Genomic DNA, 51936 nt, shown 5'->3' with positions numbered 1-51936 from the left:
AGTGGGAGCCTTGATACCCAGGTTCACGCCTGCCGAATGCGCAAACTACTTCAGAGCCGCAGGATATGACCCGGATTAAGCAGGATCTGCTCTAGGAGGTCCGGCCTGTCCTGCAGCCGGCAAAGACGTCCAGCTTCGCGTTGTAGGCGCGTGTCGAGACATTCATCATCCCGAGCACGCTGTGGAACAGGTTGTCATGGGATGTCGGCTGTGCCGTCGACTGGGCAAGACATGCCTTGTCGAGCGCCATCGAAGCGGTGAAATCCGGGTCGAGCCAAACGAGGAACGGAACGTGAGTCTGCTCCTCCGGGGCGAGGATATAGGGTGCGCCGTGAAGGTAGAGGCCTTTTTCGCCCAGCGACTCACCGTGATCCGACATGTAGATCAAACCGCTGGCGATCTTGTCGCTCCGGGCCTTGAGCCTGTCGATGACGGTCGAAAGGAAATGGTCGGTGTAGAGGATGGAGTTGTCATAGGCATTGACGATCATGTCGTCTTTGCAGTTCGCCAGCTCCGCCGTCTCGCACTCAGGCGTAAACCTCCGGAATTCCTTAGGGTAACGCAGATAATAGGCCGGCCCGTGGCTGCCGATCTGATGCAGCACAAGCACGCTATCCCTGGTCACGCCGTTCAGCCATGCGTCCAGTTTGTCCAGAAAAATGCCGTCCTGACATTCGCCGTCCCTGCAGAACCGCGGATCCGTCGATTTTGCGAGGTCGACATAATTGATGCGCGCTGCGGCGCCCTTGCTGCCGGTGTTGTTGTCGAACCAGGTCGCGTCGATGCCTGCGTGGGCAAGAACATCCATCAAGCCTTCGTTCTCGATGCCTTTGCTATGGGTGAAGCTTGCGCGCGTGAACTGCGAGAACATGCAAGGTATCGACGTTGCCGTCGCCGTGCCGCAGCTCGTCGTTTGCGGGAAATAGATGACGCCCTGCTTCCGAAGCTCGGGGTTGGTGTCGCGGTGATAGCCGCCGAGCGAAAAGTTCATCGCCCGCGCCGTCTCGCCGGCAACGATAATCGTCACCCGTGGTTTGTGCACGTCCACGACAGGGACGACCCTGGCGTCGGTGCCGAGCGGCTTGACGACGAGCCTGGCCTCTTTGCCGGCCTGCATGAAATATCGTGTGGCGCTGACAATCGGGGTGACGGGGTTCAGGCTCTTCACGATGTCGCGGTGCTGGCGGATCGCTGTGGTATACTCCTTGGCGTAGACGCCCGCGACGGCGCCGAATACCAACAGGCAGCCGACGATCGTCACGCTGTTCCATAAGAGCTTCTGCAGCACGGGGCGGTGAACCACCTTGACCCAAAGGATCAGCGTGATCGGGATGAGGGCGAACAATACGACATGCAGGAGAAAGCCGGGCGTAATCAGGTGATTGGCCTCGGCAGGCGTCGTTTCCATCGCATTTCGGATCATGTCGCTGTCGACGATCACGCCGAAGGTGTCGGTGAACCACGCTGCCAGTGCCGCCGCGAGTACCAGGAAAATCAGAACTGGTTTGATGACATATTTTGCCGAGAAAGCCGTGACGATGGCCACGAACAGAACCGATATTGCAATGTAAAGTGCGGCGACCGCTGTCGGCGTCGTGGCGAGATCGGCGTGGACCTTGCCCCAGAACGTCCGGTTCGTAAACAGGACGAGATATAGCCCGGTGATGGCGGACAGCGAAATGCTGCCGATTCTTGGCCGATAAGGCGACGGTTGTATCAAGAGGGCGGCCCTCGATGCCTGTTTGTTCGCACAGGCGAACATTTAGTCCACCGCAGCAGCGGCTTACTGCGTCATGAAACTGACACACACCTGAATGCACTTACTGCTGACCGATGCCGTTCGTTGGTATGGAATGCCGTGACGAGCGGCTAGATGTTCTCTGAAGTGTAGATATCGAAAGGCAGGAACGACTGCCCCGGAACCGCATCGCTCTCCGACCCAAGGGAAGAGGTCATCAGTGTGATCAGCTCGTTGCAGAGGCCTTTGACGGGGGTTGCGATCGCCATGGTCACCACATCGTCGGCGAGTGCAGCGCGCGAGTCCGGTGTCAGTTCGTTGACGACCACGACAAGCTTGCCGGCAAGGCCTTCTTCACGGACGGCGGAGATTGCACCCTCCATGCCACCGCCGCAGACGTAGAATCCGACGAGATCCGGATGCTCCTTGAGGAGATTGACGGTGGCCTCGTGCGTTATCTCCGGGGTTTCGAGGTTGATCAGTGTCTCAAGGACCTCGAAATCAGGCGCATTCTCGCGAAAGTATGAGCGGAAGCCGATCTCGCGCAGCTCATGTCCGTGATAGCGGTGGCTGCCGACGAAGCAGGCGACCTTGCCGGGTCTCTTGGCGGCCTTTGCGATCATCCAGGCGGCCGTGCGGCCGACCTTTCGATTGTTCAACCCGACATAACCCTGGCGGACGCCACTGGCGAGATCAGACAGAATGGAAAAGGAAGCGATGCCTTTGGCTTTCAGATCTTCGACCTCGGCGGTGACGGCCGGATAGTCCGGACCGACCAATGCAATCGCCTGATTGCGGCTGGCAAGAAGCTTGAGCTTTTCGATGATCGCGGCAGGTGTGGACGCCGTCGCATATTCGATCTGCGCGGTGATGCGTGACGATGTGTTGGCGTTGGCCGCCTGCTCGATTTCGCGGGCGAGCGTTTGATAGAACGACTGCGTCGGACGCTGTAAGAGGAAGCCCAGCCGGTGATGCGGGAGATCCTGAAACACGCGCTGCCGGAGCAGGCCGACGGCATGATAGCCGATCGACGCTGCCGCATTATAGACACGCCGGGCCGTCTCCTCGCGAACGCGATGGCGACCGTTCAGCACACGATCGACCGTCGCGACGCTGACGCCGGAAGCATCCGCCAGATCCTGTATCGTTGGTCGCTTCACCATTTGATCCTTGCAAGAATCCATCATTGTGATGTGGTCCTAATGATGGGTTTTGATAGAATACATCAAAGCTGCATTGTCGCTGTGTGAAAGTCAACATATTCTCGTTTGAACAGGCCGGGAGGGATGGCATGCGGGAGGTTGCGATGGCGGATCAGACGAGGAAGCGAGACTACAGCCTGCTCGGCGAAAGCGGCCGGACGGCCGTCGAGATGGGGCTGGCGGCCGCGGAGTGGTATCACACGGATGTTCCGCGCAAGGAGATGAAGGCGCTGATGCAGCGTTCCGACGCGCCTGCTATCCGCGACACGATCATCTGGCTCGGTGCAATGATCGTTTTTGCCGGACTTGGTATCTATTTCTGGGGCTCCTGGCTCGGTGTGCCGTTCTTCCTTGCGTACGGGGTGCTTTACGGTTCGGCGTCCGATAGCCGCTGGCATGAGTGCGGCCACGGCACGGCCTTCAAGACGCGCTGGATGAACGATGGCGTCTATCAGGTCGCCTGCTTCATGATCATGCGCAATCCGGTGACCTGGCGCTGGAGCCATACGCGCCATCACACCGACACGGTGATTGTTGGCCGCGACCCCGAGATTGCAGTGATGCGCCCCCCGGACCTGCTGCGGCTGATCCTCAATTTTTTCGGCATTCTCGATGTCTGGCATGCGATGGTCGACATGCTGCGCAATGCCTTTGGTGTCATCAGCGCGGAGGAGAAGACCTTCATCCCCAAGATGGAGCAGCCGCGCGCCATCTTCATCGCCCGTATCTGGCTTGCCATCTATGTCGTCACGATCGCCACGGCGATTGCGATGGGGTCTATCCTGCCGCTGGTGCTGATTGGTCTGCCCCGGCTCTATGGCGCATGGCATCATGTGCTGACCGGCCTGCTGCAGCATGGCGGCCTTGCCGACAATGTCATCGACCACCGCCTGAACAGCCGCACGGTCCACATGAACCCGGTCAGCCGCTTCCTCTACTGGAACATGAACTACCACGTCGAGCATCACATGTTTCCGATGGTGCCCTATCACGCGCTGCCGCGCCTGCACGCAATGATCAAGCACGATCTGCCGGCGGCAAACCCGTCGATGTGGTCCGGCTATCGCGAGATGATCCCGGCGTTCCTACGGCAGCTGCGCAATGAGGACTATTTCCTGAGGCGCGAGCTGCCGGCGACCGCGCGGCCCTATCGCGAGGAATTCCACGCCGAGCTTGCGCCGGCCGCCCAATAGCGCAGCACAAAACACGAAGTTCTGGGAGGACAAGATGAGCGGAAATTGGATCGAGGTCTGTGCTGTCGAGGACATCGACGAGGAAGATGTCATGAGGTTCGACCATCAAGGCAGGACGTTTGCCGTCTATCGCAGCCCTGACGACGAATTTTTCGCGACCGATGGCCTCTGCACACACGAGCACGTCCATCTCGCCGACGGCCTGGTCATGGACGAGATCATCGAATGTCCCAAGCACAATGGCCGTTTCAATTATAAGACGGGGCAGGCCAAGGGCGCGCCGGTCTGCGTCAATCTCAGCACCTATCCCGTGAAGGTCGAAGACGGCGCCGTCTTCATTTCGATCTGAGGAGCCTGCCATGACCCATTTCGTGATCATCGGGGCAGGGGAATGCGGCGCACGCGCGGCGTTTGCCCTGCGCGAAAAAGGGTTTGATGGCGAGATCACGCTGATTGGAAGCGAAGCGCTCGCGCCCTACGAGCGGCCGCCGCTTTCGAAAGCTACTGAGGAAGGGGCTGTGGAACCGAAATTCATCGCCGAGCCTGAGAAATATGCCGCAGTCGGCATCAGCCTGCTGACGAGCGTGACGGTTCAGGACGTTGATCCCGATGCAAAGGCCGTTGCGCTTTCCGATGGCCGTACCATTGCCTATGACAAGCTATTGTTCGCGACCGGCGCCCGTGCGCGGGCGTTTCCTGGAATTGCCGAGGATAGCAAGCATATCCGTCTGCTGCGCACCCATCCCGACGCGGTCGCACTTCGCAAGGCGATGGTGCCTGGAAAGCATATCGTGATCATTGGTGGCGGCTTTGTCGGCTTGGAACTTGCCGCGACGGCACGTGCACTTGGAACTGACGTGACGGTTCTCGAGGGCCTGGAACGCGTGTTGAAGCGCGGTGTGCCGGAGGAGGTCGCAGAGGTGATCTGCGAACGGCATTCGCTCGAGGGCGTCGACATCCGCTGCGGCGTGGCAATCACGGCGATCACGCAAGACGACGAAAGAGCCACCATTCAACTGGCCGACGGCGACATCGTCGAGGCAAATCTCGTGCTCGTCGGAATTGGCGCCACTCCCAATATGGAGCTTGCCGCTCGCGCCGGCCTCCAGATCGACAACGGCATCGCCGTCGACGAATTCCTTCGCACCTCGGCGCCCGATGTCTACGCGGCCGGCGACTGCTGCTCCTTCCCGCTGGCGATCTATGGCGGCAGGCGTGTAAGGCTCGAATCCTGGCGGAACGCCCAGGAGCAGGGGGCCTTGGCCGCCGCCAACATGATGGGGCTTGGCGAAGTCGTTTCGGCCGTGCCCTGGTTCTGGTCCGACCAATATGATGTAACGCTGCAGATCGCCGGTTTGGCGGAGGGCGCCGTCCAGCATTTGCGCCGCGACCTCGGCGATGGCGCCTTCATTCTCTTCCATCTCGACCAGGCCGGCCGGCTGCTTGCCGCCAGCGGCATCGGTCGCGGCAACGCGGTCGCCCGCGATATCCGGCTTGCCGCGATGCTGATCGCGGCGCGTGCTCATCCGGATCCGGCGGCACTGGTCGCAAGCAGCGTCAAACTGAAATCCCTCCTGGCCGCCTGACTGGCGACCCCATTCTCAAGGTATTAGCAATGGGCAAACAAGTGCGTCCGACTGTGCATGACCTCCTCGCGATGAAGGGCAAGCGGCAGCTCAGCATGCTGCGCGTCGTATCGCTCGAGGAGGCCGAAGCGGCCGAGGCTGCCGGCATCGATCTGATTTCCGTTCCGCCCGAACTCCTCTTCGATCCGCGATTTCGCGATGCCGCCCCCGGGCGCTTCGCCATCCCCGGCGGCGAGTATGGTCAAAGCGGCGCCACCACGGATGAGATCCTGCGCTGCGCCGTGAAAATGCGAGCAGCTTCCGCTGACGCCATCTACTGTGCCGCAAGCCTGCAGACGATCAGGCGGCTGCGCGACGAGCATATTCCGGTCTGTGGGCACACGGGGCTCGTTCCGTCGCACTCGACCTGGACCGGAGGCTTTCGCGCGGTCGGCAAGACGGCCGAAACGGCGGCTCTCGTCTACAAGCAGGTCAAGGATCTGGAGGCCGCCGGCGCCTTCTGCGCGGAGATCGAGGTCGTGCCGGCCGAAGTGGCCGCGGCGATCTCGCAACGGACCTCCATGCTCATGATCTCAATGGGCGCCGGCAGCGGATGCGATGGGCAATATCTCTTCTCCGAGGATGTGCTCGGCCTCAACCGCGGGCATTGTCCGCGCCATGCCAAGGTCTATCGCAACCTTGCGACCGAATATGATCGGATCCAGGCCGAACGGATCGCGGCATTCCGCGAATACGCCGCCGACATCGCCAGCGGTGCCTATCCGGAGGAACGTCATCGCGTGCCTGTTGAGGCCGAGGAGCTGGAGACATTTCTGACAAGGCTTTAGGTGGCCGCGTGGGCCGGGAATAATTCCCGGCCTTGCTCGCCGCCCGAGCGACTAGCTGCAGACTCGAACGCTTTCCGTGTGCCAGCCGCCGTCATAGGCGTTACGAACGTCGCGGTCCTCAAACCAGCAGCGCGGCGGCGGAGGTGGCGGAGGCGGCGGATCGATGTAGCGCGGCCCGCTGTTGTTGTTGACGATCGCGCCACCGATAAGGCCGCCGATCACGCCGGCAGCCAAGCCGCCTGCAATCGCCGCACCATTGTCATGGTGGTGATGTCTGCGTGGGGGCGGCGGACTGTCGTAATATGGTTGACGCCATTCTTGAGCCGCCGCTGTTTCTGCCACAGCAAGGACGCTACTGGCCGCTATCGCTGCGGTGACCACGGACAAGACCAGTTTCTTCATAGTGCCTCCGTCGAGGTTAACCCCCCGCCGACCGCACGAATTGCATGCTCATGCTTAACGTCCGATGAACGGACATTCCATGGAGCAGCGTCGCTGGTTTCTCTAGCCCAACAAGGTCTTTGATCTCCATTTACGGAAGCTCTTCTTCTGCCGTCGTCAGGAAGACAAGAGTCGAAGCAGTCATGTGGAGCATATAGGCCGTTAGGTAATCAGGGACTGCCTTTGGCGTGGCACCTTGTCCATGACCACTCAACCTATTCCCGCCAGTCGGAACACTGCTTTCAAGGAGGCATCTCAAGGAAGAGAACTGCGTCTGCCAAAACGGGGGAATAAGACCCTTTGCGAAAAGGATATCAATGAGCTTGCTGGCCGTGTCCTTTGCTGGATCGTATGTCAGGGTGCTATGCACTATTGCAGCCACCGGGGCTTCTCCCCGGTCCGCCCTCAGCGGAGGAGAGGTGATTCGACTGGCGAAAGAGAACGGTAAGTTGCAGTCAGGAGCAGCTCATTTAAAGAAGCAAGCTTCCCTTGTGTATAGAGCCGTCGGGCTTGGAAAGCTGAACTTCGCATTACACGGTCATTACATTCTGCTTCCTCTGCCCTCTGACAGGGAGGTGTAATGCCAATTAAGTCTTTGAAAACAGTGGTGATCCCGACGCGATTCGAACGCGTGACCCTCAGATTAGGAATCTGATGCTCTATCCTGCTGAGCTACGGGACCACTTGAGCGTCATGCATACAAAAGGCTTGGCCGGAAGCCAAGCTCTTTTGCATCTGTTGGACAAAGTCGGATTTCAGGCGCCGAGGCGCTGTTCGGCGAGCCGCACCCAGTAGGAAATGCCGTGGGCGATGGTTTCGTCGTTGAAATCGTAGGCGGCGTTGTGCAGGCCCGCCGTATCGCCGTTGCCGATGAAGATGAACGCGCCGGGGCGGGCGTTCAGCATGTAGGAGAAATCCTCGCCGCCCATCATCGGGTCAATCTCGGCATTCACGTTGCCTGCGCCAGCAATCTCGCCGGCGATGCGGATGGCGTGGCCGGTTTCCGTCGCGTGATTGTAGGTGACGGGGTAGTTGCGGTTGAAATTGATATCGACTTCGGCGCCGTGGGCGGCAACGAGGCCGTTGACGATCTGCTTCAATCGGGTTTCGGCAAGGTCGCGTACTTCCTCGTCGAGCGTGCGCACCGTACCGGCGATCGTCGCGTCGTTCGGGATGACGTTGTGCGCGAAGCCGGCGTTGAACTTGGTGACCGAGACGACCACCGAGCGCAACGGGTCGACGCTGCGGGAGGCGATTATCTGCAGGTTGCTGACGATGTGCGCGCCGATGGCGATCGGGTCAATCGTGCGGTGCGGCTGTGCCGCGTGGCCGCCGCGGCCCTTGATAGTAATGGTGAATTCGTCGGTGGCGGCCATGATCGCGCCGCTGCGGATGGCGAAGTGCCCGACCGGAAGACCCGGCAGGTTGTGCATGCCGTAGACCTCTTCGATGCCGAAGCGCTCCATCATGCCGTCCTTGACCATGAGATTGCCGCCGCCGCCGCCTTCTTCGGCCGGCTGGAAGATGACGGCGATACTGCCGTTGAAGTTGCGCGTTTCGGCAAGATATTTCGCCGCGCCGAGCAGCATGGCAGTGTGGCCATCATGGCCGCAGGCGTGCATCTTGCCGGGCGTCGTCGACGCCCAGGGCTTGCCGGTGATTTCGGTGAGCGGCAGCGCGTCCATGTCGGCGCGCAGGCCGATGGTGCGAGCGCCTTCGCCCTTGCCCTTGATCAGGCCGACGACGCCTGTTCTGCCGATGCCGGTGACGATCTCGTCGACGCCGAATTCCTTGAGCTTCTCGGCCACGAAAGCGGCGGTGTTCTCGACCGCGAAGAGAAGTTCGGGACGCGCATGGATATGCCGGCGCCACTCGGTCACCTCGTCCTGAAGTTCGGCGGCTCTGTTCAAAATCGGCATGTCAGCTTTCCTGTCGTGAAATCGAAACGGGACGGAACCGGGTCGCGGGGACACGATGCCGCAGAAATAACTTAGTCAAGGCCCTTTGCCATGTCATGGCCATATACGTTAAATAGGGGAAACTTTCGAGACTTCCGGACATCTTTAAGGACGAACCGTGTCGACGCGCCAGAATCGTTTGCTTGCCGCCTTGCGGCCGCTCTCAATCGCAGCTTCCGCAGCCGCTATCACTCTTTCGGCCTCCGCCCAAGCCTATGCGAACCCGCATATTCTCGTTGATGTCCAGAGCGGCCGCGTGCTGGAGCACGACGAGGCGTTCCGCAAATGGTACCCGGCCTCGCTCACCAAGCTGATGACCGTCTATACGGTGTTCGATGCGGTTCGCGCCGGTCAGATCAGCCTCGATACGCCTATCGTGATGAGCAAGCGGGCGGCCGCCCAGCCGCCGGCAAAGATGTATTTCAAGCCCGGTCAGAAGCTGACGCTCGACAGCGCGCTGAAGATCCTGATGGTCAAGTCGGCGAATGACATCGCAGTCGCCGTCGCCGAGGCGGTCGCCGGCACACAGGAAGCCTTCGTCTTGAAGATGAACGCCGAGGCGGCGAAGCTTGGCATGACGGACTCGCATTTCGTCAATCCGAACGGCCTGCCGGGCAAGGGCCAGTATACGACGGCGCGCGATCTTGCCGTTCTTTCCGTCGCACTGCGCCGCGAGTTCCCGCAATATGCCGGATATTTCTCGCTTGAAGGCATCACGACGGGCACCAAGAATGTGCCGAGCATCAACGCCCTGATCGGCCGTTTCGCAGGCGCCGACGGCATGAAGACCGGCTTCATCTGCGCCTCGGGCTTCAACCAGATCGCCTCGGCGACCCGCAACGGCCGCACGCTGATCTCCGTCGTCCTCGGCACCGACAGCCTTGCGGCCCGTGCGGATGCGTCCGCCGACCTGCTGCAGAAGGGCTTCACCTCGCAGTTTTCCGCTCCCGACACGCTCGCCTCGCTGCGACCTTACGGGCCGGGCCAGGATCAGGTCACCGACATTTCCGCCGATATCTGCAGCGCCAAGGGTGCCAAGGTCCGCAGCGAAACGCGCGACGAGGTCGGCCGGATGAAGGTCCAGTCGCCCTATATCCAGGAAATGGACCACGAGCCGAACTTCGTCTTCGCGGGACTGATTCCGGGCCAAAACGAACCACAGCCGGACAAGCTGGCGACCGCGGAGACCGCAGGGACGGTTGCCAACGTGCCGGTGCCGCTGCCACGTCCGGCCACCTCCTTCTAAGGTCAGTTTGAGATGAGCGCTGCTTCCGATCGGATACCGGTCACCATCCTGACCGGCTTTCTTGGCGCCGGCAAATCGACGCTGCTAAACCGTATCCTCAAGGATCCGGCGATGAAGGATGCGGCTGTCATTATCAATGAGTTCGGCGATATCGGCATCGATCACCTGCTGGTGGAAAGCTCTGGCGACTCGATCATCGAGCTGTCGGATGGCTGCCTGTGCTGCACGGTGCGCGGCGAGCTGGTCGATACGCTGGCAAACCTCATGGACGCGGTGCAGACCGGCCGCGTCAAGCCGGTGAAGCGCGTTGTGATCGAGACGACGGGTCTTGCCGACCCCGCGCCCGTCATGCAGGCAATCATGGGTAACCCCATCATCGCCACCAATTTCGACCTTGATGGCATCGTGACGGTGGTCGATGTGGTCAACGGTTCGCAGACCCTCGACAATCACGAGGAGGCGGTAAAGCAGGTCGCGGTCGCTGATCGGCTGATTCTCTCCAAGCGGACGATGGCTTCATCGGAGGTGTCGGGGGTGCTGGAAGCGCGTCTTGATGCGCTCAATCCGCGCGCGGCGCTGATGGATGCCGACAGCGTCGAAGCAGGGCAGGTGGGTGTCCTCGTCAACGGCCTCTACGATCCGGCAAGCAAGATCGCCGACGTTGGCCGCTGGCTGCGGGACGAGGATGCGCATGACGCGCACCACCACCTTGAACACCATCACCATGGCGCTGACGGACATCATCATCTCCATCATCACGGACACGATCATCAGGACCCGCATGATGTGAACCGTCACGATGCCTCGATCCGTTCCTTCTCGATCGTCGAGGAGAAGCCGATCGACCCGATGGCGCTTGATATGTTCATCGACCTCCTGCGGTCGGCGCACGGCGAAAAACTGCTGCGGATGAAAGCGATCGTCGCGGTATCGGATCGCCCCGATCGCCCGCTGGTCCTTCATGGCGTGCAGAGCATCTTCCATCCGCCGTCGCGCCTGCCGGCCTGGCCGGACCCTAAGGACCGCCGCACGCGCATGGTCCTGATCACCAAGGATTTGCCGGAAGCTTTCGTCAAGGATCTGTTCGATGCGTTCCTCGGCAAGCCGCGCATCGATACGCCGGATCGGACGGCGCTGAACGACAATCCGCTTGCCGTACCGGGCATGCGGTTCTGAAAGGCTCTAGCCCTTGCGGATGAGGAAGCGGTGGCCGGCCTCAGTCTTTTCGGTCTCGATGAGCTCGTGGCCGTCTTCGCTGCAGAAATGAGGGATGTCTATCCCGGCGAGCGGATCGGTCGTTTCGACGCGGATCAATGCACCCTTCTGCAGCGAGGACATCTTGCGGCGCGTCTTCAGCACCGGAAGCGGGCATTTCAGCCCGCGCAGGTCGTAGAGAATGGCGCTCACGCCATCAATCCTTGCCCCAGAACTTCCAGAACGGCTTCTTTGAGGCGACCTCCACTGGCTCCGGCTGTTCCACCGGCGCGAATGCCAGAGGGCTCGGCGTGGGGACCGGAACCTGGGCCGGAACGGCAGCGGCGACGGCGATTTCCTTTGCTTCGGGCGTTGCCGGCGCGGCACCGGGCGCTGCATTGGCGGCGACCGTGGATGCGGTCTTGCTCGACATCATCTCTTCGAGCTCGGCGACCTTGACCATCTTGCCTGCTTCCAGCGAGGTGCCGGTCGGCGCGTAGGCAAGCTCGCGACCCTTCCGCAGCTTAGCAACCACGGCCTTGCGTTCGGCCTCGCTCGGATCGTACCAGGCCATGCCGTCATACTTCTTCATGGCTTTGGTGTAGTCGGCATCGTAGGTCTTGCCGTAGGAGGCAAGGGCGGCGGTCAGCGCTGGCGGCGTCGACATTGCCGGGCACGCTCCGGCAGGGTTGAAGGCGCCATTATCGGTTGCCTGCTGGTTGAAGACATACTTCTTCTCGCAGACATTCACCTCAGGAGGACGCTTCGTGACCTCGAAGTTGTCGTAGCCGACCTTCAGCATATTCCAGAACTCGATGTTCGGGTTCAGGCGATGCCGCACCATGTTCTCCGCGGTCATGCGGAAGGGAAAGGCCTGAAGCTGTACCGTCGACTGGCCGCCGGCGAAGGCGTCGCGGGCGAAGGCGTAGATCTCCAGAACCTGCTGGTCGGTCATCGAATAGCAGCCTGACGACGAGCAGGCGCCGTGGATCATCAGATTGGTGCCATTGCGGCCGTTGACGGCGTCATAGCGGTTCGGAAAGCCGGTGTTGATCGCGAGGTAGTACTTCGAATTCGGATTGAGGTTGGCGCGCGTCAGGTCATAGAAGCCTTCCGGCGCCTGCCGGTCACCCTCTTTCACCTTCGGACCGAGGCGGCCCGACCAGGCGCAGATCTTGTAGTCGGCGATCTTGTCGAAGCGATTGTCGGTCTTCGCCTTCCAGATCTCCAGTGCGCCTTCTTCCTTGAAGATGCGGATCATGATCGGCGAATTGCGCTGCATGCCCTTGGCGGAGATCTCGGACAGGATGCGCGGCGGGAGCGGTTGCTCGACCTTGTTCTTGACCCTCGAGAGGTCGACCTGGGCGGTTTCCAATGCATCGTTGCAGCCGGCCAGGGCCAGCGCCATCAGGGAAACATATGCAAAATGACGAATGCGCATTCAAAATAGCCCATCAACAGTATGCAACCCGGCCGCGACGAGCGCGGGGCGAATCATAGGCTGACTATGGTTCACAAACTCTTAGCAGCCTATGAAGCGCGCTCGCGTCCCCCGCAAGTAGGAACGTTATTGATAACATTATTGTGGCCAAGGTTTGGCCTCATTCACAGCGCAGCCGCGCGTTTGTGCACTACAAATTGCGGCCCATGTTGAGAAATTTCTGCCGGCGGTCGTTGCGAAGCTGCTCGCCGGTGCGGTTGGAAAGTTCGCCGAGAGCATTGGCAATGACATCGCCGGTAGCCGCGATCACGCTGTCCGGATCGCGATGCGCACCGCCGAGCGGCTCGCTGATGATGCCGTCGATGATGCCGAGCGCCTTCAGGTCCTCGGACGTGATCTTCATGTTGGTGGCCGCTTCCTTGGCGCGGGCGGAATCGCGCCAGAGGATCGAGGCGGCACCTTCCGGCGAGATGACGCTGTAGATCGCATGCTCCAGCATGTAGACGCGGTTGCCGGTGGCGATCGCGATTGCGCCGCCCGAGCCGCCTTCGCCGATGACGACCGAGACGATCGGCACCTTCACCGAAAGACACATTTCCGTCGAGCGGGCGATGGCTTCGGCTTGACCGCGCTCTTCGGCGCCGACGCCCGGATAGGCGCCTGCCGTATCGACGAGGGTGATAACCGGGAGGCCGAAGCGGTCAGCCATTTCCAGGATGCGGATCGCCTTTCGGTAGCCTTCGGGACGAGCGCTGCCGAAGTTGTGTTTCAGGCGGCTCTTCGTGTCGTTGCCCTTTTCCTGGCCGAGAACGGCGACAGGCTGGCCGCGGAAGCGGGCAAGCCCGGCCTGGATCGCGGCGTCTTCGGAAAACTTGCGGTCGCCGGCGAGCGGGGTGAATTCCTGAAACAGCGTCTTAGCATAATCGACGAAATGCGGTCGCTGCGGATGGCGCGCAACCTGCGTCTTCTGCCAGGCGTTGAGCTTCGAATATATATCGACCATCGCTTCGCGCACGCGAACTTCGAGCCTGCCGATTTCATCTGACGTGTCGATGCTCTCGTCTTCCGTGGCGAGCTTCTTCAGTTCGATGATCTTGCCTTCGAGGTCGGAGATCGGCTTTTCGAAGTCGAGATAGTTGTGCATGAGGTGCGTTTCCGTTCCTTTTGCCGGGGCTGCTTAGTATGAGCTCGCCCTTTGTTGCGGGTCCTATTCCTGCTTTTTAGCCTGTTTGGCAAGGGGGTGGTGCGTTTGGACCAGTTGTTGAAGCCGTTCCTCCAACACATGCGTATAAATTTGCGTGGTAGAAATGTCCGAGTGTCCGAGCAGTTCCTGAACGACGCGAAGATCCGCGCCATTGGCGAGAAGATGGCTTGCAAATGCGTGCCGCATAACGTGCGGCGAGATCATAGATGGGGTGAGACCTGCCCTGATCGCAAGATTTTTCAGGTCACGCGCGAAAACCTGACGCGGCAGGTAGCCTTCCCTGGAGGCTGCCGGAAACAGCCACGGGCTTTCCTGCGGGACCTTGGCGGCGGCGTTCTCGGTGGCGAGCATGCGGCCGTAGAGCTTCAACGCGGCGATCGCCGATTGCGACAGCGGTACAAGCCGCTCCTTGCTGCCCTTGCCGCGGATCATCAGGAAACGCCCATCCTGATCGAGCACGCGGGCGGGAAGCGAAACAAGCTCGCTGACGCGCATCCCCGTCGCGTAAAGGAGTTCGAGAAGAGCCAGCATCCGAAGCCGCTGAAGCTGGCCGGGGGCAGGGTCATGAGCTTCGGTTTCCGCCTGCTCCAGCAGTCGGCCCACCTCGTCGACACCCATCGTCTTCGGCAGTGGCCGGCCCTTCTTCGGCGCATCGAGTACGCCAGTCGGATCGTCGGTGCGCAGGCCCTCGGCATAAAGGAATTTATAAAACTGGCGCATCGCGGCCAGCCGCCGTGCCTGCGAGGAAGGCTTGAACCCTTGGGCGGCAAGCGAGGACAGGTAGGCCGAAAGATCCGCTGATGCCGCGTCCATCAGGCGCACTCCCTTGCTATTCAGGAAGCCGTGCAGATCATCGAGGTCGCGCTCATAGGAGGATAGCGTATTTGCCGCCGCGCCCCGCTCCGCGCTCATCATTTCCAGAAAGGCTTCGACGTGAACCCAGCCGAGATCCTTCATCGGCTCACTTCTTGGACGGGTTGATGGCGCCGGTCGACGGAGGGTTGATCCGCTCGGACGGAATGCGGATCGTCACGTCGCGCTCCTGCGGCTCGACGAAAGCAACCAGTGCCCACATCGTTCCGTATATCGCACCGGCGATGATCGCCAATATGGCGAGAAAACGGAACAAACTCGGCATTCAACAACTCCATGGCTCTACTTCTTTATGAAGAAGCATGTTTGCAAGTGCAAGAAGATGCATTTGAACCACGTTTCCCTTGCCCGCGACTTGACGCTACACCTGCATTTGTCGATACCGTTCGCAAACAAAGTGTGAATGGACCAATGAGCGACCCAGTTCTGACCGTTGCCGAAAGCTTGAAAGACAGGGCTCGTGCTGCGCTCGGTTCTCGCAATCTGATCCTGGTCGGATTGATGGGCGCAGGCAAATCCTCCGTTGGCCGGATCGTCGCACATCAGCTCGGCATCCCTTTCGTCGATAGCGACGCCGAGATCGAGAAAGTCTCTCGCATGTCCATAAGCGAGTTGTTCGCCGCTTACGGCGAGGAAGAGTTCCGTGCGCTTGAAAGCCGCGTCATGAAGCGCCTTTTGAAGAACGGTCCGCGCGTGGTTTCCACCGGCGGCGGCGCATTCATCAACGACCGGACGCGCAAGCATATCAAGAAGGGCGGCGTCTCGATCTGGCTGAAGGCGGACCTCGACGTTCTCTGGGAGCGCGTCAGCAAGCGCGATACGCGGCCGTTGCTCAAAACCGAGAACCCCAAGCAGACCCTCGAAAGCCTGATGAACGCGCGTTATCCGATCTACGAACTCGCCGACCTCACCGTCCTCTCGCGCGACGTACGCAAGGAACTGATGGCGGAGGAGGTTCTGAAAGCCGTGATCGACTCCCGAACCGAAAGTGCAGCCTGATGAATGCGATTGCCTCCGCCTCCGAACGCAAGGTTCACGTGCCGCTTGGCGAGCGCGCCTATGATATCCTCATCGGGCCGGGCCTGATTGCGCGCGCCGGCGCTGAGATCGCTGCACGCCTGAAAGGCCGCAAGGCGGCTGTCATCACCGATGCGCATGTGGCGCCGCTTTATCTTGACGCGCTCGTCCAAAGCCTCGAGGCGGCAGGCATCGCCTCGGCGACCCTCGTGCTGCCGGCGGGCGAGAAGACCAAGAGCTTCGAGCACCTGATGACCGTATGCGACAAGGTTCTCGAAGCGCGGATCGAGCGCAACGATTATGTCATCGCGCTCGGCGGCGGCGTCATTGGTGATCTCTCCGGCTTTGCCGCCGGCATCGTGCGCCGCGGTGTGCGTTTCGTGCAGGTGCCGACTTCGCTGCTGTCGCAGGTCGATTCCTCTGTCGGCGGCAAGACGGGCATCAACAGCCGCCACGGCAAGAATCTCATCGGCGTCTTCCACCAGCCTGACCTCGTGCTCGCCGACACCGACGTGCTGAATTCGCTGAGCGCGCGGGAGTTTCGCGCGGGCTATGCCGAGGTCGCGAAGTACGGCCTGATCGACAAGCCGGATTTCTTCGCCTGGCTGGAAGCCAACTGGCAGGCGGTCTTTGCCGGCGGGGCGGCCCGCATCGAGGCGATCGCTACGAGCTGCCAGGCAAAGTCCGACGTCGTCGTTGCCGACGAGCGCGAGACCGGGCAACGCGCGCTCCTCAATCTCGGTCACACCTTCGGCCATGCGCTGGAGGCGGCAACCGCCTATGACAGCGCGCGTCTCGTCCATGGCGAAGGCGTTTCGATTGGTATGGTTCTGGCGCACGAGTTCTCGGCGCGCATGAACCTTGCAAGCCCTGATGACGCCGGCCGCGTCGAACGCCACCTGAAGGCCGTCGGTCTGCCGACGCGCATGGCCGAAATTCCTGGCACGCTGCCACCTGCCGAGGTGCTGATGGACGCGATCGCCCAGGACAAGAAGGTGAAGGGTGGCAAGTTGACCTTCATCCTCACCCGCGGCATCGGACAGTCCTTTGTCGCCAATGATGTTCCCGCCTCGGAAGTGCTGAGCTTCCTCAAGGAGAAACACCCGCAATGACCCTCGACGGCACGTTGGCATTTCTTTCCGCATACTGGCCGGAAATTGTCTCCATCGTGGCCCTCGTGCTCATGTCCGCGTTCTTCTCCGGCTCGGAGACGGCGCTGACGGCGGTCTCCCGCAGCCGCATCCACACGCTTGAAGCCAATGGCGAGGAGCGCGCGGGGCTGGTGCGCCAGCTAATCGAACGCCGTGACCGGCTGATCGGTGCGCTGCTGATCGGCAACAATCTGGCTAACATCCTGTCTTCGTCGCTGGCGACTAGCCTTTTTCTCGGCCTCTTCGGCAACTCCGGCGTGGCGCTTGCCACTCTCGCAATGACCGTCATCCTGGTCATCTTCGCCGAAGTGCTGCCGAAAAGCTGGGCGATTTCGACGCCGGATCGGTTTGCGCTCAATGTCGCCTATGCGGTCAAGCTGTTCGTCGCGGTCGTCGGCCCGCTGTCCTCCTTTGTCAATGCGATCGTGCGCCGGCTTCTCTCGCTCTTCGGTATCAATCTCTCGCGGGAGACCTCGATGCTCTCCGCCCACGAGGAGCTGCGCGGCGCCGTCGATCTGCTGCATCGCGAGGGATCATTCGTCAAGGCAGACCGTGATCGGCTGGGCGGCGTCCTCGATCTCGGCGAGCTCGAGCTCTCCGACATCATGGTCCACCGTATGGCGATGCGGGCGATCAATGCGGACGATCCGCCTGAGGTGGTCGTGCGGACGATCCTCGAAAGCCCCTTTACCCGCATGCCGCTCTGGCGCGGCTCCACGGACAACATCATCGGCGTGGTTCACTCCAAGGACCTGCTGCGGGCGCTCGCCGAGCGCGATGCCGAGCCGGAACATCTCGATATCGCCAAGATTGCCCAGAAGCCGTGGTTCGTGCCTGACAGCACCAGTCTCGAAGCCCAGCTCAACGCCTTCCTGCGCCGCAAGCAGCACTTTGCCGTGGTCGTCGACGAATACGGCGAGGTGCAGGGCATTGTGACGCTTGAAGACATCCTCGAGGAGATCGTCGGCGATATTGCCGACGAGCACGACATCGATATACAGGGCGTGCGCCAGGAGGCGGACGGTTCGATCGTGGTCGATGGCAACGTCCCGATCCGCGATCTCAACCGCGCTCTCGACTGGCATCTGCCGGACGAGGAGGCGACGACGATCGCCGGCCTTGTCATTCACGAGTCGATGACGATCCCGGAAGAGCGTCAGGCCTTCACTTTCCACGAAAAGCGCTTCATCGTTATGAAGCGTGAGAAGAACCGCATCACGAAGCTTCGCATCCGGCCGGCGGAGGAAAACGAGGCCGGCCCGGCCTGACCTTCCGCCGATCCGGCCGGGCGCTGGCGGCATTTCTTAATGGGATTTCCTATGCTCGATATTATCTGGCGTTCTGTGATTGTCGGTATCGGCGCGACCGCGCTCATGGACATCTGGACGGTGATTTACGGCGCGATAACCGGCGGCGGCCTGCCGAACTGGGCGCCGGCCGGTCGCTGGTTCAAGGAAGTCGCCAAGGGGCGCGTCTTCCACGATGATATCAATACTGCCGAACCCTATCGCCACGAGCAGGCGCTCGGCTGGATCGGCCATTATGCCGTCGGCATCATCTACGGACTGCTGCTCGTGCTGCTCGTCGGCTCCGCCTGGCTCGACACACCGACCTTCCTGCCGGCCTGGATCTTCGCCATCGTCACCGTCGGTGCCGGCTGGTTTTTGATGCAGCCGGGCATGGGGCTCGGCGTCGCCGCCTCAAAGACGCCCAATCCGAACAAGGTGCGCGTCCTCAATCTCGTCGCCCATACCTTCTTCGCGCTCGGGCTCTATGGCACGGCACTTCTTGTCCGCTGACAACTGTCCGGCGCTCTTCCGAAGGAGTGGTGCGCTTCCTCTATAGGGACAGCCGCCTACCAGCGCACCGGTTCGCCGGGCGCTGCGGGCTCCACGGCAAGCGCATGTAGTCCCGCATCCAGTTCTGGTTTCAAAAGCTCTGTGATCGCACGGTGCCGCGCCAGTCGTGGCATGCCGGCAAATTTGGCGGACACGATGCGCACCCGCATATGAGTCTCGCCTGTCCCCGTTATGTCAGGCTGATGGCCCGCATGAAGATGGCTTTCATTGATGACGCTGAGGCGCTCGGGCGCGAACGCGGCGGTCAGCTTTTCTTCGATTCGGGTCCGCAGGGTCATGGTCTCGTTGCTTTGCGAAAAAGGTTCCCACCAAGCCAGCAACATTCCGGTTTGTCAATTCTTGTTGTGGCCTCGCTACGGGCCCATAATTAGTGCCGCCATGAGACTCGATTCCAAATATTTCGACCGCATCCGCACCCGCCGCAAACGCGAGCAGGAAACCGAACAGGCCCCCCCCGCCTGTCAGTGGGATGGCTGCGACAAGAAAGGCGTGCATCGCGCTCCTGTCGGACGCAATGCCGAGGGGCAGTTCTTTCTCTTCTGCTTCGAGCACGTGAAGGAATACAACAAGGGGTACAACTACTTCTCAGGCCTCTCCGACGGCGAGATTGCGCGCTACCAGAAGGAGGCGATTACCGGACATCGCCCGACCTGGACGGTCGGCGTGAACAAGGCCGCCAAGAACAGCCCGCTGCATTCCGATCTGCGGTCGGGTTCATATCGCGTGCGAGATCCCTTCGGCTTCGTCAACGGCACCAAGGGCAGCGGTCCCCGCTTTCCCGAACAGCGCAAGCTGAAAAGCCTGGAAGCTAAGGCTTTCGACACGATGGGTCTCGATGCTAGCGCGACCTCCTCGGAGATCAAGAGCCGCTACAAGGAACTGGTCAAGAAGCACCATCCCGACGCCAACGGTGGCGACCGCGGTTCGGAAGAGCGGTTCCGCGCCGTCATCCAGGCCTATCAATTATTGAAGCAGAACGGTTTTTGTTAGTTCCCGTCCTTGCTCTTGGTCTTCAATCAGGTATGGTCCCAAATCGGCTGAGGCCGCAGGCAACCGCGGCATAACTTTCTGCGTTTGTCCCACAGGCGCCTCGGCCACTTCCGGGCGCGGCGTTTCTTGTCCGGGACTTTGTTCAAGAATGCTCGCAAGCGATGGATTTTGTCGCCCCCGAGGTTTCGTTTCAGTCCCGGAGAAGCATCGCCGACGTTCCGACATGAGCGGGCGCGGACCTGATCTGCGGCGTCATGGTAGCGATATGGGCTGAAGACAGTATGGTCGGGTGTCGGTCACCCGCCTTGGAGACATGATGAGCAAGATTGACCTTGATATTTCGGAGATTCCGGACACCACCGTTTCGGTCAGGGAGGTCTTTGGCATTGATTCCGACATTCGCGTTCCGGCCTACAGCCAGGGCAGCGCCTATGTTCCGGATTTCGACCCCGACTATCTCTTCGACCGCGAGACGACGCTCGCCATTCTTGCTGGCTTCGCCCATAACCGGCGCGTGATGATCTCCGGCTACCACGGCACGGGCAAGTCCTCGCATATCGAGCAGGTCGCAGCCCGCCTCAACTGGCCGTGCGTGCGTATCAACCTCGACAGCCATGTCAGCCGCATCGACCTCGTTGGCAAGGACGCGATCGTTCTAAAGGACGGTTTGCAGGTCACGGAATTCAAGGACGGCATTCTGCCCTGGGCCTACCAGCACAACGTCGCGCTCGTCTTCGATGAGTACGACGCCGGCCGCCCCGACGTGATGTTCGTCATCCAGCGCGTGCTGGAATCGTCCGGCCGCCTGACGCTGCTCGACCAGAGCCGCGTCATCCGTCCGCACCCGGCCTTCCGGCTGTTTGCCACGGCAAACACGATCGGCCTCGGTGACACCACCGGCCTCTATCACGGCACGCAGCAGATCAACCAGGCACAGATGGACCGCTGGTCGATCGTGACGACACTGAACTACCTGCCGCACGACCATGAAGTGAACATCGTCGCTTCCAAGGTGAAGAGCTTCGGCAAGGACAAGAATGGGCGCGATACCGTGTCCAAGATGGTCCGCGTTGCCGATCTGACCCGCGCTTCCTTCATGAACGGCGACCTGTCGACCGTCATGAGCCCCCGCACCGTGATCACCTGGGCTGAGAACGCCGAGATCTTCGGCGACCTCGCCTTCGCCTTCCGCGTTACCTTCCTCAACAAGTGCGACGAGTTGGAGCGCCCGCTGGTGGCCGAGCACTATCAGCGCGCTTTTGGCGTCGAGCTGAAGGAAAGCGCCGCCAACATCGTTCTGGAGGCCTGAGGCCGACCGATCATGGCAGCTCGCGGTGACAATTCGAAAGCAAAGCCGGGTTCGCCAGTCGACGTCGAGCCGTTGCGCCGGGCGATATCAGGCAGCGTTCGCGCGATTGCCGGCGACGGCGACGTCGAGGTGACCTTCGCCAACGAACGTCCTGGAATGACTGCCGAGCGGATTCGTCTGCCGGAGCTTTCCAAGCGTCCGACGATGCATGAGCTGGCGGTAACGCGCGGGCTTGGCGACTCGATGGCGTTGAGGCTTGCGTGCCACGACGACAAGGTGCACGCGACGATGGCGCCGCAAGGCTCCGACGCGCGGGCGATCTTCGACGCTGTCGAGCAAGCGCGCGTGGAATCGATCGGTGCGCTGCGCATGGAAGGCGTTGCTGCAAACCTCCGATCGATGACCGAGGAGAAATACGCCAAGGCGAATTTCTCCGGCATCGAGCGGCAGGAGGATGCGCCGATCGGCGAAGCCGTCGCCATGATGGTGCGCCAGAAGCTGACCGGCGAGACGCCGCCGGCATCGGCGGGCAAGGTGCTCGATCTCTGGCGCTCCTTCATCGAGGAGAAGGCCGGATCCGACCTCGACAACCTTCCCGGTGTCATCAGCGACCAGCAGGCCTTTTCCAAGGTGATCCGCCACATGCTCTCGGCCATGGAGATGGCGGAAGAGTATGGCGACGACGCCAGCGATCCTGAATCCGATGACGAATCTGATCAGGAAAACCAGCCGAACGGCGACGAGCAGGATCAGGACGAAGTCGATGACGACGCCGGTTCCGACGCCGCACCGGTAGAGGACAGCGAAGTCGCCGACGAGCAAATGGAGGACGGCGAGACCGAAGGCGCCGAAATCTCCGACGATGACATGCAGGAGGAAGGCGAGGAAGATTCAGAGACGCCGGGCGAAACCCGCCGTCCGAACACTCCCTTCGACGACGTCAACGAGAAGGTCGACTACCACGTCTTCACCGAGGAATTCGACGAGACGATCACCGCCGAAGAGCTCTGCGACGCCGCCGAGTTGGAACGCCTGCGCGCCTTCCTCGACAAGCAGCTGGCACACCTGCAGGGCGCGGTCGGCCGTCTCGCGAACCGCCTGCAGCGCCGGCTGATGGCGCAGCAGAACCGCTCCTGGGATTTCGATCTCGAGGAAGGCTATCTCGACCCGGCGCGTCTGACGCGCATGATCATTGATCCGATGCAGGCGCTATCCTTCAAGATGGAGCGCGACACGCAGTTCCGCGACACCGTCGTGACGCTTCTAATCGACAACTCGGGCTCGATGCGCGGCCGCCCGATCACGGTCGCAGCCACCTGCGCCGATATCCTGGCCCGCACGCTGGAGCGTTGCGGCGTCAAGGTCGAGATCCTGGGCTTCACCACAAAGGCCTGGAAGGGTGGGCAGGCGCGCGAGAAGTGGCTTGGTAGCGGCAAGCCGCAGACGCCGGGTCGCCTCAACGATCTGCGCCACATCATCTACAAGTCCGCCGATGCTCCCTGGCGCCGGGCGCGCGCCAATCTCGGCCTGATGATGCGCGAGGGCCTGCTCAAGGAGAACATCGACGGCGAGGCGCTGATCTGGGCGCACAATCGCCTGCTCGCCCGTCGCGAGCAGCGCCGCATCCTGATGATGATCTCCGACGGTGCGCCGGTCGACGATTCGACGCTGTCGGTCAATCCGGGCAACTACCTGGAGCGCCATCTGCGCGCCGTCATCGATCGGATCGAGACGCGTTCGCCGGTCGAGCTCCTGGCGATCGGCATCGGCCACGACGTGACGCGCTATTATAGGCGCGCCGTGACGATCGTCGATGCGGACGAGCTGGCCGGCGCCATGACGGAGCAGCTTGCGTCGCTCTTCGAAGACAAGTCCGTCCAGCCGCGGGGCGGTCGCCTCCGTCGCGCCAGCTAACCGCGAAAGGACGCTTTCTGGATGCTCCGAAAGCCGTTCGCCAGGCTGATCTCAGTCGCCCTCGGCCTGGCGGCCCTCACGCTGCCAGCGCTTGCCGATGGTGACGTCGAGGTCCGCGGCCGCGTCATCACCGATTTCAAGATCGGTTCGGACAAAACTCGCTTCGGTCCCCTCGAATTCCTCGGCGGGCTGGAAATGGTCTCGCCGCAGCGGCTGTTCGGCTCGCTGTCATCGATCCGCTTTCGATCGGACCGAACGTATTTTGTCGGCGTGCTCGACACCGGCCACTGGATGACCGGGCGCATCGAGCGCGATCCTCAAGGGCGCCTGTCGGGCCTCGCCGATGTCGTGATCACCCCGATGAAGAATCGCGACGAGCAAAGCTTTGAAGGCAAGGGGTATATGGATGCCGAGGGTATCGCGCTTCATGGCGACCAGATTCTCGTTTCCTTCGAGCAGGACCACCGCGTCGACGTCTATCCCGACCCCGGCTTCGAGACATCGCGTGCGATCGACACCATTCCCATTCCGTTCCCCGAACGATCGCTGCGTGGCAACCGCGGCTTTGAGACCATCGCCGTTTCTCCCGTGGACAGTGCCCTCAAGGGCGGGACATTAATCGTGGCCGAACGCAGCTTAGACATCGACGGCAATGCCTATGCCGCGATTCTGGACGGGCCGTTGAAGGGACGGCTGTCGCTCGCTCACTATGGCGATTTCGACGCGACGGACGGAGCCTTCCTGCCGAATGGCGACCTCTTGCTGCTGGAGCGGCGGTTCAACGTCGTAGAAGGCATCGGAATGCGCATCCGCCGCATCAAGGCTGCCGACATCCGCCCCGGCGCTGTCATGGACGGCGAGATATTGTTGCAGGGTGACTTCAGCTATCAGATCGACAATATGGAAGGCCTGGATGTCTTCGCGGCCGAGGATGGGACCACGCATGTGGTGATCGTCTCTGATGACAACCACTCCATCCTGCAACGCAATCTCATGCTGGAGTTCCGGCTGGTGGAGCCGCGAGCCGGCGACACGGCTCGCCTGCAGAGATGACCGCTCGGCGTCAGCCGCCGAAATAGACCGGCCGGTCGATATCCGCGATCAGCCCAGGACCGGTTGCCTTCCAACCCAGTTCTTCGCGCGTGCGCTTGCTCGAGGCGAGATTGTCCATCGCCGCGAAATGCGCAATCCAGCCGAAGTGTACGGCCACCTCCTCAGGAGACTTGGAAACGACCGGCACATTCAGCCGGCGGCCGATGACCTCGGCGATCTCCCGGAAGCGAACGCCCTCTTCAGCGACGCCATGATAGCGGATGCCCGCCTTGCCCTTTTCAAGCGCCAGCCTGTAGAGTCTGGCTGCGTCCAGTCTGTGCACGGCGGCCTAGAGATTGCCTCCTTCGCCGGCATAGACCGAAAGGCCCTTCGCGCGGGCGATGCCGATCAGCAACGGCACGAAGCCGTGGTCACCGTCGCCATGAACCGACGGAGGCAGGCGGATGACGATAGCGTGCACGCCCCGCGATGCAGCCGCGGCGGCGGCCTCTTCGGAGGCGATGCGGGGAGAGGCGGCGCTCGGCGCATCCTGCTCGGTGGTCAATCGGCGTTCTTCTCGCCCCGCTGCTCCCGGCTCAGATCTGCTTAGCCTCTGCTGGTGCCGAAGCGGATGCGCGCTTCTTCTTCAGTTTCCGCAGCACGGGGGGTCTTTTCCGTCGGATTCTCATCGTCGTCTGGATCGCCGGTAGAGCCTACTTCATCCATCCGGTGGGCGATGGCGAGCGCGTAGATAGTATGCAGAACGTTCCGGTCGGTGACGTCAGGATCGGTCAGGGCCAGCAAAGAGGCACGCACGATCTTCTTGCTGGTGGCTTTGGGACACCGTTCCAGCACGAAATCGAAAAGCGCCTTGCCGGAAAGACCTTCCGTCGCGCCGTCCAAGAGCGCCTCATAAACTCGCTTCCGCTTCTCGCTCACGATTGGTCCTCCGGTTCGATGCGATTGCGACACTATCTGTCATAAAAACGTCATCAACTACCACCGCCGTGCATGGCATACATAGATTCTTTTTGCATTCGAGCGTGGCCGCAAAGTGTCGCGGCGAGTATCTTTTCGGCAAGTCGTCCCGGGGTCCTTGCCGATAAAAAAAGGCGGAGCGATAGCTCCGCCGAATAGCCTAGGAATGAAATTCTAGGCGGGCGCGCATGCCTAGCGGGCGGTGGCGGCCCGCATCGGGCGCAGCACGTTCATCAGTGCGCCGTAGGGCAGCAACATCACGAGGCCGACGATCATCTTCACCGCGAAGTCGCCGATTGCCCAGGAAATCCAGCGCGGCGCCTGTGCGGTAAAGACGCCGAGGATCGGGGCGGATTCGAGCGCGAAGGGATCGTTCGGGCCGAGGAGGACGAAGAAGGCCGCGAAAGCGAAGGAGAAGAAGATCGCCGTATCCAGCATCGAGCCGATCAGCGAGCCGACGAGCGGGGCGTGCCACCAGGCCTGCCGTCGCAAGCGGTTGAAAACCGAAATATCGAGCAGTTGGCCGGCGAGATAGGCCGAGCCGGAGGCGATCGCGATGCGCGGAACCGAGGTGTAGAAGGACAGTGCCACGCCGACGACAAAGCCGGCGAAGACGACCTTGCGGGCAGCCTGCGGGCCGAATTGACGGTTGGTAAGATCGGTGATCAGGAAGGCGACCGGATAGGTGAAGGCACCCCAGGTCAGGATGTCGGCCAGATTGATGCCGGCGAACTCGGCATTCAGCGGGAACTGCACGAGGAAGTTCGAGGCGACGACGACCAGCGTCATCAGTGCGACATAGATAAGCGTAGCGCGCGTCGTCAGCATTTTTTTATCCTGGGGTATGCCACCAGTTGGAGGGAAAGACCGGCAAAGCAAAAGGCTTGTCCGGAGATCATCCGTACAAGCCTTTCGAAGCCGTATGAAGAAGAAGCGGTCGAAGCTTAGGCAGCAGCGGCTTCGGCAGTCTTCTTGACGATCTGGCGACGCAGCAGACGAGCGCGCATCGACAGTTCATTTTCGCTTGCCTTGATCAGGAAGGCATCGAGACCGCCACGATGCTCGACGGAACGAAGAGCAGCAGCCGAAACGCGAAGACGATAACGCTGGCCGAGCGCGTCGGAGATCAGCGTAACCTGGCACAGGTTCGGGAGGAACCGGCGCTTGGTCTTGTTGTTGGCATGGCTGACATTGTTACCAGTCAGGACTGCCTTGCCGGTCAATTCGCACATGCGGGACATGGAACACCTATTCTTGTTTTTCTCGGCCATCGGTTGCATGCCCGCGCAAAACCGGGTTAGCAATCCAACAGGCCATGATTGGAAAGTTGCGGTTCTATAGTCAGACAGGCCGGGCGCGTCAAGCCAAACCTTGGCATTTCCCGCAATTCTGTCAAAAAGCTCGTGTTTGCTTCGTTGTGAGACAGGCGTATAGACCGTGATGAACGGCTTTACCAGCTGCCAGAACAAGGTTCATTTCATGGCTCATCCGGGCAAACGCATTCTGATATCCGCGATAGCTGCGCTGATAGCCGTTCCGGCCGGCGCAAGCGAGATCGTGCATCGCACGGAATACAGGGTTTCCCTAGGAATCCTGACAATCGCCCGCGCCGCCTTCCTGACGAAGATCGAGGACGACAAGAGCTACAGGGTCTCCGGCGACATCAGTTCGGCCGGCCTTGCCGATCTCGTCACCAATATCTCGGCCAAGACAAGCGTCGACGGCGTGTTGCGCGGCGACCGGCTGCAGGCGTCCCGCTACTATCTCTACTACAAGAGCGGCAAGCGCGCCCGCACATACGAGGTGCGCTACAGCAACGGCAATATCACCTCGACGACAGTCAAGCCGCCTCGGAAACCTCCGAATAACTGGGTCAGCGTGCCGGCAAGCGACATGCGCTCCGTCCTCGATCCGATCTCGGGCCTGATCTTTCCCGCAGACACCAATGTCTGCGCCCAGAAGCTGCCGATCTACGATGGCGAAATGCGCATGGATCTGGTGCTATCGCCCAAGGGTGCGCAGAACTTCTCGACGGCGGGTTTCAACGGCAAGGCGACCGTATGCAGCGTGCGGTTCGTCCCTCGCTCCGGCTACAAGAAGGGTCGCAGCGACATCGACTATCTGAGCAAGAGCAGCCGGATGGAAATCTGGTTTGCCAAGTCGGATGCGGCAAATGTATATGCTCCGGTCTACGTCCGTATTCCGACGCAATACGGACCGGTGACGATTACCGCGGTGAAATACGGCGCAAGCTGACGGAGCAGGAGCCTCCGTAAAGGGGGACAGGTGAAGCTTCGGGCAACGCTAATCGGCTTTACGGCGATCCTCATGTGGTCGTTTTTGGCACTGTTCACGGCCGCCTCCGGCACGATGCCGCCGTTCCAGCTGTCGGCCATCTGCTTTGCCATCGGCAGCATCCCCGGCATCGTCGTGCTGATCCTCAATCCGTCGCGACTGGCGCTGCTCAAGCAGCCGGCCAAGATCTGGATCGTCGGGATTGCTGGCCTGTTCGGATACCATTTCCTCTATTTCACGGCGCTCAGGAACGCACCGGCCGTCGAAGCCGGGCTGATTGCCTATCTCTGGCCGTTGCTGATCGTCGTCGGATCGGCGCTGCTGCCGGGAGAGCGCCTGCGTTGGTATCATATCGTCGGCGCCCTGGCCGGCCTTTGCGGCACCTTCCTGATCGTTGGCCGCAACGGTATCGATTTCGACGGCGCCTTTGCCGTCGGCTATGGCGCAGCCCTCCTTTGCGCCTTCACATGGTCCGGTTATTCGCTCCTGACGCGTCGCTTCGATGCAGTGTCGACCGATGTCGTCACCGGCTTTTGCATGGCGACCTCGATCCTGTCGCTCATTTGCCATCTCGGGCTCGAGACGACCGTCTGGCCGGAAACGGTATCGCAGTGGATGGCTGTCGCTGGCCTCGGGCTCTTTCCCGTCGGTGCGGCCTTCTATGCCTGGGACTACGGCGTCAAGAATGGCGACATCCAGATTCTGGGCGCCGCAAGCTATGCAGCACCGCTTCTCTCGACGTTAAACCTGACACTGTTCGGCTTTGCCGGGCCGAGCTGGCGCATCGCCCTCGCCTGCGTGTTGGTGACCGGCGGCGCCGTGCTGGCGGCAAACGAGATGTTCCGCCGAAAGTCCGCGGCGGTTGAACAGCGCGCCGCCGCGGAGTATCCTTAGCCAGCAGGCTTCCAGTCCGACGCCGCCATCTCGAAGGAGGCGAATTCGAAGCCCGGCGCAACGGTGCATCCGACCAGCGTATACTCGCCACGGGTTTCGGCCGACTGCCACCAGTTGGCCGGAATGATCGCCTGCGGTCGCTCGCCGTTGAGAATGTCCGTGCCAAGCACTAGCGTCTCGCTGCTGCTCCCATTTTGCGAGCGGTGAAGCGCAAGCGGAGCCCCGGCGTAATGATGCCAGACCTCGGCAGCGTCATGGACACGATGCCAGTGGGATCGCTGCCCCGCCTTCAGGAGATAGTAAATCGCCGTCGAGTGGCCGCGCGAACCACCCTCGGTGTCGCGGAATGTCTGCACATACCAGCCGCCTTCGGGATGCGGCTCCATTCCAAGTTCGCGAATGATATCGTCCGGGGACATCAAAAATTGTCCTTGCGCCGGCGGATTTCCGCGAAGACTTCCTCGTTGGTCTTGGTTTCCATCAGCAGGTTGCGGCGGATGGCAGGATCAGCCGCGCGCAGAAAAGGATTGGTTTCCTTCTCCAGTGCCAGCGTCGTCGGAATCGTGAACTTGTTCTCGGCCCGCAGGGCCTCGATCTCGGCCGCACGGACTATCAGGCGCTGATTGTCCGGATCGATTGTCAGGGCGAAACGGGCATTGGAGAGCGTGTATTCGTGGCCGAAGTAGATGGCCGTTTCATCGGGCAGCACCGCAAGCTTCTGCAGCGAGTGCCACATATCGGCGGCCGGGCGCTCGAAAAGACGCCCGCAGCCGAGTGCAAACAGCGTGTCGGCGGCAAAGAGCAGCTTGTCGTCGGCGAAGTGGTAGCAGATATGTCCCGCCGTGTGCCCGGGAGTCTCGATGACCTGTACCGTGTGGTCGCCGAACAGGAAGGTATCGCCGTCGGCCATCGTCTTGTCGAGACCCGGGATCGCCACCGCCTCGTTGATCGGACCGATAATCTCGCAGCCATATTGCTGCTTCAGCGCGAGGTTGCCTTCGACGTGGTCGGTATGGTGATGGGTCGTAAAAATATGTGAGATCGTCCAGCCGCGGCGGGCTGCCGCCTTCTCGACCGCGCCTGCATCGGGAGCGTCAATCGAGGCGGTCAAGCCGGTTTCAGGATCGTGGACCAACACGCCGAAATTGTCGGTACGGCAGAGAAAAACTTCTAAATCCAACGGTTTCATAGTCTCAGGCAGCCTCTTTATCGCGGGTATACCGGGAATGTAGAGGGTCCTGCCTTGAAGTCCAACCGCCCACTGATAACATTTACCTCGATGCACGCTGATATCGTCGACCTACGCCAGTTCTATCATTCCGACCTCGGACGCATTGCCGAGCAGTCGATCGCCATGGCGCTTTCCTCGCTTTGGGTTCGGCTCCCGCAGGAGCGTCTCGTTGGTCTGGGCTACGTCGTGCCCTTCCTAGATCGCTTCCAGTCCGACACGGAGAGAACCTTTGCCTTCATGCCGGCAGGGCAGGGTGCCGTGAACTGGCCTGTGGGGGCGCTTTCCTCGACGGCCCTGATCTTCGACGAGGAGCTGCCGTTGCCCGATTCCTCGATCGACCGGGTGCTGATGGTCCATTCGCTCGAATTTGCCGAGAGCCCGCGGGAAACCCTGAAGGAGCTGTGGCGGGTGCTGGCGCCAGGCGGGCGCCTGGTCATCGTCGTGCCGAACCGCCGTGGCGTCTGGGCACGGATGGAGCATACGCCGTTCGGCTCCGGGCGACCCTATTCGCGTGGGCAGCTGACAAGTCTCCTGCGGGAAACCAATTTCACGCCAGGCGCGACGGCCGAGGCATTGTTCTTCCCTCCCTCCAAGCTTCGCACCATGATGCGCCTGCGCGGCCTCTTCGATCGTGTGGGACGCACCTTGTGGCCGGCATTTTCCGGCGTGATCGTCGTCGAGGCGCAGAAGCGGCTCTATCAGGGCCTGCCGGTTGCCGCCCGTGCGTCGCGGCGCGTCTTCGTGCCGGTTCTGGCGCCGCATGGTGTTCCAACGACACGCAGTCGCTAGGGTCAGGACCCTAGAGGTCCCGCAGCACTCGACAAGGCCGCCTTTCCGTTCTATTGCCACAGGCAGTTTTCAGCCGAATTTTTCCCGGTATTTTCCAAGGTCGATCTCATGAGCGAAGAGAAGAGCAAGCCCGTTCCGCGTCCCGGTATTCTGGATATTGCAGCCTATGTGCCGGGCAAGGAACATGCGCCGGGTGTCGCACGCGTTTACAAGCTCTCCTCAAATGAAACGCCGCTCGGCGCGAGCCCGAAGGCGATCGAAGCTTTCCGCAACGCCGCCAGCAGTCTCGAGCGTTATCCGGACGGCCAAGCAACGGAGTTGCGTGAGGCGATTGCGGCCGTACATGGGCTGAACCCTGCCAACATCATGTGCGGCAACGGTTCGGACGAGTTGCTGGGCCTGCTTTGCCATGTCTATCTCGGGCCGGGCGACGAAGGCATCATCACCGAGCACGGCTTCCTCGTCTACAAGATCCAGATCATGGGCGCCGGCGCGACTCCGGTTGTCGTCAAGGAGAAGGACGCGACCGTTGACGTCGATGCCATTCTGGGCGCCGTCACGCCGAAGACTAAGATCGTCTTCATCGCCAATCCCGGCAATCCGACCGGTACCTATGTCCCGGTCAGTGAAATCCGCCGCCTGCAGGCAGCTCTGCCGAAGCGTGTCGTTCTGGTGCTCGATGCCGCTTATGCGGAATATGTTCGTCGCAACGACTACGAGGCCGGCATCGAGATCGTCTCGTCGAACGTGAATGTTGTCATGACGCGCACCTTCTCCAAGGTCTACGGTCTGGCCGCGCTTCGCGTCGGTTGGATGTATGCCCCGGTAGATATCATCGATGCGGTCAATCGCGTCCGCGGCCCGTTTAATATGAACGCGGCTGCCATTGCCGCCGGCGCGGCGGCCATTCGCGACCAGGCCTTCACGCAGGAGGCGGCTTCCTTCAACCAGATTTGGATCGAAAGGATAACGGGCGCGCTTGAGGCTATCGGTCTCAAGGTGACGCCGTCGGTCGCAAACTTCGTTCTCATCCACTTCCCCGACGTCGATGGCAAACGCGCGCCTGAAGCCGATGAGTTCCTGACCAGCCGCGGCTACATCCTGCGTGCGGTGAAGGGCTACGGATTTCCGAATGCGCTGCGCATGAGCATCGGCCCGGAGGAGGCGAATCGTGGCGTCATCGAAGCGCTCGGCGAGTTTATGGGACGCAAGTCATGACCGCGCAGTTCGATCGCATAGCGCTGATCGGGATCGGCCTGATCGGCTCCTCCATTGCGCATGACATCAAGCGGCTTGGCCTCGCAAAAGAAGTCGTTATCGCGACGCGCAGTGCAGATACCCTGAAAAGGGCTGAGGAACTGCAGCTCGGCGACCGCTACAAGACGTCGTCGGCCGAGGCGGTGAAGGATGCGGACTTGGTCGTCGTCTCGGTGCCCGTTGGCGCGTCGGAGAGCGTTGCGAAGGAAATTGCTAGCAGCCTGAAGCCTGGCGCGATTGTAACGGATGTTGGCTCGACCAAAGCCTCGGTCATCGCGCAAATGCAGCCGCACATGCCGCCGCACGTGCACTTCATCCCCGGCCATCCGCTGGCGGGCACGGAGAAGTCCGGTCCGGACGCCGGTTTCCCGGGGCTCTTCGAAGGGCGCTGGTGCATCTTCACGCCGATCTCAGGCACCGACGAAACGGCGTTGAAGCGGCTGCGGCAGTTCTGGGAAGCGTTGGGCTCCAAGGTCGACGAGATGGATCCGGAGCATCACGACAAGGTGCTCGCCATCGTCTCACACTTGCCGCACATCATCGCTTACAACATTGTCGGTACGGCGGATGATCTTGAAGCGGTCACCGAATCGGAAGTGATCAAGTATTCCGCCTCCGGCTTCCGAGACTTCACGCGTCTGGCCGCTTCCGATCCGACGATGTGGCGGGACGTGTGCCTGCACAACAAGGATGCGATCCTCGAAATGCTGGCGCGTTTCTCCGAGGACCTCGCCTATCTGCAGCGGGCCATTCGCTGGGGCGAGGGCGACAAGATCTTCGATCTTTTCACCCGTACCCGCGCCATCCGTCGTTCGATCATCAAGGCCGGCCAGGATGTCGACGCACCGGATTTCGGGCGCCCGCATCCGCTCGAAAAGAAAGCCTGATTTCAGATCGGCGGGATCGATCCCAACGGAATGAAGCCGCCGACCGTGGCATTGCCGCGTGCAACGACGAGATCGACGGAAACCTTGTCACCGCCGCCCGCCAGCGCCTTCAGCAGCTTGGCGGCGGTGTCGACGGTCTTGGCGATCTCGGGGAAGGTCTGCTTGACGCTGTCGCGCCAGGGGCCGAGTTGCTCGATCTCCAGCTTGAATTTGCCCGACAGGTAGCCCTCTTCATCAAAGGAGAATGGGCCGCTCAGCGTCATGACCTTGCCGTCACCGATGTCAGCCACGACCTTGCGCAATTCACCACTGGCGCCGTAAAGCCCCTTCTGGTCGCTGCCGTCGATCATGCCTGCCTTGCCGGCGAGCGTCACGTCAGCACTCGCAGAAAGCTTGGGGAGGGCGGGCCAGTCCTTAATCGCCGTATTGGCATCCGTCACGGAGATCGCGCCGTCAAGGTCGCCACCGTTCTGGCGGAGGTGGATTTCCGTATGGGCAGCGTCGAAGTTGATCGTCTGGCCTGTCTGCGAGGACACGGCGGTGCCCTTAAGCCCGTCGATGACGGTCGAAGAGCGGTCAATGCCCTTCAACTTGGTGATCAGGCTGGATTGCAGGCTTGCCCATTCCGCATTGAGCGTCAGACCGTGGGCACTGCGGATCTCTGCCGGCGAATCGAGTTCCCACACGATATGACCGGGAGCGTAAACCTGGGCTGCGGAGCGCAGTTCGCCAAAGGTCGCCGAGACACCATTGACGGTATCGTCAACATCGACCTTCGAGCAGAACAGGCCGATCCGGAATGGATAACCGCGGAAGTCGATATCTGTGCACTCGCCGCTGACGCCTGCCGTATTGCCGGGTGCAATCGCCTTCAGCACGGTGTTCTTCAACTCGGACGCGGCATAGAACCAGGCGCCGGTATAAAGCGCGATCACCAAGACGATACCGCTGCCGAGCATCCAGAATTTTCTGCCGCTGCGGGATGGGCTTGACGCTGCCATGATGTTCTCCAATGGTGACTCGCGAGTGGAAATGTCGGTCTGGCGTGCGATATGGACGAATTTTGGGTATTTGGCTACGGATCACTGATGTGGAATCCGGGCTTTGGGTTTTTGGAGCGTTCTCAGGCTCTTGTCCGTGGCTACCGGCGTTCGCTTTGCGTTCATTCCTGGGTGCATCGCGGCACCGAGCAGAATCCGGGCCTCGTACTCGGCCTTGATCGTGGCGGTTCCTGCCGTGGCATGGCCTTCCGGATCGCGCCGCATGAGTGGGACGAAACAATCGACTATCTCAGGGAGCGCGAGCTCGTAACCAACGTCTATCTCGAGCGCTGCCTGCAGCTACAACTGGCCGATGGCAGAACAAGCAAGGCGATCGCCTATGTTGTTGATCGCAAGCACACGCAGTATGCTGGTGGACTCGACGCGATCGCGGCGGCACAGGTCGTCCACGGCGCTAAGGGCAAATCAGGACCGAACGACGCCTATGTCTTCAACACGCTGGCGCACCTGCAGGAGATGGGCATTCGCGATCACTGGCTGGAGCAGGTGGTCGGCGAAGTGGAACGGCTGAGAAACGGGGCTTGAGCTCAGGCCGTCGCTGCCTTCGCCTTCTGCAATTCCTGGAGCCGCTGAACGGCGGTCGGCGGAAGCGGCAGATTCGGATTGCGCTTGACGGTGTCGACCAGCAGTTCGTCGCTCGCCGTCTCGGTCACGTCGATCAGATGCGCAAAGAAGGCATCGGGATCCATGCCGGGCTGGATCGGCGGCAGTATCCGCACCTTGAAGTGACCGGGGTAGCGCATCGTGCGGCGTCGCGGCCAGAAGAGGCCGGGATGCATGGCGACCGGCACGACCGGCAGCTGCAGATCGCGGTACATACGGGCAATGCCGTATTTGTAGAGCGGCTCGGCGCCGGGCGGGCGGCGGGTGCCCTCGGGATAGATGATCAGCTGACGGCCGGTTGCCAGCTCTTCCTTCGTGCGCTTCAATGCCTCGACCATGACCTTGCCGCGGGCCCCGCGGTTGATCGGGATCATCCGCTGTTTCTTGGCATACCAGCCGAAGAGCGGGATCCACATCAGCTCACGCTTCAGGATGTAGACCGGATCCTTCAGCCACGGCAGAAGGGCATAGGTGTCCCAAAAGGATTGGTGCTTCGGCGCCAGGATATAGCCGCCATCAGGCAGATTCTCGATGCCCTCAATCTCGAAGGTCGTGCCGACGATCTTCTCCATCAACCAGTGGCTCGACAGCGCCCAGTTTTTCGGTATGCGATAGGCGTCCTTGCGTGGCGCGACGAAATAGTAGGGGGACAGCACGATCATGCGAACGATGAGGTTGGCGTAGAAGATCGTGTTAAAGAGAACGGAACGCAGGGCGATCATAAACTTTCCCAAGGCCAATGTCCGCAAAACGCGGTTGCGCCCTCCTACACGATATTGACCGTCAGAAAAAGGTTTCGCTGAGCTTTAGCCGGAGACGCCGGCCGAACGCAGCCCCGCATGACGGCCGAGACCCGTCAGATTGCGCACGCCGGCGAAGAGCACTTTCGCATATTCGGCAAGCATGACCCGCACGGCGTTGGGATCGGTGAACCAGTTGCTGGTCTTCAGATCCGTGTTCACCACAGGATAGGGAATAAACTGGGTTTCGGAATCGACGTAGGCGAGTTCTGCAAGGCTGCGCGGCATATGGTAGTTGTTGGTGACGATGAGGACGCTCTTGTAGCCGCGCTGGTGGATCCAGTTCGATGCTTCCTGGGCATTGCCGATCGTGTCGAGCGCGTCGTAGCCGACGTCGACGCAGCAGGAGAAAAGCTCCGGCGAAGCCTGGGTCATCCTGCGGATCTGCTTCGGCGTGGTGGTCGGGTGCACGCCCGAAATCAGCAGGCGCTTGCCGGCACCTTTCTGAAGTAGCTCGACGGCCTGATCGATGCGCTGGTAGCCGCCTGTCAGAACGACGATCGCATCCGCGCGCGGATCGAGCGGAGGCTTCAGGGTCGTAACGGAATCGGCAAACCGCAAGAAGCCGCCGAAGATGAGGGCGATGCCAAGGATGAAGGTAACGCCGCCCCAGCGCAGCATGCGCCGTAGGGGACCGCGGCGCGCAGGTCCTCCCTCGGAGCGAGCAAGCTCCGTTCCAGGGCGAATCGGGGTGCGCGAAAAGTTGCCCATGCTCATGAATCAGAAAAATATATGCAGATTGCGGCGGCGAACAGACGCTTTCATGGCAAAAAAGGCATGTAAAGCTCAATTCACGAGCCCGTCGGCACGTGCCGGATCGGAACGCAGCGTGTCAATCTCGTAAATGGTCCGCATTACCGTCAGCCGGGCCGTGAAGGTCGTCAGCAGGGCGATGACGATCATGGTGGCAAAGATGCCGGCATAGCCAAGCGCACCAACCGAAAACGTGCCGAAGAGAGCGGTTGCCTGATCCGTCTGCGGGGTGGCCAGCGTGCGGCTTTGCAGGAAGCCGGCCGTCAGGAAGAAGAGCGCGGCAAGGGCGCTGCCGACCGCCGATCCCTTGAGGCTGATCTTCAGAAAATGCTTCTGAAACTCAGTGGCGACGAACGAGCTTTCCGCGCCGACGAAGTGAAGAACCTCGACGATGTGGCGATTGCCGGACAGGGCGCCACGGGTCGCGAAAACGACTGTCAGCACCATCGCCGAAAAGACCAGCAGCAGGATGCCAGTGCCGATCATGACGGTGGTGTGGGCCATCGAAACCAGCCGGTCGACCCAGGTGCGGTGATCATCGAGCGAGGCCTGCGGAATGCTTTCCTTGAGCAGCGAGCGCATCGCCTCGAAATCGGGCGGATTGTTCTCGTCGATGGTGATGATCACCAGCCGCGGAACCGGCAGTTCCTTGATGTCGAGCCCGGTGCCGAGCCAGGGCTCGAGCAGACGGGCGGTGGCTGCTTCATCAACAATCTGGCCGTTCTTCGTGCCGACGAACGTCAAGGCGAGATCACGTGCCTGCGCCAGTGTTTTGTCCATGTCCAGCCCCTCTTCGGGCTTAATCTGGATGGTGATCTCGCGGGAAATCTGGCTCTCCCAGCTGGCGGCGGTGGAACGCACCATGCTGACGCCGCCGAGCGTCAGGCAGGCGAGGAAGGCCATGATGGCGATGACCACCATCAGCGCATTTCCCTGGATGTTGGCGGAAGGCAGGATCGGCGCCGTCGGGCGCACCTTCATCTCCGGCCGCTTCGGGCTTTTTGGAGCGGCCTCTGCCGGCGGTTTGGGGGCGGCTTTAGTCATGGATATCAAGGTGCCCTTCCGAGAGAATCATACGGCGGGCTTCCACCTGGTCCATCAGCGCGAGATCGTGGGTCGCAATCACAACCGCCGTGCCAAGACGATTGAGTTCAAGGAAGAGATTGAGCAGACGGCGGGCCATCGGCGGGTCGACGTTGGCGGTCGGCTCGTCGGCCAGAAGGATCTCCGGACGGTCGATCAAGGCGCGCGCGATCGCGGCGCGCTGCTTTTCGCCGCCTGACAGAACCGGCGGCAGGACGTTGATGCGTTCGCCAAGGCCAACCCATTTCAGGAGCTCGAGCACGTCGGTCTTGTAGGAGCTTTCGTCCTTACCGCGAACGCGCAGCGGCAGCGCCACGTTCTCGTAAGTGGTCAAATGGTCCAGCAGACGGAATTCCTGGAAGATGATCCCGACACGGCGGCGCAGCAACGGCAGCTCTGGGCGCGGAATATCGGAAATGTCGCGCCCGAACATGCGGATCAGCCCGCGGGTTGGTTGCAGCGACAGAAACAGCAGTCGCAGCAGCGTGGTCTTGCCGGCGCCCGAAGGACCCGTCAGGAACTGAAACGACTTTTTCGGAATGTCGAACGTCAGGTCCCGGAGAATTTCCGGGCCCATCCCATAGCGCAAACCGACATTTTCGAAGTGGATCAACGGTAGATCAGTCTTTTGTTTGTTCACCGCACGACTTGTTAACCAACAGCATTAACAACCAGTAAATTTTACCGGAAAGACGCCGCTTTGATGGCGATCTTTGCGAAGCATTAACCATTAAAATTTACGACTGGGCAGGATTCGTTTCAATGCCGGATTTCCGTCCGGCCCGAAACCATGTGGACACCGGAAAGGCCGTCATCATGACCTCCTCCTCGTTCAGACGCCAGGCGCCCGGCCGCGCTTATGATTTTCTGCCGCCAGAGCCGGCCAAGCGCGAGGCCCGCCGAACACGACCGGTCGATGTGACCGACGCTGAATTCGTGGTGATAACGAACAGTCGCGCGCAGACCTTCAATGCACGGACCTTCAACGACAATCGCCGGCGTCCCTCGGCCTCTTTGGTGATCCAGCCTTCGTTACCGCGAACCTTGATGGAATCATTCATTCGAGCGGGCGAATCCTGGTTGCAGCAGGCATCGGTCAAGACCTTCGTTGCGCTTGTGCTTACGCTGTCGGTGCTGGTGTTCGGTCTCTTCGGTGGCTTCTCCGGCCTCTCTCAAAGCGAAGCTGCATCGACGGACTCGCCGCTACATTTCTCGCACGTCACGATGACGCCGCGTGATGCGAACGGGATGAGGGTGCTGTTGATCAACGGCATCATCGACAATCAGAGCGGTACCACCCAGGCCGTGCGCCCCATCCGAGCGGACCTGTTTGCCGGCGAACAGCTGACCGCAAGCATCGTGATCAATCCGCCTGCGGATGTCATTTACGGTGGGAAAAGCCGCGGATTTTCTACAAGAGTGCAGTACGCGGGTGGAAAAATGCCGGAAGTCCGGCTCTCCTTCATGCCGTAAGGGGTGTTTCGTCCCGCCGTTTGTGGTAACGGCTTGTCCTTCTATTCATGGAGCAAGCCTTCTTATGCCCGTCGTGCGCGGAAAAAACATCGAGCCACTCTTCACCGCCGAGCAGATTGCGGAGCGCAACCATGCGATGGCGAAGCAGATTGCAGCCGGACCGACGAAGGATCTGCTGGTCATAGCCGTGTTGAAGGGCTCGTTCATCTTTGCCGCCGACCTTATCCGCGCGCTGCATGACAGTGGCCTGGCGCCCGAAGTCGAGTTCATCACGCTGTCGAGCTACGGCACTGGCACGGTGTCGCAGGGCGTTCGGATCGTCAAGGATATCGACAGCGACGTGAAGGATCGCGACGTTCTCCTGATCGACGATATTCTGGAATCCGGCCGCACCCTACTGTTCGCCAAGGAACTGCTTTACGAACGCGGCGCACGCAACGTCACCATCGCCGTGCTCCTTGACAAGAGCGTCAAGCGCAAGGAAAAACTGGAAGCCGATTATGTCGGCTTCGAATGCCCCGACTATTTCGTCGTCGGTTACGGCATGGATGTCGCTTACGCGTTCCGCGAACTCCCGTTTGTCGGCGTGGTCACCGGCGACGCCTGACTGTGCCACAATAAGACGGGTTGTTAACCATCCCGTCCATCCCTTCCTGCCGTTTACCGATCGCAAAGGAAAGTCGTGTGATTTGCGTTGCGGGGCATGAAACGGAGTGATGCACACCATGGCGAAAATTCTGATTACGGAAGACGAGGACTCCCTGCGCTCTTTCGTAGCCCGCGCTTTGCGTCTTGACGGTCATGAGACCGAAGAAGCCGCCGATGGTGCGGAAGGACTGGAAAAACTCAGAGACGGCGTCTACGACCTGCTGCTCTCGGATATCCGCATGCCCGTGATGGACGGCATTGAGCTGGCGCATCAGGCAAAATCCGCCTTTCCGGCGTTGAAGATCCTGTTGATGACCGGCTATGCGGAACAACGCGAGCGCGCTGACGATTTGGCGGAAAAGATCGTCGACGTCGTCTCGAAGCCCTTTGCCTTGCCGGATATCCGCAAGGCCGTCGCGCGTGCGTTGGCCGCCTGAGGCGGCTAACGGCACTCCTCGACAATTCAGCCCTCGTCGGGGACGAATTTGCCTTCGTAGCGTACACGGAAATTGCGGCGCTGGAAGTCCTGCTGAAAACATACAAAGATCAATTCGATATCCGCCAGGCTGTCGCGCTTGTGAAGCAGGCTGAGCGTCACGACGATGACGCCTGCATAGCCGCGCGTCAGCCTGAACGCCGCGTTGCGGATCGCGTTGGCCTCGGCATCCTGCCGGTCGTCGCGCCGCTCGTAGATCACCCAGAAGCGGCAGATGTCCCAGGTCGAACGGAGAATCTCGGTGATCTCCGCCTGGAATTGTTCGGCATGCATGCCAGGGGACCAGGAAAGAGTGCGCTCGCCTTCGTCGGCTACGACGTTGAGGTAGCCATCATAGTCGCCGGTGCGGGAGAGTGCGTTCTCGATCAGCTCAAACGCTGCGTTTTCACCGATTACCGTCTTGAAGAGAATTGCCATCGAATCGCTATCATTAATCACCTGCAGGGTGACAATACGAAGCTTTCGCCAGGCAGGGCTAGCCTCGGCGACGAAATTAGAAGCCCGGTGTCCGTGAGGTCACGCACGTTCAATGCCAACGTCCCCGCTGGACGAGGACGGTGGCACCATCGGCAAAATCCACACCGCGGCCTGTCAGTAGTCGGGGCAGGCGGGATTAATCGTCGTTCCGCTGTTTCCGCCCTGCGTCTGCAGCGTGCCAGGAGCCGGCCTCGGTGGGCAATTGACGGGACGTCGTCCCATAGTGCCATTGGACGAGATGCTGCCTGTCGTCTCCATGCTGTAGGGGGCCGGTCTGTAAGCGTCCGAATACCGCCCACTTCGGGTCGATTCGTAGTTGTCGTAAGCGAGCGTCTTGCCGCCGCTGTTCGTCGTGGCAAATCCACCGATATCCCATGCGCTTGCCGTGCCAGCAGCCATGCCGAATCCAAGAGCGACAGCTGCGATCAGCCTCAATTCCGTTTTCATGGAAGTACCCTCAACTCGTGCCCAAAACGACGCAACCTCGCGTCACAGTAAACACATAGGTATCTACGGCGTGTTGGCGTTGAATCTCACGGGATTGTGACCCGAATTGGCACAAGAGGGCCTACTGGATGTCCAGCAGGCGCTCCAGATAGCGTCGTTCGATTTCCTGCGATGGGTTGTTGCCAAGCTTTTGGCGAATGGCGTCCAGGATTTCACGGGCGCGCTGTACGTCGATTTCGTCGGGTACCTTAACCTGATCGCCGAAATCGGGTCCTTCGGCGCGGCGCGGACGGCCAAGCGGGTCGCGGCCGTTCTGGTTGCCTTGCCCGACCTGGCCTTGCGGACCTTGTCCCTGTTGGCCCTGCATTGCCTGCATCATCTGGTTCATCATGTCGCGCGCGCCCTGGCGCAACGCCTCCAAGGCACGTCCCTGGCCCTGGATGGCCAGTTCACCGCGCCCCTGGCCGAGTTCGCGTCCGGCGCCTTCCATTTCGCGCTGCGCCTGGCCGAAGCCCGGGCCGGGCTTGATGCCCATGTCGCCGAGACCCTTCTGTAGCTCGCCGAGCTGCTTGCCGAGTTCGTCCTGGCGCGAACGCAATTGCTTCAGGGCTTCGCGCAGTTGCTCGGCCGTCATTTGGTCGGAAGGTGACTGCCCCTGCTGATTCTGACCCTGCTGGCTTGGGTCCTGACCCTGGTCTTGCTGGCCCTGTTGCTGATCCTGCTGCATGCCGTCGTTGTCCATCGGCATGTCGTCGAGAAGCGGATCGTTCATCCCCATGTTGGGGTCGCCGCGCTGCATGCGGTCCTTCAGCTGCTGGTCCAGCTTGAAGGTTTCTTCCATCAGCTTCTGCTGGTCACGCAGGATCTGGCCGAGCTTGTCCATCTGCTGGCGCATTTGGCTGTTGTCCTGGCCCTGCTGCCCTTGTTGCGGCCTGCCGGCCTGCAGGTTGTTCATCATCCGCTGCAGCTCGGAGAGCATCTGCTGGGCAGCGTCCCGGTTACCTGAACGCGCCAGATTCTCGATCTGGTCCATCATCCGCTCGAGATCCTGCAGGCGAATGATGTTCTGAGCGTTCTGGTTCGGCTGCATCGGCGCATTCTGCATGCGCTGGGCAAGCTCCTTCATGTATTCCTGCATCGCCTTGCGCAGCTCGTCCATGAGCTTCTTGATCTCACCATCAGGTGCGTTGCGCTGCAGGGCATCCGCCAGGTTCTGCTGGGCGTTGCGCAGATTGCGCTCGGCCTGCGAGAGGTCGCCATCTTCCATGCCGATCGCGATATCCCAGAGGTAGTCAGCCGTGTCCTTGAGCGCCTCCTCGCCCTTGGCAATCTTCATCCGCGTCAAGGCGGATTGCAGCAACAGGTAGTTCGTCAGGTTAGGGATCGTCTCTTCCGGGCGAAGCGTCAGCGCTTCGTTCAGTGCGATCGCTTCCGGCATCTTCCGGGTATCGAGCGAGAAGACCTGCCGTTCCTCGGCCACGGCTGCGGCAAGGGGCTCGTTGAATGGCCGGGCGGGCAGCGTCATCTCGTGCGGCGGGCTGCGACCGGTCTGGCCTGCTGCGTCCTTTGCCACGAGGGTAATGCGAACCCGCTTGCCCGAAAGCGGATGCTCGGTGAGGTTCTTGCTGGTCAGCCCCTTGGCGTCTCGCGAATTGCGGCGAGGAATGTCCAGGCGGAAGTCCGGCAACGGGTAAAGCGGTGTCGCGGTCGGATCGGTCTCGACAGGAACGATTTCTGCCCGCGCTTCCTGCACGCCGTAATCGTCCTTGACGGTAAAGCCGATTTCAAGCGCACCGTTGACGGTTGGCTTCGGCATTCCATTGAAGGCGATCTCGGGCGCCTTATCGGAAATGACATCGAAGCTCCAGGTACGTCCGTTGACCTCGAGCCTGCCATTTTCCTCGAGCTTCATCAAATGCGTGGTGGCGGAGGGAACGGGGTTGGCTGCCGCCGCGCCTTCAGCCAGCTGCGCCGCTGGCGTCGCGGGCTGCTTGGCCGCTTCCTGGGGCGCAATGTCCTGCGCCTCGCCGTTCTCACGCCGGAAGACGACCTTCTCGGCGGTTTTGCCGCCGCTGACACGGACCGTAAGGTTCGAGAGTTCGGGAACGCGGATCGCCGCCTGCTCGGTGCCGGTTGCCGTCAGGTAGATCGGGGCGCGGCCGGTATAGGAGGGGGGCGTGACCCAGGCATCGATGCGCACGGCAGGATCGCTCGCTTGCGGTGCCGGCCGCGGCTGTAGCGCATCCGAAATCGAGCCGCCGCTCGGCGACAGCGAATAGGCGAAGGCCATTACCACCAGCAAAGCCGGAACGGCACGCAGAGCCAGCCGGTCGTGGGAGGCGATGTCAGGGCGGGGGAAGCCGGTATCGAGCGCTGCGATCTTCTCCGCCATACGCGTCTGGTGTTCGCGCCAGAGGGCACGCGCGAAGGGGGTGTCGGTGGCGGGCTCGTCTTCCTGAACGGCCACCGGCTGGTGTTGCAGGCCGTTGCGCTGTTCGAGCAGCCGATCCGCAGCGGCCGTGTCTGGCCAATAAAGCCGGCGAAGGGGAAGGAGCGCAGCAACGAAGGCAACCGCGAAACCGATCAGCAGCGCCACGCGGAGCCAATCGGGCGTATAGCGGAAAACGCCGAACCAGGACGCCGCCAGATAAAGCGCTGCGACCGAAAAGATCGGCAACAGCAGCGGCATGATCTGCTCGGACAGCAGGACCAGGCGCGCTAGAAAGCGCTTCGCCGCAACCAGCCGCGCCAAGGACGGCCTCAGGGCAAATGCACCGTGTTTCTCCCTGCTGGAGCTCTTACTCAATCCGGTCTCCGCGAGCTGGCGTTCGAAGGCAGAGTGCACTTACGGCGATCGCCGGGGCAGTTCGCTCTCCGTCAAGGATAACATTCTTTGTGGCGAAGGCGAGGGCAAGCGCCGGCCAATGCCGGATTTTCACGGTTCTTCGCCAAAAAGTGATGCCATCGCTGAGAGCGCGTGATCAGTCCAGCCAGGTCGGGACGGAATCGAGACCGATCAGCTCTTCATAGGTCCCGCGCGGGCGAATCACGTGGAAATCGCTACCCTTGACCAGCACTTCAGGAACCAGAAGGCGGCTATTGTAGGTGCCTGCTTGCACCGCGCCATAGGCGCCTGCGGAGCTGATGGCGAAGAGATCGCCGGGCTTTGGCATCGCCATTTCGCGGTCGAGCGCCAGGAAATCGCCGGTTTCGCAGACAGGACCGACGACGTCCGCCTTGATGCGCGGTGCGTTCGCCGCCGAGATCACGACGGGGCGGATCTCGTGATGGGCTTCATAGAGGGTCGGACGGATGAGGTCGTTCATCGCGCCGTCGACGATGACGAAGGTCTTTTCGCCGCCGTCCTTCACATAGATCACTTCGGTCACCAGGATGCCGGCATTGCCGACGATCAGGCGGCCGGGCTCGGTGACGATCTTGCAGTTCAGTTCGCGCAGCTGGCTCTTGACGATTTCGGCATAGGCTTCCGGATGCGGCGGCGGGTTGTTGTCATCGCGGTAGGGGATACCAAGGCCGCCGCCGACATCGACGTGATGGATATCGTGGCCGTCGGCGCGCAGCGTGCTAACCAGTTCGCGCAGTAGCTTGAAGGCGTCTTCGAATGGCTGCAGTTCGGTGATTTGGCTGCCGATATGCATGTCGATGCCGGTCACTTCGATGCCGGGCAGGCTGGCTGCGCGGGCATAGACGGCGCGGGCGCGCTCCCAGGAAATGCCGAACTTGTTTTCCTTCTTGCCGGTCGAGATCTTGGCATGCGTCCTGGCGTCGACATCGGGATTGATGCGGAAGGAGACGGGCGCCTTTTTGCCCGCCTTGACGGCGCGCTGGTTGAGGATTTCGAGTTCCGGCTCGGACTCGACATTGAAGCAGTAGATGCCGGCCTCGAGCGCGAAGTCCATTTCCCGCGGTGTCTTGCCGACACCGGAGAACATGATGCGCGATGCCGGGATACCGGCGGCGAGCGCGCGGCGCAGCTCGCCTTCGGAGACGACATCGACGCCGGCGCCGAGACGACCGAGCGTCTTCAGCACGGCCTGATTGGAATTCGCCTTCATGGCGTAGCAGACCATGGCATCGACCTCGCTGAACGCTTTGGCGAAGACGCGGTAGTGGCGCTCGAGCGTCGCCGTGGAGTAGCAGTAGAAGGGCGTGCCGACAGCCTTGGCGATCTCGGGAACGGGAACGTTCTCGGCGTAGAGGACGCCGTCGCGGTACTCGAAATGGTTCACGTCAGTGGCCTCTTAAAGCATGTCTCCCGAAAGTGGGAACCGGTTTCGGGGTAAGGACATGCGCAACAACAAAGACTAAAGCGCGACTGGCGAATCTGAAAGATCGCCGCGCGCTTTCGCGCGCTTTAGAGAAGCGGATCGAGGATGAAGGGCCTGTCCGCGGTGCCCGGCTGTGGCGTCGGCTTCGATGAGTCGCCGGTCTTCGTTGCGTTCGCGCTTGGCGGATCGAGATCGCCTTTGCGCCCGCACCCGGCGACGGCAAGGCCGATCACGGCAAAAACAACCGTCAGGCGGACGATCTGCGGCAAGCTCTTCTGCATGGAATTCCTCTTGGAGCGGCACTGTTGGACACCTTCATAGCGAAGTTTATCCACCTTGTGCACCCTGATTGTTGAGGTCAGTTGCGGGCCCGCCAATAGGCGATCTGCTTGCGCACCTCCAAAGGCGCGGTGCCGCCGAAGCTCTTGCGGCTTGCGACCGATGCCTCAACCGTCAGCACATCGTAGACCTTGTCGGTGATTTCAGGATTGATCGCCTGCAAGTCGGCAAGCGACAGCTCGGCAAGATCGCAACCCTTGCTCTCGGCAAGCGCCACGGCGCGGCCAGTCACATGGTGGGCGTCACGGAACGGCAGACCCGCCTCGCGCACCAGCCAGTCGGCAAGGTCGGTTGCCGTCGAATAGCCGGAGCCGGCCGCCGCCTTCATGCGCGCGGCGTTGATTGTCATGTCGCGCACCATGCCGGTCATCGCGGCGATCGCCAGTTCCAGGCTTTCGGCAGCATCGAAGACCTGTTCCTTGTCTTCCTGCATGTCCTTGGAATAGGCGAGCGGCAGGCCCTTCATGATGGTGAGAAGCGCCACCAGCGAGCCGTTGATGCGGCCGGTCTTGGCGCGCACCAGTTCGGCGGCGTCAGGGTTCTTCTTCTGCGGCATGATCGACGAGCCGGTGGAGAAGGCGTCCGACAGGCGCACGAAGCCGAATTGCGGCGTCGACCAGATGACGATTTCCTCAGCCAGACGCGACAGGTGCATGCCTGTGATGGCTGCGATCGCCAGGAACTCGATGGCGAAGTCGCGGTCCGAGACGGTATCGATCGAATTGCGGGTCGGCTCGCGGAAGCCGAGTGCCTTCGCCGTCATGTGGCGGTCGATCGGATAGCCGGTGCCTGCGAGGGCGGCCGCACCGATCGGGCTTTCGTCCAGATGCTCGATGGCATGGCGCACGCGCGAACGGTCGCGGCCGAACATTTCGACATAGGCCATGCAGTGATGGCCAAAGGTGACGGGCTGCGCCGTCTGCATATGCGTGAAGCCCGGCATGACGGTGTCGGCATGCTCTTCGGCGCGGTCGAGGAAGGCTGATATCAGGTTGGTCAGCAACTGCTCGGTCTTCTGAAGCTCTTCCTTGACCCAGAGGCGGAAGTCGAGCGCGACTTGGTCATTGCGGGAGCGCGCTGTGTGCAGGCGGCCGGCGGCCGGGCCGATCAACGTCGCAAGGCGTGCCTCGACATTCATGTGAATGTCTTCGAGCTTGCGGGAGAATTCGAAATTGCCGCTTTCGATCTCTGACAGGATCGTGTTTAGCCCTTGAACGATCTTGTCTTTATCATCCGCCTGGATGATGCCCTGGTGGGCGAGCATGGTGGCGTGGGCGATTGAACCGCGGATATCCTGCGCAAACAGCTTCTTGTCGAAACCGATCGAGGCATTTATCTCCTCCATGATCGCATCTGGGCCGGAAGCGAAACGTCCGCCCCACATCTGGTTGGAGGATTTGGTGTCCGTGCTGTCGGCCATGACGATGCCTGCCTTGAAGAACGCGTGTCTCGGAGAATGAAATGACGACAAGAACGCCCCTGCGCCTGCCATCCCTGAAGCTGATCGGGATCGCGGCCGTCGCAGGCATTATTGCCGGTGCGGCAGCGGTTTACATCAGGGAAGCCGGGTCTGGCAATGGCGGGACGCAAACGGCGTCGGGCGAATGCGCGGCGACAAAGGACATCGCCACGAGAATTGCGCCGCTGCTCAAGGGACAGGTGGCGGCGATGGTTGCTCCTGACGAGCACCGCAAGCTCACCACCGTTGCCTTCAAGGGCCCCGACGGCAAGCCCATGACGCTCGACAGTTTTGCCGGCAAGACCGTGCTCTTCAATCTCTGGGCAACCTGGTGCGTGCCGTGCCGCGAGGAAATGCCGGCTCTGAACGCGCTGGAGAAGGAGTTGGGCAGCGACAGGTTCCAGGTCGTTCCCGTCAACATCGATACCGGCGACGACGAGAAGCCGAAGGCCTTCCTCAGCGAAATCGGTGTCGATGCGCTACAGTTTTATCGCGACAACACCATCGAGGTCTTCAACAGCCTGAAGAAGGAGGGGTTCGCCTTCGGCTTGCCGGTCACGCTCCTGATCGACGGCAAGGGCTGCCTGATCTCCGCCATGAACGGCCCCGCCGCCTGGGACAGCGACGACGCCAAGGCGCTAATCAAGGGTGCGGTTGGGACGTGAGGCACTAGGCGAGCGGTGGGCCGACGATCGCGATATTGTTCTCGGCGCAGCAGCGCGTCAACGCGTCGATCATCTCGGGAGACGGGGCGGTCGCGGCGGGAAGTTCCGGCTTGTCTGCAATGCGGCTTGCCTGCCGCAGCATCGTCTCGAAGTCGTCGCCACGCGTGATCGTCAGGCAATGGGCGCCAGCGGCACTTTCGATCCGAAAGCAGTGCGGGATACCCTTCGGCGCAACCAGCGTCTGCCCCGCACCGGCATGGACGTTGCGGTCTCCGATTTGAAGGCGCATCTCGCCTTCCAGAAGATGGAAAACCGCGTCTTCGCGGTGGTGAACGTGCAGCGGCGGTCCACGCGATACGATCCATCGATGGAACGCTTTCCGCCATGGTGGACGAGGCTCTCCAGTCCCACGGACTTCGTCGTGATGTGACGCTCGCACCCGCCCATTTTCAGGGCGTGGCGCTCGCCGTTGCCGCCGGTTCGCATATCGCCGCCGTGCCCATGCAGTTTGCGAGGGCGTCAAGGCGCAGCTCGACCTGAAGGTCTTCGAACCGCCCATCGATGTTCCCGCGCCGCACGTGAACCTCTACTGGCACTCTCGCTATGATCAGGATCGAGCGCATGAGTGGATGCGATCACTGATCGTGACGACGGTCTCGGAGTTGGGATTCCCCCTTTAAAAGCAAAACTGACGGCCGGAGCGAGCCGGTGAAGCCATCACCGGCCTTTATTCGAAGCTTACATTGGCACCCGGTCTGTCCAATCGAAAAGATAAGCCAGGACCGATAGCCTTGCCGCGAGGCCCTGCTCAAGTTCGCACGACGTAGAAGATCTGACGAAGTTCATGACAGGGCGAAGATCCTGACTTCCCTCCCGATACCCTGCAGTTCCTCCATCCGGGAGACCGATGTGATGCCGCTGTCTCGTAGGATCTCTGAAACTTGGGCATCCCCGACAATCGCCTCCGTCGTCAGGATCACATTGGGATCAGCAAGGCCCTGTACGCGGGAAGCGATATTGACGGTCTGGCCGAAATAGTCCTGCCGGTCGTTCAGGCTGACTGCCAGGCATGGTCCCTCATGGATGCCGATCTTCAGGAGGAGATCTTCGCTGCCACGTTCGGCATTTAGCCGAAGCATCGCCTGCCGCATCCGCAGCGCGGCCGCCACCGCGCGATCGGGGCTCGGGAAAGTCGCCATCACCGCATCCCCTATGGTCTTCACGACCGCTCCGGTCTCTGTGGCGACGATCTCGTGAAGAACCCTGAAATGTGCTCGCACCAGATCGAATGCGGCAAGATCGCCGACGCGCTCGTAGAGGGCGGTCGAGCCCCTTAAGTCAGTGAAGAGGAAGGTCAGACTTGTGATCTGGAGACGCTGGTCTACGTCAAGTGTGTCTGTCCGATAGATGTCGCGGAAGCTCTGGTTCGTCAGCAGACGCTTGGCGGTCAGAAAGGCTCGTCTGCGGCCCAGTAGCTCGTGCAGGTCGTCTCCGGCGACGCAGACGTTCGGTACCACTCTGCGATCGGTGTGGTTCTCGAGGGTGAGCCGGAGAACGCCGGGACGAAACGTAATCGTTTCGTTCAGTGCATGCGCCTGGCTGATGACCATTGAGAGGTTCTGACGTTCGTGGGTGGGCTCACCTTTCACGTCGATAAACTGCGCCGAGTGTGTCACCGCATCGAAGATGATGACGAATTGCGCCGGCAGTTGTAGTGAGACGAAAGCCTTCTCGCCCGGCGCCAACTCGATCATCTCCAATACGATGCGTGCGAACCGCGCTTCGAAGTCATCGGGCAGATCGACCCCGGAACTGAAGAAGATTTGCCGGTAATACTCAAGTGGAGGCAACCGATCGGGCTCGTGGGCAGCAATCCTGCGCACTCTCGGACTGACCGTAAAGGTTACCTCGACCATTTCGTCGAGGGTTGGCTCGTATCCGGCCGCGCAAAGCGCGCAATGGTAGGTCTCTTGGACAACTCCCTTCAGGGTTGCGCCGGTGTCAAGGACGCCGCCGCATCCCGGGCAAAGCACATTCCAGGTCATCTCGAACGCGCCTATGCGGGCCGCATGGAGAAGCGCCGCGATGGTTTTTTCTTCATCGAGATGATGCGCATCAGCGAAGGCGAGCGCATTGATGCGGTTGAGATCGCGATCCGAGCCATGCATGACAACATTCTCGATGCACTCGACCGTCTGAGCGTCAGCTACCTGTCGCAAGCTCGCAAAAAGTACGTCCACTTCGCTCATTAGACAGGTCTCCGTGCGTATAACCCCACGGCGGACGACGCCAGTAGCGCGATCATAGCACGGGAAGTTGCCGATAGAAATCTCGACGCCTGGATGCTGCTCGCCTCCCGCTCTGTTTGATTTTATTTGTACCTAGCCTTCCGGTCGCAAGCAGTCACGAAGCCCCAGTGATGGCATTTGCCGCATAATGCAGGAAAATCTTGCCCTCGATTTTCCCCGCTGCCCGGCCCCGTGCCAACAGTCCTCTCGCTTCCGTCGCCGGAGTGTTTCGCGAGAGGTTGCAGGCGGGAGCCGGCGCCCTGTCCGAAGCTGTAACGTGCAGCCGAACGCAGGGAGGTGAAAGCCGGGTATTCGGGGTCAAAAAACGGTGCAGCCACAAGTCTCCCCCGGATGTTCCAGCATCCGGTTTGGTTCAGCCATGTCTGGACGGATCTGCCCGGACGCAGCGAGACGAGGCAATCGCCTGAAGGGATAGGGATATCCCGAAGAACGCCGCAGGCCACGCAAATGCGGAGCCATAATTTATTCGTCAGTGAGGTTCCGCATTTGCGTGGGCTCTCCGGATCGATGATTGATACTGCAGGCGGATGCGCCGTGCGGAGGGGAAGTCGTGGCCGGGGCGTGAGCGTCGACAACCTGGAGTACTCCTCGAAAGAGATCGTGCGGCCACCGATATTGAAGGCCATTGCCGAGCTCGCCATGCGGCGCTAGATTGTGAATGAGACGCAGTCGCGCGCCTAGCGATAGTCGAGCCGCGGCCAAAATCGATGGCCAGGGAGACGACATCTCCCAAGCTTTTGAAGCTTCAGTCGCTTCGCCCCGGGCGCAGGCGAGCCCTATCGAACGCAAGTCAGTTCACTGGTGCGACAGCATAGGAGGCGTAGATGGCAATTTCGCGCAAGCAGGCAGAGCGTTTGCTAACTGCGGACGAATGGCAGCTCGTTCAGAAAACCCACCATCCGGCAATGCAGGATCTGTCGGATGCTGATCTCTCCGATCTTGCCAAGCGCATACGGGAAAGGCGCGATCGGGCGCAAAGCGAGGCGAATAGGCAGCGCAGGGAAATCAGGGGCAAGGCGCAACCCAAAGGGGCGGCACCAGCGCGCAAAGATACGGGCACGCGGGCCAAACTCGAAGTTCTGGCCATGGGCGTGCGTAGTGTGAATGCCGAACAAGCCCGCCGGCGCAGAATGCTTGCTAAAGTTCAGATGGTCGAGAATTTGCGGGCCGCGTTGGCGCGAAGGAAAGAAGCGAAAAGCGAGAAGGACGAGGCATTCAACACACGTCAGGCGCATGCAGGCATGCACTCGATCGAAAGCTCGAAGCGCAAGAATCTCATCCGTCCGATGGAGCGAGGCAGATTGCGGAAGGCCGGCGCCGTTTCACAGGCGAAGCGCAACGCTCGTGGCGCATAGGCTTTGATGGTTCGCCAGCTCGGTGGTGTCTTAGCGGGTCGGGATCGGCGTGTCGCCGCGATAGTCATAGAAGCCGCGGCCGGATTTGCGGCCAAGCCAGCCTGCTTCGACATATTTCACCAGCAGCGGGCAGGGACGATATTTCGAGTCGGCCAGTCCGTCGTGCAGCACCTGCATGATCGACAGGCAGGTGTCGAGGCCGATGAAATCGGCAAGCTGCAGCGGTCCCATCGGATGATTGGCGCCGAGCTTCATGGCGGTGTCGATCGCATCAACGGTGCCGACGCCTTCGTAAAGCGTATAGATCGCTTCGTTGATCATCGGCAGCAGGATGCGGTTGACGATGAAAGCCGGGAAATCCTCGGCAACCGTCACCGTTTTTTCCAGCGAGGCGACGAATTCCTTGGCGGTGGCGAAGGTGCTCTCTTCCGTGGCGATGCCGCGCACGAGTTCGACCAGCTTCATGACCGGCACCGGGTTCATGAAATGGATGCCCATGAAGTGCTCGGGGCGGTCGGTGGCGGAGGCAAGCCGCGTGATCGAGAGTGAGGATGTGTTGGTGGCGAGGATCGCTTCCGGCTTCAGGACGGGACAAACCTGGGCGTAGATCTTGCGCTTGACGCTTTCGTCCTCGGTCGCAGCTTCGATCACAAGATCGGAAGCGGCGAGATCGTTGATGTCGGAGGAGCCGGAAATCAGGGCGAGAGTGGCGGAACGTTTGTCGTCCGTCATCTTGCCGCTCGTCACATGGCGGGCAAGGTTGCCGTTGATGGTGGCGAGACCATGCTGGACGCGTTCGTCGGAGAGATCGTAGAGCTGGACCTTGTAGCCTGCATCTGCCGAGACCTGTGCGATACCGCAACCCATCTGGCCTGCGCCGATGATACCAATTGTCTTCAACACCGCACTCATCTCCAAACCCCCGCTCGGCATACGCCCCCGCGCTGCCGCATTTTTCTAACAGAACTGCCGGGCAAATGATCGCCCGGCAGAAGTAGTAGCCCTTAAAATGATAATTTTCCAGTCATTCGCAAGTGCGAAATGAAGGCATCTGCTCGGTTCAAAGCGCCTTCTGCAATTCCGGCAGGACATCGAAGAGGTCGGCGACGAGACCGTAGTCGGCGACCTGGAAGATCGGCGCCTCCTCGTCCTTGTTGATGGCGACGATGACCT

The 51936-nt window shown here is 61.1% G+C and carries 55 protein-coding genes, 1 tRNA gene and 2 pseudogenes; 26 read left to right on the top strand and 32 right to left on the bottom strand.

All coding sequences use genetic code 11. The features are described from left to right. Positions 1-91: 91 nt before the first annotated feature. A complete protein-coding gene (locus FHX09_RS27125) occupies positions 92-1762 on the bottom strand; it encodes a phosphoethanolamine--lipid A transferase (protein WP_132588544.1) in 1671 nt (556 codons plus the stop codon). A 107-nt stretch (positions 1763-1869) separates the two neighbouring features. Continuing rightward, positions 1870-2901 carry a LacI family DNA-binding transcriptional regulator gene (locus tag FHX09_RS27120; protein ID WP_007789491.1) on the bottom strand — a complete coding sequence of 344 codons (1032 nt, stop codon included), beginning with the start codon at positions 2899-2901 and terminating at the stop codon, positions 1870-1872. A gap of 143 nt (positions 2902-3044) precedes the next feature. Here FHX09_RS27120 and FHX09_RS27115 point away from each other — a divergent pair, with 143 nt between their 5' ends. Genes FHX09_RS27115 through FHX09_RS27100 form a run of 4 tightly spaced genes read left to right on the top strand, consistent with a single transcriptional unit; the run spans position 3045 to position 6546 of the window. Beyond that, entirely contained in the window at positions 3045-4133 is a 1089-nt protein-coding gene (locus tag FHX09_RS27115; protein WP_132594385.1) for a fatty acid desaturase family protein, read from the top strand. A 34-nt stretch (positions 4134-4167) separates the two neighbouring features. Then, positions 4168-4482: a MocE family 2Fe-2S type ferredoxin gene (locus FHX09_RS27110; protein WP_007789486.1), complete on the top strand. Its 315-nt coding sequence runs from the start codon at positions 4168-4170 to the stop codon at positions 4480-4482. A 10-nt stretch (positions 4483-4492) separates the two neighbouring features. Beyond that, a complete protein-coding gene (locus FHX09_RS27105; RefSeq protein WP_132594383.1) occupies positions 4493-5719 on the top strand; it encodes an FAD-dependent oxidoreductase in 1227 nt (408 codons plus the stop codon). 29 nt (positions 5720-5748) lie between these two features. Next, positions 5749-6546 (top strand): 3-methyl-2-oxobutanoate hydroxymethyltransferase, encoded by a 798-nt coding sequence (locus tag FHX09_RS27100; protein WP_132594381.1) that lies wholly within the window; start codon positions 5749-5751, stop codon positions 6544-6546. A gap of 51 nt (positions 6547-6597) precedes the next feature. On the opposite strand, the gene FHX09_RS27095 is transcribed toward FHX09_RS27100, so the two are convergent. The 3 genes from FHX09_RS27095 to FHX09_RS27085 form a co-directional block, all read right to left on the bottom strand. Beyond that, on the bottom strand, positions 6598-6948 hold the full coding sequence (locus FHX09_RS27095) for a hypothetical protein (protein WP_007789483.1): 351 nt from the start codon (positions 6946-6948) through the stop codon (positions 6598-6600). Between the two features lie 644 nt (positions 6949-7592). After that, a tRNA-Arg gene (locus FHX09_RS27090) sits at positions 7593-7669 on the bottom strand. 73 nt (positions 7670-7742) lie between these two features. After that, positions 7743-8906: a M20 aminoacylase family protein gene (locus FHX09_RS27085; RefSeq protein ID WP_132594379.1), complete on the bottom strand. Its 1164-nt coding sequence runs from the start codon at positions 8904-8906 to the stop codon at positions 7743-7745. A 157-nt stretch (positions 8907-9063) separates the two neighbouring features. On the opposite strand from FHX09_RS27085, the gene FHX09_RS27080 reads away from it, so the two are divergent. Then, positions 9064-10191, top strand: coding sequence for a D-alanyl-D-alanine carboxypeptidase family protein (locus FHX09_RS27080; protein ID WP_132594377.1), 1128 nt, complete (start codon positions 9064-9066; stop codon positions 10189-10191). Positions 10192-10203: 12 nt separating this feature from the next. After that, positions 10204-11367 (top strand): GTP-binding protein, encoded by a 1164-nt coding sequence (locus FHX09_RS27075; protein WP_132594375.1) that lies wholly within the window; start codon positions 10204-10206, stop codon positions 11365-11367. 6 nt (positions 11368-11373) lie between these two features. On the opposite strand, the gene FHX09_RS27070 is transcribed toward FHX09_RS27075, so the two are convergent. The 5 genes from FHX09_RS27070 to FHX09_RS27050 form a co-directional block, all read right to left on the bottom strand. Then, positions 11374-11598, bottom strand: a complete 225-nt coding sequence (locus tag FHX09_RS27070) for a sulfurtransferase TusA family protein (protein ID WP_132594373.1) — start codon at positions 11596-11598, stop codon at positions 11374-11376. Between the two features lie 4 nt (positions 11599-11602). Next, a complete protein-coding gene (locus tag FHX09_RS27065) occupies positions 11603-12826 on the bottom strand; it encodes a murein L,D-transpeptidase family protein (RefSeq protein ID WP_132594371.1) in 1224 nt (407 codons plus the stop codon). A 190-nt stretch (positions 12827-13016) separates the two neighbouring features. Further along, positions 13017-13970, bottom strand: a complete 954-nt coding sequence (locus FHX09_RS27060) for an acetyl-CoA carboxylase carboxyltransferase subunit alpha (protein WP_007789470.1) — start codon at positions 13968-13970, stop codon at positions 13017-13019. 63 nt (positions 13971-14033) lie between these two features. Further along, positions 14034-14987: a site-specific tyrosine recombinase XerD gene (gene xerD / locus FHX09_RS27055; protein WP_132594369.1), complete on the bottom strand. Its 954-nt coding sequence runs from the start codon at positions 14985-14987 to the stop codon at positions 14034-14036. Between the two features lie 4 nt (positions 14988-14991). After that, positions 14992-15168: a hypothetical protein gene (locus FHX09_RS27050; RefSeq protein WP_007789465.1), complete on the bottom strand. Its 177-nt coding sequence runs from the start codon at positions 15166-15168 to the stop codon at positions 14992-14994. A gap of 146 nt (positions 15169-15314) precedes the next feature. On the opposite strand from FHX09_RS27050, the gene FHX09_RS27045 reads away from it, so the two are divergent. From FHX09_RS27045 to FHX09_RS27030, 4 genes are read left to right on the top strand one after another with little or no spacing between them, the layout of a single operon-like run. Next, entirely contained in the window at positions 15315-15902 is a 588-nt protein-coding gene (locus FHX09_RS27045; protein ID WP_007789464.1) for a shikimate kinase, read from the top strand. Then, a complete protein-coding gene (gene aroB, locus FHX09_RS27040) occupies positions 15902-17032 on the top strand; it encodes a 3-dehydroquinate synthase (RefSeq protein ID WP_132594367.1) in 1131 nt (376 codons plus the stop codon). The genes FHX09_RS27045 and aroB overlap by 1 nt, the downstream gene beginning before the upstream one ends. Further along, complete coding sequence (locus FHX09_RS27035; protein WP_007789460.1) at positions 17029-18339, top strand: HlyC/CorC family transporter; 1311 nt, start codon at positions 17029-17031, stop codon at positions 18337-18339. Before aroB ends, FHX09_RS27035 begins: the two co-directional genes overlap by 4 nt. 51 nt (positions 18340-18390) lie before the next feature. Continuing rightward, a complete protein-coding gene (locus tag FHX09_RS27030; RefSeq protein ID WP_007789458.1) occupies positions 18391-18870 on the top strand; it encodes a DUF2938 domain-containing protein in 480 nt (159 codons plus the stop codon). Between the two features lie 56 nt (positions 18871-18926). Here the strand turns inward: FHX09_RS27030 and FHX09_RS27025 are convergent, their stop codons facing one another. Continuing rightward, a complete protein-coding gene (locus FHX09_RS27025; RefSeq protein ID WP_184450891.1) occupies positions 18927-19208 on the bottom strand; it encodes a BolA family protein in 282 nt (93 codons plus the stop codon). Between the two features lie 100 nt (positions 19209-19308). Between FHX09_RS27025 and FHX09_RS27020 the strand changes: the two genes are divergently transcribed. The 4 genes from FHX09_RS27020 (at position 19309) to FHX09_RS27005 (ending at position 24196) form a co-directional block, all read left to right on the top strand. Next, positions 19309-19920, top strand: coding sequence for a J domain-containing protein (locus FHX09_RS27020; RefSeq protein WP_007789454.1), 612 nt, complete (start codon positions 19309-19311; stop codon positions 19918-19920). 316 nt (positions 19921-20236) lie between these two features. Next, positions 20237-21229 carry a cobaltochelatase subunit CobS gene (gene cobS, locus FHX09_RS27015; protein WP_007789452.1) on the top strand — a complete coding sequence of 331 codons (993 nt, stop codon included), beginning with the start codon at positions 20237-20239 and terminating at the stop codon, positions 21227-21229. A 12-nt stretch (positions 21230-21241) separates the two neighbouring features. Further along, positions 21242-23143, top strand: coding sequence for a cobaltochelatase subunit CobT (gene cobT / locus FHX09_RS27010; protein WP_184450889.1), 1902 nt, complete (start codon positions 21242-21244; stop codon positions 23141-23143). Positions 23144-23164: 21 nt separating this feature from the next. Continuing rightward, positions 23165-24196, top strand: coding sequence for an esterase-like activity of phytase family protein (locus tag FHX09_RS27005; protein ID WP_184450887.1), 1032 nt, complete (start codon positions 23165-23167; stop codon positions 24194-24196). 10 nt (positions 24197-24206) lie between these two features. Here FHX09_RS27005 and FHX09_RS27000 read toward each other — a convergent pair. The 4 genes and pseudogenes from FHX09_RS27000 to rpmB form a co-directional block, all read right to left on the bottom strand. Beyond that, positions 24207-24722 (bottom strand): annotated as a pseudogene (locus FHX09_RS27000) (3-beta hydroxysteroid dehydrogenase); the annotation flags it as partial. A 59-nt stretch (positions 24723-24781) separates the two neighbouring features. Then, positions 24782-25114 carry a hypothetical protein gene (locus FHX09_RS26995; RefSeq protein ID WP_184450885.1) on the bottom strand — a complete coding sequence of 111 codons (333 nt, stop codon included), beginning with the start codon at positions 25112-25114 and terminating at the stop codon, positions 24782-24784. A 231-nt stretch (positions 25115-25345) separates the two neighbouring features. Next, positions 25346-25981 carry a queuosine precursor transporter gene (locus FHX09_RS26990; RefSeq protein WP_132594359.1) on the bottom strand — a complete coding sequence of 212 codons (636 nt, stop codon included), beginning with the start codon at positions 25979-25981 and terminating at the stop codon, positions 25346-25348. 116 nt (positions 25982-26097) lie between these two features. Further along, the gene (gene rpmB, locus FHX09_RS26985; RefSeq protein WP_007789441.1) at positions 26098-26394 is read right to left on the bottom strand and encodes a 50S ribosomal protein L28; all 297 of its coding nucleotides are present in this window, start codon (positions 26392-26394) and stop codon (positions 26098-26100) included. Positions 26395-26632: 238 nt separating this feature from the next. On the opposite strand from rpmB, the gene FHX09_RS26980 reads away from it, so the two are divergent. Beyond that, on the top strand, positions 26633-27409 hold the full coding sequence (locus tag FHX09_RS26980) for a DUF3108 domain-containing protein (protein ID WP_037081934.1): 777 nt from the start codon (positions 26633-26635) through the stop codon (positions 27407-27409). 30 nt (positions 27410-27439) lie between these two features. Beyond that, positions 27440-28342 carry an EamA family transporter gene (locus tag FHX09_RS26975; RefSeq protein WP_132594357.1) on the top strand — a complete coding sequence of 301 codons (903 nt, stop codon included), beginning with the start codon at positions 27440-27442 and terminating at the stop codon, positions 28340-28342. Here the strand turns inward: FHX09_RS26975 and FHX09_RS26970 are convergent. Both FHX09_RS26970 and gloB read right to left on the bottom strand, forming a co-directional pair. Beyond that, complete coding sequence (locus FHX09_RS26970; protein ID WP_007789435.1) at positions 28339-28761, bottom strand: cupin domain-containing protein; 423 nt, start codon at positions 28759-28761, stop codon at positions 28339-28341. The two genes, FHX09_RS26975 and FHX09_RS26970, sit on opposite strands and share 4 nt — an antisense overlap. After that, a complete protein-coding gene (gene gloB / locus FHX09_RS26965; RefSeq protein ID WP_132594355.1) occupies positions 28761-29531 on the bottom strand; it encodes a hydroxyacylglutathione hydrolase in 771 nt (256 codons plus the stop codon). The genes FHX09_RS26970 and gloB overlap by 1 nt, the downstream gene beginning before the upstream one ends. A gap of 54 nt (positions 29532-29585) precedes the next feature. Between gloB and FHX09_RS26960 the strand changes: the two genes are divergently transcribed. From FHX09_RS26960 to FHX09_RS26950, 3 genes are all read left to right on the top strand, one after another. Then, a complete protein-coding gene (locus tag FHX09_RS26960; protein WP_007789431.1) occupies positions 29586-30362 on the top strand; it encodes a class I SAM-dependent methyltransferase in 777 nt (258 codons plus the stop codon). A gap of 108 nt (positions 30363-30470) precedes the next feature. Beyond that, positions 30471-31580 carry a histidinol-phosphate transaminase gene (gene hisC, locus FHX09_RS26955; RefSeq protein ID WP_132594353.1) on the top strand — a complete coding sequence of 370 codons (1110 nt, stop codon included), beginning with the start codon at positions 30471-30473 and terminating at the stop codon, positions 31578-31580. Then, on the top strand, positions 31577-32506 hold the full coding sequence (locus tag FHX09_RS26950; RefSeq protein ID WP_007789425.1) for a prephenate/arogenate dehydrogenase family protein: 930 nt from the start codon (positions 31577-31579) through the stop codon (positions 32504-32506). The genes hisC and FHX09_RS26950 overlap by 4 nt, the downstream gene beginning before the upstream one ends. A gap of 2 nt (positions 32507-32508) precedes the next feature. Here FHX09_RS26950 and FHX09_RS26945 read toward each other — a convergent pair whose 3' ends face one another. Further along, positions 32509-33507 carry a DUF2125 domain-containing protein gene (locus FHX09_RS26945; protein ID WP_132594351.1) on the bottom strand — a complete coding sequence of 333 codons (999 nt, stop codon included), beginning with the start codon at positions 33505-33507 and terminating at the stop codon, positions 32509-32511. Between the two features lie 51 nt (positions 33508-33558). Between FHX09_RS26945 and FHX09_RS26940 the strand changes: the two genes are divergently transcribed. Beyond that, on the top strand, positions 33559-34092 hold the full coding sequence (locus FHX09_RS26940) for a gamma-glutamylcyclotransferase (RefSeq protein WP_037081926.1): 534 nt from the start codon (positions 33559-33561) through the stop codon (positions 34090-34092). A gap of 2 nt (positions 34093-34094) precedes the next feature. On the opposite strand, the gene FHX09_RS26935 is transcribed toward FHX09_RS26940, so the two are convergent. The 4 genes from FHX09_RS26935 to ftsE all read right to left on the bottom strand — a co-directional run bounded on the left by FHX09_RS26935 (position 34095) and on the right by ftsE (position 37419). Beyond that, positions 34095-34892 (bottom strand): 1-acyl-sn-glycerol-3-phosphate acyltransferase, encoded by a 798-nt coding sequence (locus tag FHX09_RS26935; RefSeq protein ID WP_132594387.1) that lies wholly within the window; start codon positions 34890-34892, stop codon positions 34095-34097. Between the two features lie 84 nt (positions 34893-34976). Continuing rightward, on the bottom strand, positions 34977-35681 hold the full coding sequence (locus FHX09_RS26930; protein ID WP_132594349.1) for a YdcF family protein: 705 nt from the start codon (positions 35679-35681) through the stop codon (positions 34977-34979). Between the two features lie 75 nt (positions 35682-35756). After that, on the bottom strand, positions 35757-36767 hold the full coding sequence (locus FHX09_RS26925) for an ABC transporter permease (RefSeq protein WP_007789415.1): 1011 nt from the start codon (positions 36765-36767) through the stop codon (positions 35757-35759). After that, on the bottom strand, positions 36760-37419 hold the full coding sequence (gene ftsE, locus FHX09_RS26920; protein ID WP_007528031.1) for a cell division ATP-binding protein FtsE: 660 nt from the start codon (positions 37417-37419) through the stop codon (positions 36760-36762). Before ftsE ends, FHX09_RS26925 begins: the two co-directional genes overlap by 8 nt. Before the next feature lie 149 nt (positions 37420-37568). On the opposite strand from ftsE, the gene FHX09_RS26915 reads away from it, so the two are divergent. The 3 genes from FHX09_RS26915 to FHX09_RS26905 all read left to right on the top strand — a co-directional run bounded on the left by FHX09_RS26915 (position 37569) and on the right by FHX09_RS26905 (position 39364). Then, on the top strand, positions 37569-38279 hold the full coding sequence (locus FHX09_RS26915; RefSeq protein WP_184450883.1) for a hypothetical protein: 711 nt from the start codon (positions 37569-37571) through the stop codon (positions 38277-38279). A 64-nt stretch (positions 38280-38343) separates the two neighbouring features. Then, the gene (gene hpt, locus FHX09_RS26910; protein ID WP_007528026.1) at positions 38344-38886 is read left to right on the top strand and encodes a hypoxanthine phosphoribosyltransferase; all 543 of its coding nucleotides are present in this window, start codon (positions 38344-38346) and stop codon (positions 38884-38886) included. Between the two features lie 118 nt (positions 38887-39004). Continuing rightward, positions 39005-39364 carry a response regulator gene (locus tag FHX09_RS26905; RefSeq protein WP_007789408.1) on the top strand — a complete coding sequence of 120 codons (360 nt, stop codon included), beginning with the start codon at positions 39005-39007 and terminating at the stop codon, positions 39362-39364. 26 nt (positions 39365-39390) lie between these two features. On the opposite strand, the gene FHX09_RS26900 is transcribed toward FHX09_RS26905, so the two are convergent. The 6 genes from FHX09_RS26900 to argH all read right to left on the bottom strand — a co-directional run bounded on the left by FHX09_RS26900 (position 39391) and on the right by argH (position 46395). Continuing rightward, complete coding sequence (locus tag FHX09_RS26900; RefSeq protein WP_007789406.1) at positions 39391-39840, bottom strand: hypothetical protein; 450 nt, start codon at positions 39838-39840, stop codon at positions 39391-39393. A 174-nt stretch (positions 39841-40014) separates the two neighbouring features. Beyond that, on the bottom strand, positions 40015-40347 hold the full coding sequence (locus FHX09_RS26895; protein ID WP_132594345.1) for a hypothetical protein: 333 nt from the start codon (positions 40345-40347) through the stop codon (positions 40015-40017). Between the two features lie 121 nt (positions 40348-40468). After that, entirely contained in the window at positions 40469-43153 is a 2685-nt protein-coding gene (locus FHX09_RS26890; protein ID WP_184450881.1) for a TIGR02302 family protein, read from the bottom strand. 175 nt (positions 43154-43328) lie between these two features. Beyond that, positions 43329-44597, bottom strand: coding sequence for a diaminopimelate decarboxylase (lysA, locus tag FHX09_RS26885; RefSeq protein ID WP_132594341.1), 1269 nt, complete (start codon positions 44595-44597; stop codon positions 43329-43331). Between the two features lie 125 nt (positions 44598-44722). Next, positions 44723-44917 (bottom strand): lipoprotein, encoded by a 195-nt coding sequence (locus FHX09_RS26880; protein WP_007789400.1) that lies wholly within the window; start codon positions 44915-44917, stop codon positions 44723-44725. Positions 44918-44994: 77 nt separating this feature from the next. Continuing rightward, positions 44995-46395, bottom strand: coding sequence for an argininosuccinate lyase (argH, locus tag FHX09_RS26875; RefSeq protein WP_007789398.1), 1401 nt, complete (start codon positions 46393-46395; stop codon positions 44995-44997). A gap of 41 nt (positions 46396-46436) precedes the next feature. On the opposite strand from argH, the gene FHX09_RS26870 reads away from it, so the two are divergent. Next, positions 46437-47099: a TlpA disulfide reductase family protein gene (locus FHX09_RS26870; RefSeq protein ID WP_183719641.1), complete on the top strand. Its 663-nt coding sequence runs from the start codon at positions 46437-46439 to the stop codon at positions 47097-47099. A gap of 4 nt (positions 47100-47103) precedes the next feature. Here the strand turns inward: FHX09_RS26870 and FHX09_RS26865 are convergent, their stop codons facing one another. Beyond that, a complete protein-coding gene (locus FHX09_RS26865) occupies positions 47104-47538 on the bottom strand; it encodes a cupin domain-containing protein (protein WP_348649199.1) in 435 nt (144 codons plus the stop codon). Here FHX09_RS26865 and FHX09_RS26860 point away from each other — a divergent pair. Continuing rightward, entirely contained in the window at positions 47484-47639 is a 156-nt protein-coding gene (locus tag FHX09_RS26860; RefSeq protein WP_165933198.1) for a hypothetical protein, read from the top strand. The genes FHX09_RS26865 and FHX09_RS26860 overlap by 55 nt on opposite strands. Before the next feature lie 302 nt (positions 47640-47941). On the opposite strand, the gene FHX09_RS26855 is transcribed toward FHX09_RS26860, so the two are convergent. Next, positions 47942-49348, bottom strand: a complete 1407-nt coding sequence (locus tag FHX09_RS26855) for an adenylate/guanylate cyclase domain-containing protein (RefSeq protein WP_132594335.1) — start codon at positions 49346-49348, stop codon at positions 47942-47944. A gap of 884 nt (positions 49349-50232) precedes the next feature. Here FHX09_RS26855 and FHX09_RS26850 point away from each other — a divergent pair. Continuing rightward, positions 50233-50763 carry a hypothetical protein gene (locus FHX09_RS26850; protein WP_132594333.1) on the top strand — a complete coding sequence of 177 codons (531 nt, stop codon included), beginning with the start codon at positions 50233-50235 and terminating at the stop codon, positions 50761-50763. A 30-nt stretch (positions 50764-50793) separates the two neighbouring features. On the opposite strand, the gene FHX09_RS26845 is transcribed toward FHX09_RS26850, so the two are convergent. After that, positions 50794-51675, bottom strand: a complete 882-nt coding sequence (locus FHX09_RS26845; protein WP_007789382.1) for a 3-hydroxybutyryl-CoA dehydrogenase — start codon at positions 51673-51675, stop codon at positions 50794-50796. A gap of 148 nt (positions 51676-51823) precedes the next feature. Then, positions 51824-51936: pseudogene (locus FHX09_RS26840) on the bottom strand (electron transfer flavoprotein subunit alpha/FixB family protein); the annotation flags it as partial.

The sequence above is a fragment of the Rhizobium sp. BK538 genome, from assembly GCF_014197575.1.
In the GTDB taxonomy this organism is placed as follows: domain Bacteria; phylum Pseudomonadota; class Alphaproteobacteria; order Rhizobiales; family Rhizobiaceae; genus Rhizobium.
The sequence above is the reverse complement of the archived record's forward strand: the minus strand, read 5'-3'. Positions and strand labels throughout refer to the sequence as shown.

Bases quoted from the DNA above. Each gene is read 5' to 3' on its own strand.
- FHX09_RS27060 (WP_007789470.1), bottom strand. From the start codon at position 13,970: ATGCACAACTATCTCGACTTCGAAAAGCCGATCTCCGACCTCGAAGGC.
- FHX09_RS26860 (WP_165933198.1), top strand. From the start codon at position 47,484: ATGGTGGACGAGGCTCTCCAGTCCCACGGACTTCGTCGTGATGTGACG.
- FHX09_RS26940 (WP_037081926.1), top strand. From the start codon at position 33,559: ATGGACGAATTTTGGGTATTTGGCTACGGATCACTGATGTGGAATCCG.
- FHX09_RS26950 (WP_007789425.1), top strand. From the start codon at position 31,577: ATGACCGCGCAGTTCGATCGCATAGCGCTGATCGGGATCGGCCTGATC.
- FHX09_RS27030 (WP_007789458.1), top strand. From the start codon at position 18,391: ATGCTCGATATTATCTGGCGTTCTGTGATTGTCGGTATCGGCGCGACC.
- xerD (WP_132594369.1), bottom strand. From the start codon at position 14,987: ATGAAGGATCTCGGCTGGGTTCACGTCGAAGCCTTTCTGGAAATGATG.
- FHX09_RS27085 (WP_132594379.1), bottom strand. From the start codon at position 8,906: ATGCCGATTTTGAACAGAGCCGCCGAACTTCAGGACGAGGTGACCGAG.
- FHX09_RS26970 (WP_007789435.1), bottom strand. From the start codon at position 28,761: ATGTCCCCGGACGATATCATTCGCGAACTTGGAATGGAGCCGCATCCC.
- FHX09_RS26935 (WP_132594387.1), bottom strand. From the start codon at position 34,892: ATGATCGCCCTGCGTTCCGTTCTCTTTAACACGATCTTCTACGCCAAC.
- FHX09_RS26925 (WP_007789415.1), bottom strand. From the start codon at position 36,767: ATGACTAAAGCCGCCCCCAAACCGCCGGCAGAGGCCGCTCCAAAAAGC.
- aroB (WP_132594367.1), top strand. From the start codon at position 15,902: ATGAATGCGATTGCCTCCGCCTCCGAACGCAAGGTTCACGTGCCGCTT.
- FHX09_RS27035 (WP_007789460.1), top strand. From the start codon at position 17,029: ATGACCCTCGACGGCACGTTGGCATTTCTTTCCGCATACTGGCCGGAA.
- FHX09_RS27065 (WP_132594371.1), bottom strand. From the start codon at position 12,826: ATGCGCATTCGTCATTTTGCATATGTTTCCCTGATGGCGCTGGCCCTG.
- FHX09_RS26850 (WP_132594333.1), top strand. From the start codon at position 50,233: ATGGCAATTTCGCGCAAGCAGGCAGAGCGTTTGCTAACTGCGGACGAA.
- FHX09_RS27110 (WP_007789486.1), top strand. From the start codon at position 4,168: ATGAGCGGAAATTGGATCGAGGTCTGTGCTGTCGAGGACATCGACGAG.
- FHX09_RS27075 (WP_132594375.1), top strand. From the start codon at position 10,204: ATGAGCGCTGCTTCCGATCGGATACCGGTCACCATCCTGACCGGCTTT.
- FHX09_RS26880 (WP_007789400.1), bottom strand. From the start codon at position 44,917: ATGCAGAAGAGCTTGCCGCAGATCGTCCGCCTGACGGTTGTTTTTGCC.
- FHX09_RS26845 (WP_007789382.1), bottom strand. From the start codon at position 51,675: ATGAGTGCGGTGTTGAAGACAATTGGTATCATCGGCGCAGGCCAGATG.
- FHX09_RS27120 (WP_007789491.1), bottom strand. From the start codon at position 2,901: ATGGTGAAGCGACCAACGATACAGGATCTGGCGGATGCTTCCGGCGTC.
- FHX09_RS26855 (WP_132594335.1), bottom strand. From the start codon at position 49,348: ATGAGCGAAGTGGACGTACTTTTTGCGAGCTTGCGACAGGTAGCTGAC.
- FHX09_RS26980 (WP_037081934.1), top strand. From the start codon at position 26,633: ATGGCTCATCCGGGCAAACGCATTCTGATATCCGCGATAGCTGCGCTG.
- FHX09_RS27025 (WP_184450891.1), bottom strand. From the start codon at position 19,208: ATGACCCTGCGGACCCGAATCGAAGAAAAGCTGACCGCCGCGTTCGCG.
- FHX09_RS26915 (WP_184450883.1), top strand. From the start codon at position 37,569: ATGCCGGATTTCCGTCCGGCCCGAAACCATGTGGACACCGGAAAGGCC.
- FHX09_RS26895 (WP_132594345.1), bottom strand. From the start codon at position 40,347: ATGAAAACGGAATTGAGGCTGATCGCAGCTGTCGCTCTTGGATTCGGC.
- cobT (WP_184450889.1), top strand. From the start codon at position 21,242: ATGGCAGCTCGCGGTGACAATTCGAAAGCAAAGCCGGGTTCGCCAGTC.
- FHX09_RS27095 (WP_007789483.1), bottom strand. From the start codon at position 6,948: ATGAAGAAACTGGTCTTGTCCGTGGTCACCGCAGCGATAGCGGCCAGT.
- FHX09_RS27100 (WP_132594381.1), top strand. From the start codon at position 5,749: ATGGGCAAACAAGTGCGTCCGACTGTGCATGACCTCCTCGCGATGAAG.
- FHX09_RS26990 (WP_132594359.1), bottom strand. From the start codon at position 25,981: ATGCTGACGACGCGCGCTACGCTTATCTATGTCGCACTGATGACGCTG.
- FHX09_RS26945 (WP_132594351.1), bottom strand. From the start codon at position 33,507: ATGGCAGCGTCAAGCCCATCCCGCAGCGGCAGAAAATTCTGGATGCTC.
- FHX09_RS26900 (WP_007789406.1), bottom strand. From the start codon at position 39,840: ATGGCAATTCTCTTCAAGACGGTAATCGGTGAAAACGCAGCGTTTGAG.
- FHX09_RS27005 (WP_184450887.1), top strand. From the start codon at position 23,165: ATGCTCCGAAAGCCGTTCGCCAGGCTGATCTCAGTCGCCCTCGGCCTG.
- rpmB (WP_007789441.1), bottom strand. From the start codon at position 26,394: ATGTCCCGCATGTGCGAATTGACCGGCAAGGCAGTCCTGACTGGTAAC.
- FHX09_RS27045 (WP_007789464.1), top strand. From the start codon at position 15,315: ATGAGCGACCCAGTTCTGACCGTTGCCGAAAGCTTGAAAGACAGGGCT.
- hpt (WP_007528026.1), top strand. From the start codon at position 38,344: ATGCCCGTCGTGCGCGGAAAAAACATCGAGCCACTCTTCACCGCCGAG.
- gloB (WP_132594355.1), bottom strand. From the start codon at position 29,531: ATGAAACCGTTGGATTTAGAAGTTTTTCTCTGCCGTACCGACAATTTC.
- cobS (WP_007789452.1), top strand. From the start codon at position 20,237: ATGAGCAAGATTGACCTTGATATTTCGGAGATTCCGGACACCACCGTT.
- FHX09_RS26905 (WP_007789408.1), top strand. From the start codon at position 39,005: ATGGCGAAAATTCTGATTACGGAAGACGAGGACTCCCTGCGCTCTTTC.
- FHX09_RS27125 (WP_132588544.1), bottom strand. From the start codon at position 1,762: ATGTTCGCCTGTGCGAACAAACAGGCATCGAGGGCCGCCCTCTTGATA.
- FHX09_RS27105 (WP_132594383.1), top strand. From the start codon at position 4,493: ATGACCCATTTCGTGATCATCGGGGCAGGGGAATGCGGCGCACGCGCG.
- FHX09_RS27050 (WP_007789465.1), bottom strand. From the start codon at position 15,168: ATGCCGAGTTTGTTCCGTTTTCTCGCCATATTGGCGATCATCGCCGGT.
- FHX09_RS26870 (WP_183719641.1), top strand. From the start codon at position 46,437: ATGACGACAAGAACGCCCCTGCGCCTGCCATCCCTGAAGCTGATCGGG.
- FHX09_RS27115 (WP_132594385.1), top strand. From the start codon at position 3,045: ATGGCGGATCAGACGAGGAAGCGAGACTACAGCCTGCTCGGCGAAAGC.
- argH (WP_007789398.1), bottom strand. From the start codon at position 46,395: ATGGCCGACAGCACGGACACCAAATCCTCCAACCAGATGTGGGGCGGA.
- FHX09_RS27020 (WP_007789454.1), top strand. From the start codon at position 19,309: ATGAGACTCGATTCCAAATATTTCGACCGCATCCGCACCCGCCGCAAA.
- FHX09_RS26930 (WP_132594349.1), bottom strand. From the start codon at position 35,681: ATGGGCAACTTTTCGCGCACCCCGATTCGCCCTGGAACGGAGCTTGCT.
- hisC (WP_132594353.1), top strand. From the start codon at position 30,471: ATGAGCGAAGAGAAGAGCAAGCCCGTTCCGCGTCCCGGTATTCTGGAT.